The organism is Oceanobacillus timonensis (assembly GCF_900166635.1).
In the GTDB taxonomy this organism is placed as follows: Bacteria; Bacillota; Bacilli; order Bacillales; family Amphibacillaceae; genus Oceanobacillus; species Oceanobacillus timonensis.
Genome location: NZ_LT800497.1, coordinates 3,905,842 through 3,963,512, shown reverse-complemented (window position 1 = coordinate 3,963,512; position 57,671 = coordinate 3,905,842). Strand labels below are relative to the sequence as shown.

Genomic DNA, 57,671 nt, shown 5'->3' with positions numbered 1-57,671 from the left:
ATCTTGGTATGCTAGATACAGCAAGAGAGGCTTTGGCAGAGCTGGGAATAGATTTAGATAGCCTGGCAGAAGTGGAAAAGGACATGGCGTTGGGAAATGGAGGCCTTGGGAGATTAGCTTCCTGTTTTATGGATTCTATCGCTTCTTGTGGACTTCCGGGAAATGGAAATGGTATTCGTTATGATTATGGCCTTTTCAAACAACGGTTTGTAGATGGCTATCAAGTGGAGCTCCCTGATGAATGGCTGCAAAGCGGTAATATTTGGGAAATCCGCAGAGAAAGTAAAGCAGTAGACGTCCGAGTCGGCGGGCATGTTTATTTGGCTGATAACGGCAGAGGAAAACTGAAGCCGGTATATGAAAATGAACAGATTCTTCGTGCGGTTCCTTATGATACCGGAATGGTTGGATATGAAAATAATGTCGTTAATACATTACGTTTATGGTCTGTAGAAATTCCTGCTTCGGAAGAGGATAAATACCAAAGTATACAGGGACGCAGAGAATTGGAAGATTTAACAGCAGTTCTGTACCCGGATGATTCCAATGAACAGGGACGTTTAATCAGACTGACACAGGAATATTTCTTTGTATCAGCAGGAATCCAAAGTATTATTCGTCATTATAAAAGGCGAGCACAGCAGCCGATTTCGAAGCTGAGCGAATATGTTTCTATCCATATCAACGATACCCATCCTGCTTTATGTGTTCCGGAGATGATGCGGATTTTGATTGATGAAGAAGAATTGTCCTGGGAGCAGGCTTGGGATATTACCGTAAAAGTCATGAGTTATACCAATCATACCATTTTAGCTGAAGCATTGGAAAAATGGTCAATTGATCTGATGAAACGCACCTTGCCGCGTATGTATCAAATTATAGAAGAGATTGATGCACGCTATGTGCACACTATGCAGGAATTGCATCCATATGACCTGGTGGAAAATACGCGCATTATTCGTAATGGGCAGGTGCATATGGCACATTTATCCATTATCGGCAGTCATAGTACCAATGGTGTGGCGAAGTTGCATTCCGATTTATTAAAAACAGTTGTCCTGCATGATTTTTATATTATTTATCCGGACCGGTTTAATAATAAAACGAATGGAATTGCGCAGCGCAGATGGTCTCAAATTGTGAATGAACCCATGTCCAATGTGTTGGATGAAACAATAGGGAAGACATGGCGAAAAGATCCAGGTGATTTGAAACTGCTGATGAATTACCAATCGGATCCGGCTGTGTTGGAAAATTTAGCACAAGCAAAGAAAATCAACAAACAGAGATTAGCTGATTATATTTTGGAAACAACAGAAATTGACGTTTCCGCAGATGCTATCTTTGATGTACAGATTAAGCGACTGCATGCTTATAAACGTCAACTATTGAATTTATTGCATATTATCAAACTGTATCAAGATTTAAAAGAAAATCCCAATTTAGATATGCAAAAACGCGTGTTTATTTTCGGAGCAAAAGCAGCACCAAGCTATCATTATGCAAAAGTGATTATTAAATGTATTAATGAAGCTGCACAGTTAATCAATAATGACCCGGATATTAATGATCAAATAAAAATTGTATTCTTGCCAAATTATAATGTCAGTTTAGCAGAGAAAATTATCCCGGCGGCAGATGTCAGTGAACAAATTTCGCTTGCATCGAAGGAAGCTTCCGGTACAAGTAATATGAAGCTGATGTTGAATGGTGCTATTACGCTCGCTACATTGGACGGAGCCAATGTGGAAATCCGAGATGCAGTCGGTGATGATAATATTTATATCTTCGGTCTCACAGAGAAAGAAGTGTATGCATATTATGAAAGTCAGGAATATTCTGCCCAGAAATTGTATGATGAAAATCCGGTTATCCGCCGTGTGCTAAATGCATTTATTGATGGTACCATTCCAAACATAGTTTACGAAGGCAGAGAAATTTTTGATTCGCTCATTAAGTATAATGATGAGTATTTTCTTCTGCGCGACTTCGATTCTTATGTAAAGGCACAGGAAGAAATTGATAAAGCCTACGGCGATCAAACTTTCTGGCAGAAAATGAGTTTAATTAATATCGCTAATGCCGGCAGATTCTCTTCTGATGAGACGGTCCGCCGTTATGCGGAGGATATATGGAAGGTAGAGCCGAAAGATTCATTTGTTACAGAGGATGTTCAAAAAGTTCAACAAAAATGACACGGCGAATTTCTGCGTTGACTTATTTTTTCCGATACTCACGTATTAAAAGACATAGAGGAACTTCTGTTAAAACCGTCCACGTCCTGGGACTGCGCTTACTCGTCCCATCGAAAACATTTGTGGACAACACAGAAGTCATCACATCCTGTGAAAGTCCGTTCGTAAAAAATAAATCGCCTTGAACTTTCGACGCACAGGAAGTGCTAGTGTCGGCGTCACGACAGGATGTCGCTTACCTAGCCGACTGGTCATTTTTATCAAACTTTTTGAACTTGTATTTAACAGAGAAAGGATAGGACTATGCCGCATGTTTATTATAATTCGTGGATAAGTGCGTATAAAAAACCGTTTGGAGCGGTTCGGCCTGAGGATCAGGTGCGATTTCAGATAGATGTCCATGAAGATCAAGTAATCAATGTACAATGTAGGATTCGAAAAGACAATGGAACACATGAGGAAAAAGTCTATCAAATGGAGGAAGATAATAACCGCTTCTCCTGTATTTATACGCCTCATGAAGGGAAAGGGCTTTATTTTTACTATTTTTCGATAACGTGGAAAGAAGATAATGGCGAGGAAATGACTGCTTTTTGGGGGGCAAGCGCTGTGAAAGGAGAAGGGCAGCTGTATGAGGAACAGCACGAGGTTATTCCCTACCAGCTGACTTGCTTTGAAAAGAAAGAAAAAACACCCGATTGGTATCGGGAGGCTGTCTTTTATCAGATTTTTCCCGACCGTTTTTATAATGGCAATTCGGATGGAAAAGTAAATGCCCCGAAGCGGAATAGCTTTATCTATGGAGATACACGTGATACGCCGCTGTATGTTCGTGGATCAAAAGGAGAGATTCTTCGCTGGGATTTTTATGGCGGGAATTTAGAAGGAATCCGACAGAAAATACCTTACCTTAAAGCATTAGGTATCAATGCCATTTATTTGAATCCGATTTTTCAAGCAGCAAGCAATCACCGTTACGATACAGCAGATTATATGAAAGTCGACCCGATGCTTGGCGATGAGACATTATTTCAGGAAATGATAGACAACCTGCATGCAGAAGGAATTCATGTTATGTTGGATGGCGTGTTCAGCCATGTAGGAAGGAATAGTATCTACTTTAATTATGATGGCACTTATGGCGAGGATAAAGGAGCATATCGAAATCAGGATAGTCCTTACTATCCTTGGTTTACGTTTAGCGAATATCCTGATAAATATGCATCGTGGTGGGGAATTGATGACCTGCCGGAAGTGGATAAGTCCAATCAGGAATTTCAGGATTATATCTATCGTAATGATGATAGTGTGGTGGATAAATGGAGTCAGTTGGGCGTAGACGGATGGCGCTTGGATGTTGCTGATGAACTTCCGGACGCATTTATAGCTGGCATCCGCCATAAGCTGAACCAATATCCAGAGAAAGTGCTCATTGGTGAGGTGTGGGAGGATGCTTCCAATAAAATTTCCTACGATGAACGCAGACAATATATTTTAGGAAACCATCTGCATGGTGTGATGAATTATCCCTTCCGAAACACCGTGTTAGATTTGCTGCAATTGGAAAAATCCCCAAAAGAGCTTGCGCAGAGATTGACACAGCTCCATGAAAATTATCCAGAAGATGTTTTCTTCAATAATTTGAATAATATTGGCACACATGATACAAAACGAATTTACACATTTCTGGGAGAAGATAGAGAAAGATTGAAGCTTGCCCTAAGCTTTTTATTAATTGCTCCGGGTATCCCTTGTCTTTATTATGGAGATGAAGCTGGCCTGACAGGGGAACAGGATCCGGATAACCGTAAATTCTTCCCTTGGGAAGATGTAGATCAAGATATCTTTAAGCATTGTCAAAAATGGATTGCGGAAAGAAAACAGAATAACACCTTACAGTATGGTGATTTTATTCTTTTCCATACGGATGATGTATTGGGGATGCTTCGTTTTACAGATGAAGCATATACCATCTATGTGATGAATCCACATGATGAAGAGAAGACTTGTCATTTTGATGATCTTCATTTTTTGCGGGAAGTGCCGTTAACGGATGAAGTGCTAAAGGATATTTTCAATGGTGTCACAGTGGATGGGAAAAGCGATTTTTTTGTTACGGGAAAGAGATAGATGAATAGGAAAAAAGCAGGCTGTATAGATTCGTAATCTTGCAGCCTGCTTTGATATTTACTCTTTTACTTTTTCAAATCCCTGTTCTTCCAAAGATTCTACAGCATCATCCAGGTTTAAATTTTCATCTTCATTGTCAACAACTTCATCAAGTCCTGGTAACTCAGAAAGGTCAGCGACTGCGAAATCGATTGTAATGGTTTCAGTGAAATGATCCTCTTCAAAATCGAGGTTGTATTCCAGACCTTCAATACCTTGTAACGGTTCGGCAGAAGGAACAAGGAGAGCCTCTGCTTCTTCTTGGGATTCAACGCCTTCGATACTGTCGTAGGAAGTGATGCTCCGGCTTGACTGTTCGATGATTTCTCCGTCATCCGCCACAAAAGTTGTTTCCATAGAATTATTGTCTTCTTCTAATTTATACGTTACGGTTTCCTGGTCTGAACCACATGCAGTTAAAGTAAGAAATGAAATCAGAAAGAGAATAGAACCGATTACTATTAATCTATTTTTCTGTGCCATTTTCGTTTCTCCTATTCTTATGTAATTAAGGCAATCGTATCGGATTAAAACGGGAAAGTCAAAAAGGGAAATCGATGAATCTTTGGATAGGATGATTAAAATGAGTCCGGTTATAATAAAAGAAATGCGTTTCTATTCACGATGTGTATGATAATCATTGATGAAACCATCGAAGCAATAAAAGACCGTACCTTCATGCAGATACGATCTCTCACTTTATTTGTCTACTACTTCAAAACCTTCTTCTAAATTGCTGATAGCCTCTTCCAAATTTAAATCTTCATCTTCCAATGAATCCTCAGAGAAAGAAAAGCCAAATTCATTCAATATTTATGTCTTTACTCAATATGGAACTTTTATGCTGCTTCGGATATTGGAAAACGCTGTGAAGCAATTTGTTATTCAGAAAATGCTTTTGAATAATGAACGATACCACTTGTACGCTCTAACACACCTGGTTCTAATTCCAATGCCATAAATGCTTCCTCTGGAACGTCAAATGGTGCTTCAATTCCCCATAAACTAGCTGGTTTAAAACCGAAGCGAGGATAGTAATCGGCGTGCCCGAGTACAATGATAGAGCGGTAGCCAGCTGCTTTTGCCTTTTCTAATCCTTCTTTCATCAACATAGACCCAATGCCCTTATTTTGATAATCTGGATGAACAGAGATTGGAGCAAGAGCTAGCGATGGTGTTGCTTGTTCTTTGTTTTCAATGCTTATTATAGAAAAAAGAATATGGCCAATGATATTGTTTTGCTGATTGACTGCGACGATAGACAATTCAGGAATGAAAGCATTAGATTTGCGAATACGATCTACAAGAAAATGCTCCTGGTGATCGGTCATTACTTCGTTTCGGAAAGCTTGTTCAATAAGAGCTTCTGTTTGTGAATAATCTTTTGGTTGTTCTTGACGAAATGTGATGTTCAAGGGTATCCCTCTTTCTTATAGGATAAGTTTGTGGTAAATGCCTCTTATTTATTCTACTAAAAAAGAAGGAAATGATAAATGTTGGAGAGCAGCGGTATAATGTCAAGCACTGATTTTTAAAAACCTACTTCATTCGTGCCAATACAGCTAAAAAAGGCAATAGGAAACTAAACCCACCCTAATTTGTTTACATTTTATACCATATAAACAAATTAATAGGTGAAAGAAAAAGGGCGATAAAAATCTATTTATGATTTTGTGGCATCCCTCCTTCTGGATGATAAATTTGGTTGTTCTTCAGCAGATAAAAGATCAACCGCACAAGTTTTCGAGCTGTAAGCGCAAGGGCACGTTTGTTGGCAAATTCTTTTGGTTCTTCCCGCTTTTTCGCATAGTACTGGGCAAAAACAGGGTCATGCACCCGAACACTGTTTGCGGCCTCAAAGAGGTAGTACTTGAGATAGCGGTTCCCCGATTGAATCAGCCGGGTTCGATTGGCAGTAAAATCACCGGATTGCGACTGGTTCCAGGCAATTCCGCCGAATTTAGCCAGCTGCTGCTGTTTTTGGAATTGATGAATGTCTACTTCGGCCAGGATACCAGAAGCGAAAATCGGACCAATTCCCGGGACTGTATCCAGCGTTTGTGGGATGGTTTCTAAATGATCCATAATGGCTTTTTTCAAGACCTTTAATTCCTGCTGAATAGCGCGAATAACCCGGATACTGGATGCCATCGCTAAGTTGACCGAATCTGCCATGGAGTCAGATAGCCGATAAGAAGACCGTGCTGCCTTTTTTAAGGAACGGGCAACGGCTTCGGGATCATCGAATCGATTTTTTCCATGGTGCACCAAAAAGGTAATGAGCTCGTCCAATGAGATATCAACGAGTTCTTCAACGGAAGTAAACTCTTCCATGACGGCCATGGACGTTACGCCGAGCGTGTTTTGTTTAAACGGTCCAGCGATGGTATAGTCGCTGAACTTTAAATACAGGTTTGTCAGGAGAAAGTTGCTCTCCCGTGTTAAATCCTGCATCAAATGATATCGTGCACGTGTCAGTCGCTGTAGAGCCATTTGTGGCTCGCTCCACGTATAAGGATGCGGTAAATTACCTGCACGAAGTTTTGCGGCAATATACCAGGCATCCACCCGGTCGTTTTTGGGAGCATCGAGAAAATTCGCTTTTTTGAATTCTTTGATAAGGCTAGGATTCAATGCGTAAACCAATTTATCTGATACGCCAAAGTCCAGGTGCTGCTGCAAATAGATAGCCGTGTGCGTCGAATAGCTTCCGGTGTGTTCCAGACCGAATAAAACCTGTTCAAACCCATGTTTTTTGACGAGTTTGGAAATACGGTCTTTCAATTCTTGAATGCCGGGACGATTGTTGGTAATGGTAAATCGGCTCAGAGGCCGTTTCACTTCGTCCCGGGTTAAGCAACAGACGACGTTATGCTTACTGCTTACGTCAATTCCGACGAACAAGGGAGAAGTCATAGGAATCACCTCCTTTGGTTTATGATGATGTAGCGCCTACGATGCTGAGATGTCCCTGGGAAACCTATGAACGACAGCCTTGCGAGCTATTGGAATACACCGGGAGTCAGCAGTGCATGAGCCTCCTTCTGCTTTGCGGGAGGGCTAACTGACCGGGAAACAGTCAACGTGTAGGTCTATAACACAGGGCCAGGGCAACACTCTCTAATTGGAAGACACCCAAGTGTTAGCTTGGGGCAACAGGAGAAATCGGAACAATCCCTTGGTAGGAACGCTACCTATGGCTATTTTCCCAAAGACAGCTCAGCATCGTAAACACTTTTGTTTGAGGGCTACCGCACTGTCGCTTGCTTCTTTCTAATTCGCGGTATGCTTGCCAAGGCAAGCATACGCTCATTACGAAGCTGCGCCCTCCAACAATAAATAAAATGACTAACTATTATTATTTAATTTTCAAGGTACAAGTGATGCCTAAAATCTATTAATTATTAGGCTTAAACATAATATACAAGGGGAGAAATGGACGTGAAGAAATACTTAAAATTTCCCAAGTCTATTCAAGCTTTTTTAGATAATCTACTGGCTGAGATAAAGCAAATTACAGGAAGTCTATTTATTGGCTGTTATGTGCATGGTTCTTTAGCTATGGGAGGTTTTCAACCTGAAAATAGTGATATTGATTTATTAGTGGTTTTAAATAAAACATTGGATGAAAAGCAAAAACAGCAGCTTGCTGCATTATTTCTAAATAAGTCCAATAATCCTTACCCGATTGAAATCAGTTTTTTATTAGAAAATAGGTTAAAAAAGTGGGAGCATCCCTTCCCGTATATTTTTCACTTTAGTGAAGATTGGAGAAAGCAGATAGAAAAAAATAAAAATCAAGTAATAGAGAAAAATGAAGGAAAAGATGCGGACTTAGCTGCACATATTGCTGTTCTTATGAATAGAGGAATTACTTTGGAATGTCCTCAAGCAAGTAGTATATTTCCTGCAGTTCCAAGAAGTGACTTTATCGCATCGATACACTCAGATTATAAAGAATGCTTGGTAACTTATACGGATACCCCTGTGTATGCATTATTGAATATGTTACGTTTCTACTGGTATTTAAAAGCAAACTGTTTTTTATCGAAACAGGAAGCTGGTAAAAGGGCATATGAAGCATTTCCTAAGAGCATGCATCCAACAATAAAAAACTTACTCCATAATTATCAGGCGAAGGAAGTGGATAAACGGACGATAGAAAAACAGGAATTAACAGCTTTAAAAGAGGATATAGACAAAAGGATCACAGAAATGATAAGAAGATACAATTTGGTATAAGCTAGAAGATAATGTTAATATATGATTTATTCTACCGTCTATACTATATAAAAAAATGCAACAACCAATGTTCGTTTTCGTAGGAGGAATATTTGATGAATGAGCAATATCCAGTAATAAAAGGAGCAGAGCCATTTCAGTTTGAAGGAAGCCGTGAAGGTGTACTCATGTGTCACGGATTTGCAGGGTCTCCGCAAAGCATGTTCACGATTGGAGAAGCATTCGCAGATGCGGGATATACGGTGTGTGCCCCGCGATTAAAAGGGCATGGAACAGCTCCGGAAGACTTGGAAAAGTGTACCTATCAGGATTGGATAGCTTCTATAGACGAAGCGTATGCCTGGCTGGAAGCAAGATGCGATAAGATTGTTATGATTGGATTATCCATGGGAGGCACGTTGACTCTTCATACAGCGGAGAAATATCCGCTTGCCGGAATGATTACTATTAATGCAGCTGTAGATGTACCAGCAATGTATGAAAATCAAGTGAAACGTTTTATCGATGATGATGGGCCGGATATTAAAAGAGAAGGTGTCATGGAGATTACGTATGACAAAATGCCGGTCAAATCTGTTGAAGAATTAAAGAAACTAGTGACGGAAACCAAAGAAAAGTTAGGGGAAATAACCTGCCCGGCAGTTATTTTTGTTTCAAAGGAAGATCATGTTGTTTCACCAGAAAATTCTAAGACAATCTTGGAAAGAATAGCTTCTGAGCAAAAACAAATGATCACGATGAAAGAGAGTTATCATGTAGCAACATTGGATAATGATCGGGAAATGATTATCGAAAAATCTCTCAAAGCTTTGCAAGCATGGGTATAAGTAAATCTCATCTTCCGGAGATGATATAAAGAAATCTTTTGAAAGAAAGATTCATTTTATTGAAAAACGGATGGCGCCAGCTTGGAGCCATCCGTTTTTATCATCTTAAAAGTAAATGCTTCTCATCTGCATTTGCATCTTAAGATGATTGTGTTTGATTCTCTCCTCCACTACTACTTTGGTTCATGGCTTGAGCACCGGCAGAAAGCATATCCTGAAATGGTTCAGCCATGTTTTTCATTGTGGAGCTATTCATGGAATTGGAAAGCTTTTGTGACATGTTTTGAAAGGATCCATTTTGCACACCCATGCTGATTCCATAGGCTGCCGCACCTGCTACTCCTGCAGCAATCAGTGACGTAGTCATTCCTTTTTTATTATTCATCATTAATTATCATCCCTATCCATTTAGAATGTGAATCAACAACGATACTTAGTTTGGGATTAAATTTGAAAAATATGCGGGGAGATTTGATTTTGTTTATATTTCTTTATTAGTCAGTCAACTAAATAAAGGCAGAGAAATAATATTCAACAAAGGAGAACGTTTGTTTGTATTTCTTGTATAGGTGTGCTAGTCTAGATATAGAACTTACATTCGATTCAGTCATCTAATCCAACCTATGAAAGGACTTGATTAGCTTGCAGATTCAAACCCCGCACGACAAGATTTTTAAAGAAACCTTTTCTAATGTGGATGTTGCCAAAGATTTTATCACACATTTTTTACCGCCTTCCGTTCGGGAAATGATTGATGTAACATCCATTCAGCCCCAGAAAGACAGTTTTACCAATCATGATCTCCAAGAATATTTTTCGGACTTGCTGTTCCGGACAAAAATCCAAGATAAACCCGCTTATGTATATTTTCTATTCGAACACAAAAGCTATCATGATTCCTATACGGCATTGCAACTATTACGATATATGGTGGAGATATGGGAAACCAAACGAGATAATAAAGAAGAAAATAAACTGCCCATCATTTTTCCGATTGTTTTGTATCATGGCCAAACAAATTGGTATGCAGGCACCTACTTTCATCAACTTTTAGAGGGGTATAAGGATTTGCCGGAGGAACTGCAAAAATATGTTCCTGATTATGCATTTTTTCTTTACGATGTATCAGACTACGAAGATGAAGATATGCAACTGAATGTGTTTTTGCGCATTATCCTAATGGTGTTTCGGGATATTCGCAAAGATGATATGCAAGCTGTATTAGATACCATTTATAGATCCATCGATTATCTGCAGCAGTTACAGGATCAACATGCGGCAACAGCGTATCTTGAGACATTGTTTTATTATATTTTCCGTGTCAACCGTCAGCTCACAAAAGAACAATATTATGATATAATCGACCATATAGAAAGTAATTATCAAGAAGGGAGCGAACTGGCAATGACTTTAGCAGAGATTTTTCGGAATGAAGGAAAAGAAGAAGGACGAGAAGAAGGGAAAGCTGAGGGGAAAGCCGAAGCGCTAGCTAATACAACCATTCGATTAATCACCAAGTTTGTAGCTCCACTTTCAGAAGATATCAAGAAACAGATACATGAACAGGAAATAAGCACACTGGAGACAATCATCGATCATATCGATGAATTGGAAACCATAGAGGACGTTAAACAATACTTGAAATAAATAACAAAAAAACACGGGGATTGCCGTGTTTTTTTGTTTGAGTGGTTATATTAGTTGAAATAACTATAATAATTTGTTTGTAGGGTGGTTATATTTAATATGCTTCTTCCTAAGCTTATCAGCAGAATGAATCCCTTGTTTTTGGTACGGAAAGTCCAAATAATGGACGTAAAAATAAAGCAAGGAAGGTTCCTGCAAGAGCCATCACGCCCCAAATATAACCATGGGCACTAAAGGAAGCAATACCGCTGAAATAAGCGCCAATATTACAGCCAAATGCGAGACGTGATCCGTAACCCATTAAAAGACCGCCGATAATAGAAGCCGTTGTATTTCCTACAGTAATCTTCGTAAATTTAAATAATCCGCCTGCTGCAGAGGCAATGAAAGCTCCTAAGATGACACCGAAGTTAAGAACCGTTGTCGTATCAGCGAAAATAGAAGCATGGAGCGCTTCTGTGTTACCAGCCCAATAACCCCAGCTTTCTACGTTAAAGCCGAGTGCTTCGGCTGCTTTTGATCCCCACAGTGTAAACGCCGCTGTAACGCCCCATGGGCTGTCACGGGTAAGCAGAGTGAGTGCGTTTAAAACAGCCAGTGCTGCAGCTGCTGCGAACAGTGGCCAAGAGCCCCGGAAAATTCGTTTCCATCCTTTTTCAGAAGGAAGTGCTGCCATTTTAGGAGGTTTCCGTTTTTTCTCAATGAAAATTGTTATCCCGGCAATGATAGCAAAAATCAACAGGGAAACAGCCCATGCTCCTCCGTAACCAAGTCCGGTTGAAGTTGCGAGTGAGAAAGGTTCTGCTGCCGGTAAATCATCCATCCAGAATGTGAAATGTGCTGCGCCAATGGTTGAACCAATAATGAAAAATAACAATGTAATAAACATAACGGTTCTGCCGCCGCCAACTGCGTAAAGCGTACCAGAGGCACATCCGCCTCCCAACTGCATGCCAACGCCAAACATAAAGGCCCCGACAATCAGACTAACCCCGATTGGGGAGATATTTCCGGCAGGTGAGCCTCCGAAAAAGGAATATCCTAATGCCAAAATAGGTGCAAATAAGGTACATGCGATTGCCAGCATGAACATATGCGCCCGAAGCGATTGCCCGTTACCTACCGAAGCCAGTCTCCGAAAAGCGGAAGTAAAGCCAAAACGTGCATGAAACAATGTATATCCAAGGAGTAGACCAATCAATAATAACAATGGCTGAACAATATGTTGTGTAGCGGCTAAATAAATTGTCAGAATGAATGTGACAATAAGACCGCCTGCAACCAGTTTTTTCTGTGGCGGGTTTAGTTTAGGTGCTGTTTCGTTTGTTACAGATTGTTCAGAAACGGGTTGAGCCAATGTAGACATGTATAACACCTCTAATTCCTATCAGTTTAGTTTGTTATGATTTTTTAGTGTATGCTTTTTTGGGGGAAATGTCAATAGGCCAATACCAACCACTAAGTTATAATTTATTATTTTAATTTGAACTTTAAGTTTTGGGCCATATAGATTTCCTTGTCGAAAAATGATATACTATCAAAAATAATGATAAGGGTTTCATTTTATTTCCGAGATTATCTCTTTATTTTTTCGGAATTTTAAATCAAATGTACATAGGAGCTGGAATAGTTTCGGTGATGTGGAGGGGATAACATGCTTTCATCCAGACAAAAGAAAATTTTAGAACGGTTAATTGAAGAAGAAGCGTTTGTTTCCTTAGCTGACTTGAATAAAGCCTATCAGCTTTCGCCGCGGACGATTCGGCAGGATTTACTTGAAATCGAGACGTGGCTGATGGACATTGGTGCAGGGTTTAGTCTGGAAAGACATCGCAAGTACGGGGCGCGGCTAATTTTAGGAGAGAAGCAGAAGCAGGTGCTTCAGGAGGCAATGTACAAGCAGAAGGATTATTTAAGTGCAGTACAGCGCCGGCAAGATATGCAAAAGCTTCTATTACTAAATCCATCTATCCATGTGGAAGAATTATGTGATGATTACCAGATTAGTATGAATACGCTCCAGAATGATTATAATCAGTTAAAGACGGAAATGGAAGATTATCATTTAATGCTGTCTAGAGAGAATAAACAAATTTCGCTGGTTGGGGAAGAGAATAATAAACGCATGTTATTTTTAGATTTTTTGAAAGAACAGTGGACAGAGGAAGAGATACTGGAGCTGTATGTAACGAGGAAAATCTCCGCTTCCATGAATGAAACGGATTTAGAAGATATGATCGCAGATGTGGATGTTCATGGGATTGCATCTTGGATTGAGCAGGTGGAGGAGCTAAGCGGGATTGCTTTTATCGATGCGAGTAAATACGAGCTGTTTCTGAATTGTGCTGTTCAATGGAAAAGAATCCAATCGGGGCAATTTATTGCAGATTTTGATAAAGATGATGAATTAAAAATTTTTGAGGATGAAAAGTTTACTGCAGTACGAGAACAGTTTAGGCGATTAATGGGTTTGGAAGATGCGTCTCTTCAGCTCTCCAATGAATTAGCTTACATATCGATGCATCTGTTGGGAGCAAGGCGTTTAAGCGGGGAAGGAGATTATTGGCTGAAGTGCCAGTCCCTGTCGCGAGAGATTGTAGAGACCTTCGAGCAGGCGAACCACTTTCGTTTAAGCAACCGGGAGAATATTATTATTGGCCTGTCGACGCATTTGCAATCAGCGATGTACCGCATGAAGTATCATATTCACATTGATAATCCTTATTTCGATAATCTGGAAAAAGAGTATCGTAAATATATTGAACAAGTAAAAACGTTTATTGAAAAAAATCCGCATTGGGGTTTAACGACACTTCATAGACATGAGATTGGTTTTATTGTAGTTCACTTATGTGCCGGATTGGAGCAGGAACCGTTTCTGCCGAGTAAACGAATTGCGATTGTCTGCAGCTCTGGCCTCGGAACATCAAGACTGCTTGAACGGACAGTAAGAAGACTGTTCCCGCAAGTATTTATAACAGGGCAATTTTCCGTAAAAGAGGCGTATGGGCTGACAGATAAAGATGCTGATTTGATTGTAACAACAGTTCCATTTACCCAGCAGCTGCAAGTGAATCATGTGAAAGTAAATCCGTTATTGTCGATAGCTGATCAGCAAAATCTGGAGCGGATTATTGGAAGAGGAACCTATCAGGCAAATACCGAATTGCCGATTGTTGAGACAGTAATGACCATCTATCAGTCTATTAAAAAGCACACGGTGGTGTTGAATGAGGGAGAATTGTTCAATGATTTATACCGGTATTTCAGCGGGAATCAAGGGGCAATGAGTTCGGAGGTTACTTCATTAACGGCGCCTTCCTGTATCCATTTAAGAGAAAAAGTCTCTGATTGGAGAGAAGCGTTATCTATATTAAATCAATCTTTAGTAAAACAAGATGTCGTGGAGCATACATATGAAACGGAAGTGTCACAAATTATCAATGAACAGGAGCATCATTTTATCGTGGCGCCAGGCGTTGCTTTTCCTCATTTGAGCAGTACAGCGATTAAGAAAACAGGTTTTGCTTTTATGACACTGGAGGAACCGATTTCTTTCGGTGGAACAGAGGAAAAAGTATGGTGGATTATTTTGCTTGCTGCCAAAGATAAAATCCAGCATGTCACTGCAGTGGAGATGATGCTGGAGGTTGTTAATTCGAAGGAGTTATTAGACAAGCTGCGCCATGAAAGAAATATCGATGTGGTATGGAAATGGATGTTGGAGTACGAGGAGGGTAGCAAATGAAAAAAGTGTTAGTTGTTTGTTCAGGCGGTTTAGGGACAAGCCTTGTTTTAAAACTTCAAGTAAAACAGCATTTTCAAGAATGGGAACTAGACGATGTCATTGTGGAACAATCGGATGTAAGTGCTGCTTCCTTCATGAAAGCAGATTTGATTATCGGGGCAAAGCAGGTGGTACAGCATTTGCAGGTAAAGGAAACGGAAATCCTTGGACTTTCCTTTATTGCAGATCGAGCTTTAGTAAAAGAAAGCTTGGAAAGTGCGGATACGGTGAAGCGGTGGCGTGAACGTGTATGAATATCTTTGAAAGTTTTACAAGGGGGTTTATCGGGGAGCCTGCGATTTTATTAGGAGCGATAACATGTATTGGGTTATTACTTGCCAGAGCAGGTTTTTTTCGGGTTCTCAGCGGAACCGTGAAAGTCATGGTAGGGGTGACATTGTTACAGATAGGAGCATCTGCTGCCAATGTGTCCCTTTCCAATTTAGCAGTGATGATTCAAGACAGCTTTAATATGATCGGCATGATTCCGCATAATGAAGCAATAACGGCATTAGTACAGATTAATTACGGAAGAGAAATCGCAATAACCATCTCGATTGGAATGGTCGGGCATTTATTAATAGCACGCTTTACAAGATTGAAGTATGTCTTCTTGTCAGGACACCAGGTCCTTTTTATGTCCGCGGTGATTGTTGCTGTTTTGCATGCTTCGCAATATGGCTGGTGGTTGTATATTTTCGGCGGATTTGTGTTAGCGCTGATGATGTCCTGCATGCCTGCGCTTGTTCAGCCGTTTGTCAAACGTGTGACAGGGGATGACTCGATTGCGATTGGACATTTTAATAGTGTTGGCTACTTTATGACAGGTATGTTAAGCACCAGCCTATTTAAAAGAAAAGAAGAAAAAGCAGATTTTCCGAAATTCATCCGAAAACTGGAGCCATTTATGTATGATCATGTGCTGATCATTAGTATATTTTCATTTCTGCTCTTTTTTATTGCGGCTATTTTTGCGCAAAGAGATGCGATTCAATACTTGTTTAATGATCAAAATTTTATCATTTTTGTAATTGTGCAATCTTTGTGGTTTACAGCTGGAATGTACTGTATTCTGACTGGTGTAAGGATGATGATTGCGGAAATTCTGCCGGCATTTGAAGGAGTCTCAAGCAGATGGATTAAAGGCTCCGTTCCAGCGTTAGATGCGCCGGTATTATTTAATTACGCTCCATTAGCTGCAATGGTTGGATTTATCCTCAGCTTTTTGGGCGGACTTGGCATGATGTTTGGCATGGCCGCAATACAGTATACGATTATTATTCCAGGCGTTATCCCGCATTTCTTCTCCGGAGGTGCTGCAGGGGTGATTGCTTATAAGTTACGGGGAATCAAGGCGCTGGTTTGTATGAGTATCGTGCATGGGATGGTTGTTACTGTTTTGCCGATTCCATTGTTAAGTTATTTGCGGGATTTAGGCTATACGCGGACGACGTTTGGAGATACGGATTTGCAGTTGATTGGGATTTTGATTGGGTGGCTGGTGCAGTAATGACTGAATTTGATATATCCTCTTTATTTAAGCAGGAAAAAATGTTGGAAATTTCTAACCTGCATAATAAAAGAGGATTTTTAATTTTGTACAGCTTAAGGGATTTGTTTTAAATTACATGGTTTATAGCAAATATTCAATACCAATTCACTGCCATTTCAAAAGGAAATAAATTACTATTGATAGTGTAGGCGCATACATATAAAGTTATATACATCACTTAAGAAAGTAATGAAAATTAGGAGGATTAATTTAGTCGCTAGAGCGGGCACATTATTGGAAATAAATGTATTAGGCGGCTGAAACTTTGTTTTTTAGTATACTCCAAACCTTCTAATAGAACTACTATTTTAAGTAAAGAATACATACTAAAAACAATATTTATAGAATGTTTAGGGGAGTAAACATAATGAGAAAAAGTGCTTGGAGATTAATATTTATACTATTAATTATAAGTATACTAGCCGCTTGTGGAAGTGAAGATTCTAGTGATAATGATAATCCAGATGATAAGTTAGAAGGTAAAATAACGGTTTATGCTGGTTCGGATGAAGAGCGTGCTATCGAAACAATGAACCTTTTTACAGAAGAAACAGGAATTGAAGTTGATATGGTTCGGTTATCCGCTGGAGAGATTCTATCAAGAGTTCGTGCGGAAAGTACGAACACGCAGGCAGATGTCTGGTTTGGCGGACCGGCAGAAACATTTGAAGTAGCTAAAGAAGAGGAATTGCTTGAACCATATGTATCTCCTACTGCGGAATATATCTCTGATGAATACAAGGATGATAAAGGATATTGGACAGGAATGTTAGTTAATCCTTTAGGTTTTGTAGTTAATCAAAAATTTTTAGATGACAATGGACTAGAAGCACCAACAACTTGGGAAGATTTACTTGATTCAGCGTATGAAGGTGAAATCGTTATGCCTCATCCAGCTTCATCCGGTACGGCCTATACAGTACTTTATAATATATTGCAGTACTTTGATAATGAAGAAGAGGCTTATGATTATTTGGAAGCATTGGATGGACAAGTACAACAATATACAACTAGCGGGGTTGCTCCGGCGAGAATGGTGGGAATGGAAGAAGCGGGAGCAGGAATCTTATTCTACTATAATTCTGTTAAAAGTATGGAAGAAGGATTCGATAACTTAGAACCTACTGTTGTTGATGGAGCAGGATATGAATTATTCGCAGTAGCTAAAATTGCAGATGCTCCTAACCCTGAATTAGCTGAGGTATTTATTGACTGGGTATTAGGACCGGCAGGGCAAGAGGCAGCACAAGATTTTGGAAACTATAATAATGTAACCCATCCAGAAGCTGCGGATGCGGAACAAGCTATTGACCTTTCAGATTATCATTTAATAGATTTTGATTTAAGTGATGCCGCAGAATCGCGTGATGATATTATTCAAAAATGGGAGAATGAAATTTATGATCAATAACTGTATGAGAAAAGTGTGAAGAATAAACATTTTCAAGGATAGCGATTAGATGATGATATTAAGGAACAAAGCCTAAGTTCATACCATTATAAACGGAAATAAATTGGTATGGAGAATTTGATGAAACGATTATAGTCTTAAGGTATAGAAATAATTTGAAACGAGAATAAGAATTCATCTGTATTTTTAGAGGCATGGACTACAAGGAGGAAAAAATGAGCTATCGTGCAATTTTTTTAGATATTGATGGAACGATTATAAAACCAGACCACACTTATGATGCTTCAACCAAGGAAGCGATTCGACAGGCAAAAGCAGCAGGTATAGAAGTATTTCTATGTACTGGCAGACCTTTAATGGATATTGTTAATTTGACAAATGACTTTGGAATCACCTCATCGATTACTTATAATGGTTCCTATGCGATGCATCAGAATGAAACGATTTTTAAAGCTGCGATGCGTAAAGAGGATGTCGAGAAAATGATTTATATCTCCAGTCAAGGAGAAAGTGAGTTGGTACTTTATACTACAGAAAATAATTATTTTACTTCTTTAGAGGATGCACACGTTATTTATTTTAGTAAAGTTTCTCAAATGAAGGAATTTGAACTGTTTACAGAAAATATTTCTGATCAAATCGTAGCTGCGACTGCAATCAATGTGTTTGACAGCAAAGAAGATTTTAGTCTAATAGAAGGCTATCAACTGTCAAAAGTTAATATCAAACATTCTACAGAGTCCTATGATCTTATTCGTACTTCCGTAAATAAAGGAGAAGCAGTTAAAAAAATGATAGAGCATTTGAATCTATCACCTTCTGAAGTGATTGCTTTTGGTGATGGAATGAATGATAAGGAAATGCTGCAATTTGCTGGAGCAGGCGTGGCAATGGGAAATGCGGACTCGATGCTTGTTCCATATGCAGATTTTCAAACAACAACCGTTGAGGAGAATGGTATTTTTAACGGGTTGAAGCGGCTTGGTATTGTAAATTAAAATAAGTAAGATTTGCGTCGGTACAAAAAACTCATCAAACTAGGAAAAAAGTGATTTCATCTTATGAAAAAATTTAATGAAGATGCCGCTATTTTTATTTCAAGGATTGGTTATTGCTGCATGCGGTTCTGAAGATACAGAAGAAATTGGCAAATATTTGGTATGGCGGTCCAGCAGTATACAACGAGCGGTTCTGCTCCAGGGAGAATGATAGGTATGAAGGAGGTTAACGGAGCCGGGATTATGAACGGTACTCCAAATGAAGAATTAGCACAAGAATTTATTGATTAGGCTGTAAGTACAAATGCATAGGAAGTGAGTGAGGAAGCAAACGAGTTTAATAATTTAACATATCCAGATGCAGTAGAGTCGGAGGAAGCAGCTGATTTAGAAGAGATTGAATTAATTGAGGCGAGAGAACGCCGTCAAGAAATTCAAAATCATTGGGAAGATGAAGTTAATAATTAAAAAATCATAGTTTTATATGAGAAAAGTCGAATGGTTCAACATTCTTATTTTAGAATTTGGATTTATTCGGCTTTTTTGTTGATATTATTGAATGTTTATAATCAAAATTCCAAAATACATAATATCTTTTGATAGAGAAAAAGAAATATATACTCGTCTGTTCATCTAGTTATTTTCCGGTATAATAATTCAACAATTATGAAAAATCAGACTACAAAACTATGTTTTATGTCTCTGTACATTTTGATAATCTATTTCATATTACAGTGTAAGAACTTATTAAAAAAAGAAAGAAGCTAAGAAATATTGATTTTTTGGGAGCGCATTCAATTATGTTTTGAAAAATAACTGAAGGAGTGAATCATATTGAAAAAGTCTATACCTGTCTTAGTGTTATTATTAGTTATTTTATTACTTGTTGCATGTGGATCGAATGATTCGGAGGGAGCGAATGGAGAAGATGGAACATTAACCGTTTATGTGGCTTTCCCGGAAGAAAAAGCTATTGCTGCTATTAATCAATTTGAAGAAGAAACAGGAATTAATGTAGATATGGTTCGGATGTCATCAGGGGAAGTTTTAGCAAAGGTACGAGCGGAAAGCAATAACCCACAAGCAGATATTTGGTATGGAGGTCCTGCAGACACATTTGAAGCTGCTAAAACAGAAAACTTATTACACGCATATGAATCTCCAGAAGCAGAAGATATTCCAGAAGAATATAAAGATGCAGATGGTTATTGGACAGGGATATTTGTAGGTGCAGTTGGTTTTGCAACAAATCAAGAATTTTTAGATGAAAATGGATTGGAAGCACCAACTAATTGGGAAGATCTATTAAATCCTGTTTACAAGGATGAGCTTGTTATGGCACACCCAGGTTCATCTGGTGCTGCTTATGTAGCATTATACTCTATCCTTCTTGCGAAAGACGGGGATGAAGAGGGATTTGACTATTTAAATACACTTCATGAACAGATGCAGCAATATACAACAAGTGGAGCAGCACCAGGAAGAATGGTAGGTTTGAATGAAGCAGGGGCCGCCATTATGATGGGACACGATATTGCTAAACATCAAGCAGAAGGGTTTGACGATATTGTTTTAACCTTCCCAGAAGAAGGGTCTGGGTTTGCGGTTGATGCAGTAGGAATGATTGAAGGAGCACCCAATGAAGAACTTGCTAAAGAATTTATTGATTGGTCAGTAGGTGTAAGCGGACAAGAAGTCGGGGAGTCAGTTGAAGACTTTCAAAGTGTTACACACCCTGATGCGACAGCGCCTGAGGGTGCCCCTGATTCAGATGATATTAATTTAATAGACATGGATCCTAAAGAAGCAGGAGAGCGTCGTGAAGAAATTATAGATCGTTGGGATAATGAAGTGAATAACTAAATAAAAGAGAGTGACGATATCCATTTGGCTATAGTCACTCTCTTTTACATATGTACAGGGAAAACTTCAAAGATATTTTCTTGTTATCGACTCATTCAATATTCTAATATGATCTTCATTCCACCATACCAATTCTATACCGTTTCAAAAGGAATTCATTTGGTGTTGAATATGGAAGCGCATACAAATAAACTTAAAATATAAGAAAAAGGGGGTAATGACATTGAAGAAATCTATAAAATTATTATTTATATTACTAGTTGTTTTTCTGCTTGCTGCATGCGGAACCAATGATTCAGATGGAGCTGAGGATGGAGATAATCCAAGTGGTACGTTAACCGTTTATGTTGCATTTCAAGAAGACCATGCGATTGCCGCAATTGACAAGTTCCAACAGGATACAGGAATTGATGTCGATATGGTTCGTATGTCAGCTGGAGAAATTTTAGCAAAGGTTCGTGCGGAAAAAGATAATCCCCAGGCAGATATTTGGTATGGAGGTCCTGCAGACACATTTGAAGCTGCTAAAACAGAAGATTTGTTACATGCGTATGACTCACCTGCAGCAGCAGATATCCCAGAGGAGTATAGAGATCCGGATAATTTTTGGACAGGGATTTATGTAGGAGCGATCGGTTTCGCTACTAATCAGAATTTCTTGGATGATAATGGTTTAGAAGCTCCAACAAGCTGGGATGACTTACTAGATCCTGAATACAAAAACCAGATTGTTATGGCACATCCAAGTTCATCAGGTACAGCTTATACAGCACTATACTCTATTCTTCGTGCAAAAGGCGGAGATGAAGAGGGGTTTGAGTATCTGGAGGAGCTTCACCCACAAGTGCAGCAGTATACGACCAGCGGTTCGGCGCCAGGAAGAATGGTTGGTATGAATGAAGTTGGAGCAGGAATTTTATTTGCACATGATATTGTTAAATATCAAGAAGAAGGATTTGACGATATTGTTCTTTCCTTCCCAGATGATGGTACCGGATTTGAAATTGGAGGAGTTGGCATTATTGAAGGTGCTCCCAATGAAGAATTGGCGCAAGAATTTGTTGATTGGGCTGCAGGACCAGAAGCGCAAGAAATTGGGCAAGAATCATCTAATTTCCAAAGCCTTACACATCCAGATGCGGTTCCACCTGAAGGAGCTCCTGATTTAGATGAGATTAATTTAATAGATTCAGACCCGAAAGAGGCTGGAGAACGCCGTCAAGAAATTCTTGACCGCTGGGATAATGAAGTAAATAACTAGAGACAGAAAACGTTGAGAATGGGGGATGTAGGCTCCCATTCTCAACATAAAAGGAGTGAGAGCTTTTTATGAAGGAGAGTATACGCAGATTAGTCAAACAACCAATGTTATTATTACTTGTTGTGTTGGTTATGTTGACGCTCATTGTTTTTATTGTTTATCCACTTTTCCAAATCTTATTATCCAGTTTTATATCAAATGGTGAAATAGATTGGCAAGGGTATAAAAGAGTATTTGCTGGTGGGCAGTTAACCAGTGCTTTAACGAATTCATTAATTTTAGCAGTCATTGTTTCTATTTTATCAACAGCTATTGCTTATTTCTTTGCCTATACATTAGCTTATATTAAGGTTCCATTTAAAAAATTGTTTAATGGAATCGCAATTTTACCGGTTATTTCTCCTCCGTTTGTTATTGCTTTATCAGCAATACTGCTTTTTGGAAGAGGAGGATTTATTTCCGAAACATTGCTGGGGATAGAAGGAGCAAATATTTATGGATTACATGGTTTGATTCTTGTTCAAACACTAACTTATTTTCCGGTAGCCTTCTTAGTTCTGGCAGGGTTATTACAATCCATTAGTCCTTCTCTCGAGGAAGCAAGTGATAATCTTGGTTCAACAAAATGGCAGACATTTAAAAAAGTAACTTTGCCATTGTCTGTTCCAGGGGTTGGGAATGCCTTTTTACTTGTATTTATTCAGTCCATGGCTGATTTCGGGAACCCAATGACCATCGGTGGAGATTATAACACGGTGGCAAGAGAGATTTATATGCAGGCAGTTGGAAGCTATAACATGCAGGCTGGAGCTGCTCTTGCGATGGTTTTACTTACTGCAACGGTTATTTTATATGTACTTCAGAATTTTTGGATTGGGAAGAAGAATTATGTCACTGTTACAGGTAAGCCAACTGGAGTTCGCAAAATGATTTCTAAGGGCATTTTTCGTCGGGTGATGATTACTATTTGTTTTGCTTTATCAGGAACTGTAATCTTATTTTATATTTTAGTTCCAATTGGGTCATTTATTCAATTATGGGGTGTAAATTACAGCTTTACATTAGATCATTATAATTATGTATTTTCTATTGGTAAAAAAGCGGTGACAGACACTTTACGATTATCCATTATTGCGACGCCAATTGGAGGATTATTCGCAATGATTCTTGCTTTCTTAATTGTTCGTAAAAGATTTGCTGGGAAAAAATTAATGGAAGGAATTAGTATGCTTTCTATGGCTATTCCAGGGACTGTAATTGGTATCTCTTATATCTTAGCGTTTAATCAAGCGCCGCTTGCAATTACAGGGACAGCACTGATTATTATAGCTGCATTCATTGTTCGGGCGATGCCGGTAGGAATACGATCTGGAATAACCTCTCTACAGCAGATTGACCCTTCGATTGAAGAAGCAGCAACTAACTTAGGCGCGAACGGTTCCAAGACATTCTTTTCAATCGTGCTACCTTTGATTAGACCAGCATTTTTCAGTTCAATCGTATACACTTTCGTAAAAAGTATGACAGCGATGAGTGCAGTAATCTTTCTGGTTTCGGCAAAATATAACTTAATCACTTCTTCTATCTTAGCACAAGTAGAGTCAGGAAGAATCGGTGTAGCGAGTGCGTATTGTACATTGCTAATCATCTTAATGATTGTTGCGATGTTAATTTTAAACGGGTTAACTTCTTTATTCACAGGTAAATGGAAATTAGGGAAAGAAAAACAAACAGGTACAGAAATTGCTTCAAAAGATAATGTAATGGCTTAATAACTTGGAGGGAAAATACATGTCAGCAAAATCCGTAAAGCTAGAGAAAGTTACGAAACAATTTACTGATGGTGAAGGAAAGACAATGACGGCAGTGAGCGATGTCAGTTTGCAAATTGAGAAAGGGGAATTTGCCACACTATTAGGGCCTTCCGGTTGTGGAAAGACAACTACTCTGCGTATGGTTGCAGGCTTCGAAGAATTATCGAATGGAGCCATTATGTTTGGAGAGGATAATGTTCAAAACGTTCCCGCAAATAAAAGAGACTGTACGATGGTGTTCCAATCTTATGCATTGTTTCCACATATGTCAGTATACGATAACATTTGCTATGGATTAAGATTGAAAAAATTAAGTAAAAGTGAAATTGAAAAGCGTGTTACGCCAGTAATGGATATTATGAACTTACATGTTAATAAAAACAGAATGCCAAACCAATTGTCTGGAGGTCAGCAGCAGCGTGTTGCACTTGCCCGCGCATTAGTAATGGAACCTGGAGTATTACTTTTTGATGAGCCGTTATCCAATTTAGATGCGAAACTCCGAATAACGATGCGTGATGAAATTCGCCGTATTCAGAAGGAACTTGGCATTACTGCAATTTATGTAACACACGATCAAAGTGAAGCAATGAGCTTGAGTGATCGTATTGTTGTTATGAATGAAGGGCGTATTGAACAAGTTGGACCGCCAATGGAAATTTATCAAAAGCCAAAAACAAAATTTGTTTCAGACTTTATTGGAACGGCAAATTTCTTAGAAGGGGTTGTCGATAAGAAAGAATCGGATCGTCTTTTTGTAAAAACGAAACAAACAACCATAAAAGTTTTACAGCAGAATGCAGATACATTTCATGAAGGGCAATCAGTTTCCGTTGTTGTTCGACCAGAAGCAATCAATCTTGGTAAAGAAGGGACAGAGCCAGCGCAAGTTCTAAAAAGCGTATTTATGGGACAAATGCAAGAATATGAATTGGATTTTAATGGTATCCAATTGTATGCGGTTGTTGCAGACCCGGGCGGGAAAGAAGTTTATTATGACGGCGATAGTGTGAATCTGACATTTTCACAACGTTCGTTGCATGTTGTACCAGCATAAGGTTAAATAGAAGGAGAGGAGAGATGCTATGCGAAAAATAACAATTCTATTGTTCGTAGTCCTTCTCCTTCTTTGTGGTTGTAGTAGAGCTAGTCAAAAAGAGGTATTACAGGTATATACGGGAATGGATACAGCTTATATGATCCAAATTGCAGAGCAGTTTGAACGAGATACGGGTATTCATATTTCTTTTCAAAGAAAAAGTAATCTGGAAATTCTTCAATCATTGGAGAATGAAGAAGAGGAATTTGATATTTGGTATGGTGGATCGTCTTTTTTAATGGAAGATGCGAAACAGCAAGGACTCTTAGAACCATATATTTCGAAATATAGAGAAGAAATCGACAATATATATAAGGATGAAGAAGGATACTGGACTGGGATTAGCGTAGGGGTCTTGGCTATTGTGACCAATCGTCAATGGCATGTGGAACAAGGAGTCAGTAATCCGCAAAGGTGGAGTGATCTGCAGAGGGTAGAGTATAAAAACTGGCTGACACTGCCGAACCCAGAATCAACAGAAGCAGGGTACCTTATGATTGCTCTCTTTGATGAATTATATGGAGATTTGCGAACAAAGAGTGTGCTGCAAAATATTAATCAGAATGTAACCGATTATACTTTGGCAGAAGATTCAACCGGAAGATTTATTGGTTATAAAGAAAGTGCTGCAACGATTATGTTTGCACACGATGCCATGCGCCTGAAGAATGAAGGATTTAATGAGTTGAATATTATTTATCCGACAGAGCCGACAACGTATGAAGTTGAAGCAATCGCAATGACGGCAAATGCTCAAAACGAAGAAGCTGCACAGGAGTTTATCGATTGGTCATTAACAAAGGAAGCGCAAGAAATAGGACAAAGAATAGGAAATTATCATACGCTGACCAATGTGAATGCAGTAAATCCGCCACAGTCCGTACCGTTGGATGAATTATTGATTATGCCTGTCGACGAAAAAAAAGCAGTAGAGAACCGGTATGATTTGATCTCTGATTTTAAAGAAGTTATCAAATATAGAGAATGAAGGGGAAGATGCATTGTGACAAATATTATTTTCGATTTACATACGCATCATGATCGATGCGGGCATGCAGAAGGGAAAATAGAGGATTACATTCAAGCGGCAATAGATCGCGGTTTGCATTATATTGGGATTTCAGACCACTCTCCTTACTTTTATTCGGAGAAAGATCAGTTGTATCCGGGAATCGCGATGGCGAAGAGTGAGCTGGATGAATATGTGAATGAAGTGTTGACACTAAAAGAAAAATATAATAATAAAATTCACGTGTTGCTTGGGATGGAGAGCGATTATTTTCCTAAATATGCAGATATGTACAGGAATATTTATCAAAAATACCCATTTGATTATATCATTGGTTCTGTCCATCATGTTCACGATAAAAGTATTTTTCTAAAAGGAAGATGGGACCAGCTATCAGACAAAGAGCGTCGGGAAGAAAAAGTATCCTACTATCATTTGATTCAACAATCTGCTAGAAGTGGTATGTTTCAAGTCTTGGGACATATTGATGCGATGAAAGGGTATTTATTAGATTTTCACGATGTCCAAACTCCAGTAATAGAAGAAACATTAAAAGTAATTGCGAATGAAGGTGTTGCTATTGAAGTGAATACATCTGGTAAAAATAAAGATTGCGGCGGATGGTATCCTTCCTATGAAATATTAGAAAGAGCATGCTATTACGGTGTGGATATATCTTTTGGCTCAGATTCCCATATACCTTCTAGGATAGGGGATGATTACTTGGAAGTACAGAAGACGTTAAAACAGATTGGTTTTAAAGAAATGGTATATTTTGTAGATAAGAAAAGATGTACTGTGCCACTTTAATGTATGGAGTTTAAGGGGGGAAACCTGCATTCGCTCCTCTTTTAGCGAATGCAGGTTTTTCTAATTTTTCTATCTTGATAACAGGTATTTCATATAACTAGACTAACAGAAAAGCTAAGAATTGATTCATTTGTTATTAGCCCAAGGTTTTACAAAGTAGATTTACGGAGGGAGCAATGAGATGAAAAAGCATCTATTAATCTCTGATTTAGATGGAACATTACTTGATGGAAAGCAGAATATAAGCATGGAGAATAAAACGTCTATTCAACAATTTATAAAGGACGGCGGTTTATTTACGATTGCGACAGGACGTGTGGAAGATTCTGTCGGTCCTTATGTGCAAGAATTAGGGATTACACTACCGGTCATTCTGTATAATGGGGCTGTTATTTACGATTATCAGAATCAAAAGCGTATATATGAGCAAATGATTACCAACTTCACACCTCTATTTAAGCAATTACAAGCATTCAGCGAAAGTGAATCGATTGGTATTAATTACTACCAAAATAAAAAAGCCTATATTTCAGATTACAATGAACTGATTAAAGAACATGAGAAAAAAGATAAAGTTAAGGTTTGGGAAATAGATGCTATATTCGATACAAGCTACGTAACAAAAGTGTTGCTCATCTCAGACCCTATTGTTTTAAAAAAGTGTGAAAAGTTGGTGCTAAGTAGTGGGGTTTCATGTGACATGATTTATTCAGAAAAAAACTATTTAGAGATCCTGCCGAAGAATGTTTCGAAAGGAAATGCGGTTAAACATCTGCTTCAATATATAAAACGAACAGACTTGCACACTACCTGTGTTGGAGATCATGAAAATGATTTGACTATGTTACAAACAGCCGATACAGCTTATGTGGTTGAAAATGCTATTGACTTATTAAAACTGCAAAACTTTCGGAGAACTGTTCATCACGAGCATCACGCTATTCAAAGTATTATTGAAGATATAAGCTGTTCTATTACTTTAAAGCGATAAAGTAGAAGTAGATTATTTATATAACTCAAATTCTAAAGAAAAGGTGATGTAATGTTTGAAGAAGTATGTGAACTTGTGATAGTAGCAGGGAGAAATCTGATAGAAAATATGAATTCAAGACTCACTGTTGAAACAAAAGGCAGCGATACGGATTTAGTTACGGAAATGGATAAGAAAACAGAAAAATATATTACAGAGGAAATAAAGAGAAATTTTCCAGAGCATGCTGTTTTTGGAGAAGAAACGGTAGAAGAGATAGGTTATGATAGAATGCTTGAAATGTTAGAAACGTATCCCAATCTATGGATAATCGATCCAATTGATGGAACGACGAATTATGTGCACGGGTTGCCGGGATATACGATTTCGGTAGCCTTATATTGTGAAGGGATAGCAGCTTATGGCATTATTTATGACCCTGTTGCAAAAGAATTATTTATTGCTGAAAGGGGAAAAGGTGCGACATTAAATGGAGAAGCAATCCATGTAAGCAAACAAAGTTCTTTGGCGGAGAGTCTCGTTTCAACAGGAGTTCCAGCTAAGTATGAAAGTGACCGTAATCATGTCTTAGAGGGATATGTGAAAATTGCATTGTTGGCTCGGAATATTCGTACTTTTGGTTCAGCAGCCTTACACTGTGCTTATGTTGCTTCTGGACGATTGGATGCATTCTGGGAGTGGGGAGTAAATATTTGGGATGTTGCTGCAGGCAAATTGATTGTTGAGGAAGCAGGGGGCAGTGTTTATCAATTGGATGGTAACGAAGTTCAATTTGAATTTCCTCATTTCACCTGCACGAATGGAAAAATTGATAAGGAGTGAAAGGAAACCTTTGCTTCTATACATGGCTTGTAAACAGCATTAGCTTTAACTAATGTAAGTAATTTATTTCTATCAGATATAAAATGATGCTACATTGATAGGGGAATTTCTGACAAATTAAAAGATTATATAATTAAAAAGGAGCTGTCGCAAAATGCATATTATGCATTTGCTGACAGCTCTTTTTTCTATATGAGATTGCTCTTTTTAAGATTCATTATTTTATTTATGGTGATAAAGGGAAAATCAATCGTTTTTTGACGCAGTTAAATAAGCTTCACCTTTTTTAAAATTTTTTAAGCGGTCTTTAATGGATGATAATAAAGATTCAGGCGATCAGCTTGGATTTTTGTATGTATTTTATTAAGATTATAACCAAATGCCAGAATCAATAGCTCGTTTCGTACATTCCCTGTTCCTCGCGTACGAAACTTTTTCAGTTGATAATCTTCCTTCAACACGCCGAATGTTCCTTCCACTTGAATGGAACGATTCATACGGTACAGTGTGCCTGTTTCTGTTAGAATATTTTCTTGCGCGGTTTCCCGGTAAGCCAGAAATTCCTTGGCTACATGCAGTTGGCGATTCCCTTTGGCTTTCGTACATTTTTCTTTGAACGGGCACCCTGTACAGTCTTCACTTTCGTACACCGTTACTTGAGATTGGTAGCCTGTCTGCGAGGTTCGCGTGTAGTTTCGAATGGCATGTAATTGCTGGTCATTGGCGCAGGTATAGGTATCTGTGCCTTTGTCATAAGTCATGTTTTCCCGATATTTGATATCCTTTTTGAAAGAAGCTTTTTTCTTGCGCTCATGATTTTGCGGCTTGATATAGGCCATCTGTTCTTGCTTCTTTAAATACACATAATTTTCTTCGCTTTCATATCCAGAATCTGCGACGATATGGCGATACGTAAAAGGAAGGTGCTCCTTTAAATATTGAAGCATCGGAATCAATGTTGTCGTGTCGTTTCGATCGGAAAACGCATTGATCCCAACGATAAATTCCGCATCCACGGCAGCCTGGACATTGTAAGCTGGCTTGAGTTGGCCATTCCGCATATGATCGTCTTTCATCCGCATAAACGTGGCATCATGGTCTGTTTTGGAATAGCTGTTTCGTTTCTCTCCCATAATTTCGTTGGAAGCATCATATTGTTCTTTGCGCTGAAGCATTTCCTTTACTTGTTCATGGTAACGTTGAAGGACGTTTTTTCTTTTCCCTTTGCCATATACAAACGTGATGTTCTCTTCTTCCTGTATTTTCTCCAGGAAAACAAGCACTTTTTTCAAATCTTCTAAAAACGTCTCATAGGGGCTTGTGAAGAGCTGACAGTACGTCGTATTGATCTGTTCCAGAAGGGCTTGCCATTTGGCGTACATCTTCGCTTCATGTTTGGTGATTGCCTTTTTCCATACGAAAGAATACCGATTGGCATATGCTTCGATTTTTGTGCCATCGATATAGAGTGTTTCTCCGGTAATGGCTTTTTGTTCGTAGAGCCATACGACTTGTTGAAAGAAGAGCTGTTCCATCACGGTATCGGTCAGATATTTTTGCTTGAATCGACTGATGGTCGCATGGTCAGGAGCTGCATACCCCTGAAGAAGCCAGCGAAAATTGATATCCCGGCGGCAAGCTTTTTCTATCCCTCGGGAAGAATAGATTTTTTGGGAAGCTGCGTAGGTAATGACTTTAAATAGAATGACTGGATCGACTGCCGGTTTTCTCCCTTTTGGAGAGTATGCCTGTAATAGTTCTCTATAATCCATCCTTTCACATAAGAGGCAGTGGAGCCGGACCGAATCATCTAAAGGAATCATTTCTTCCACGTCCATCGGTAAATATAATTGATAGTTAGCGGAAGTTTGCGTATAATTGAATTGTATTATTTGTTTATTAGTCATAAGTTAATAATACACGAGAGCAGACCCTTTGTGGTCTGCTTTTTTGTGTATACAAAAAAAACTGTTGCACGCTCAGTTTCCTGATTGTGCAACAGCCCCTTTTTGCTTCTTGATTTTTACTTCACTATATAGAACCATAAGTAAAGTTGTAAATTTACTACTTTGATTAGAATTGTTATTCAATAATAAAAAATTATGTTGTTTTATTATTGAATTGGCTATAGTTAAGAAGATAGTTATTATTTAATAACATTCATTTCTATTCAAAAGGTACTGTCAATAAGTTAGTTTCTCTTCAAGATTCTATTACCCATCCGCCCCAAAAGCAGAGCACTCTGTTTTGCCCTATATATTAGAAGAGTAAAATTACTTCAATATATATTATAAATCGAATTACCTGTGATTAAGTTTTGATAAAAGCCGATTTTTTCTTGGGACATGTCCCGGAAAATGAACGCATGTGTCAGTATCAGTAAAAGCATCCATAATCGCTTCCATCTATTGTTGTTCTTGAAAACAGCATTTAAAATTAAAATCAGTTGAAACCCCTTCCATCGCCGGCAGGAAAAAATTTATGGATAGTGAGGTGATTGCTTTTATACAGATTTTTAAATTATACTCCTTGTAAAGGAAGACTTACAGGAGTGATAAAAATGGATTTAATAGAAGAAGCAGTTAACCAATATTATGAAACATTTAATGCCACAGATAAGTCGATAGCCTCCTATATTCTGAAACATCGTGAAGCTGTAGAGAAGATGACCATCAGGGAACTGGCTGATGCATGTCATTCATCAAAATCAACGATATCCAGATTTATTAAGAAGATTGGATTCGCGGGTTTTAGTGAAATGAAATATGCAATAAAATGGCAGGAACAAAAGGAGACTTCAGAAAAGTCTTATAAAAAAAGTCTCATTACTGATATACAAATGAATATTGAGCAGCTGCAGCATTGGGACTTTGAAGAAATATGCGAAGCCATTGAATCATCCGAGCGTTTATTTGTATACGGAACAGGAACAGAACAAAAATTGTGTGCAAATGAACTGAAAAGATATTTTTGGGTACTCAATAAATATGTCCATGTGATTGATGACGAAATGGATTTTCATGTATTAATGGACGATTTAACTGAAAACGATTTAATTATTATTATTTCACTTTCAGGCAATACGCCTTCCATGCTTCCTTTTGCACAGCGGATTGCTGCTAAAAAGATTCCATTGATGTCAATTACAGATTTAAAGAATAACAAGCTTGCTCAATTAACTGATTTAAGAATGTATGCGTTTGCTCATCCGCAAAAAAGCCATCTCGCTTTAGAGATTACAACATTTTCTACCTTTTTCGTTATGGTTGAGGCGCTTTTCCGGTCGTATTTAGATTATTTGGAGCAGAAAAAGTAACAACTTTTATCTATTACTATTTTAAGTTAGGGGGAAATACAGATGATGCAGAAATTCCAACGGTTTGGAAGCGCTATGTTTGTTCCCGTTTTATTTTTCGCATTTTCAGGGATTGTCATAGGCTTTTCCACACTTTTTAATGACCCTCTTATTATGGGCAGTCTGGCAGAAGAAGGCACTGCATGGTCTAAGATTTGGTTCATCATTGAAGAAGGTGCCTGGACAGTGTTTAATCAAATGCCCCTCATTTTTGCAATGGGCATTCCCGTAGCACTGGCTGCTAAAGCAAACGGCAGAGCGTTGATGGAAACAATTATCATTTTCCTTACCTTTAATTATTTTATCAACGCCATGTTAACAAGCTTTCCCGGCTTTTTCAATGTTGATATCAGCCAAGAGGCCGGCGGTGTCAGCGGATTAGCCGAGATTGCAGGGATTAAAACATTGGATACCAGTATTCTTGGAGCAATTATTATATCTGCTATTGCAGTATATTTACACAATAAATACTATGATACGAAACTTCCAGACTATCTTGGTATTTTTCAAGGATCAGCATTTGTAGTGATTATCGGTTTCTTTGCCATGCTGCCTGTTGCTTTCTTAACTGCTTGGCTATGGCCTTATATCCAAATGGGGATTGCATCCCTACAAGGATTTCTGGCTAACGCGGGCAACTTCGGTGTATGGCTCTATATCTTTTTAGAAAAGATTTTACTACCGACAGGGTTACACCATTTTATTTACGGACCATTTCAGTTTGGCCCAGCCATTATTGATGGCGGAACCTACGCCAACTGGGCAGCGAATATGGGGGATTTTGCTCGTTCTACTGCTTCCTTGAAAGAATTATTCCCGGAAGGCGGATTCGCGATGCAGGGCAACTCCAATATATTCGGTCTGCCAGCTGCTGCTTTAGCTATCTACGTAACAGCACAGAAAGGAAAAAGAAAAGTGGTCGCCGGGTTATTAATACCTGCAACGATAACCGCTGTTTTGGCAGGAATTACCGAGCCGCTTGAGTTCACGTATATTTTTGTTGCACCATTGCTATTTGCTGTAAAAGCTGTTCTGGATGCTTTTCTGGCTACAACGATGTATATATTTGGCGTTACCGGAAATTTCGGCGGCGGATTGCTGGAATTCATGTCCATGAACTGGATACCTTTATTTAACAATCACTGGATGACCTATTTAATCCAAATCATCATTGGTATCGTCTTTTTCTTTATCTACTTCTTTGTATTCCGTTTTATGATTTTAAAGCTTAATATTAAAACGCCAGGACGTACAGACGAAGAAGTAAAACTTTATGGAAAAGAAGACTATAAAGAGAAGAAAACAACAGGATCCACAGAAAAGAATCTGGCTGGTGAATATGTAGACTTTCTCGGCGGGCAAGAAAATATTGAGCATGTTACAAATTGTGCTACCCGGTTAAGAGTGAAGGTCACTGATCCTGAGAAAATAGCTTCTGATGAACATTTTAGAAGCCTCGGCGCATCAGGTGTCGTTAAAAATGGAAATGCCATTCAAGTAATCATCGGATTATCTGTGCAGAATCTCAAAGAGGATGTAGATAATTATCTCGGAAAAGAAACGGAATAAAAAGTTTAGTCATGTACTGGAGGAATAAAAATGAGGGATAAATTAATCATAACCATTGCCGGTGGCGGGAGTACCTACACACCAGGTATCGTCTCTGCGCTATTAAGTAATAGCAGTAAATTTCCTATTACAGAAATGCGGTTATATGATATCAATCCAAAAAGAAATGAAGATATGAAGTTAATTATCAATCAGTTATTGATTGATAAGGACAGACAAGATATGAAGCTGGTTGTAACAGAAAATACAGAAGAAGCATTCACAAATGTGGACTTTGTTTTCTCACAAATCCGTGTTGGCGGTCTTGCTATGCGGGAGCAAGACGAGAAAATTCCGTTAAAATACGACCTGGTAGGCCAGGAAACATGCGGACTGGGCGGTTTTGCATACGGGTTACGCTCGATTGGCGGAATATTGGAGATCGTAGGCTATGTACAGCAACATGCTCCAGACGCCTGGATCCTTAACTACACCAACCCGGAATCTATCATTTCCGAAGCAATACGGAGAAAATATCCTGATGCCAATATGATAAATGTGTGTGATATGACCATATCTCTGGAAGAGACCATTGCATCTAACTTTGGGTACGACAGAAAAAACTGGATTCCAACTTACTATGGTCTAAATCATTACGGCTGGTATAGCAAAATTTATGATACCTCAATAAAACGGGATGTTATGCCTGAAATTATTGACAAGCTGCGTCAAGTCAATATGGACGTTGCCGAATTTAACGAAGGCGATCAATATTGGGTAAAGACATATCAACTGATGTCTGCCATGGTGAACTATTTCCCTGAGGCACTGCCTAATAATTATTTAGAGTATTACTGGTTCCCTGATCTTATGGTTGAAAATGAAGATAAAAACTTCACTAGAGCCAATATGGTGATGGAGGGTCGTGAAGCAAATACGCGTAGAATGGCAGAACAAATCAGAAATGGAGAAACAGAAGATATTCTGCATTTCAACTTTGGTGAACATGGTAACTATATTGTAGATATAGCTGTGGCCATTTTAAATGATGAACCAAAACGTTTTATGGTTATTACGCCTAATAAGGGATCGATTCCGAATTTAAGAGACGATGCGGTTGTAGAAGTCCCTGCATACATCGGTGCAACCGGGGTAGAACAGCTTGCTTTACATCCTATCAATGATTTTCATAAAGGAATGATGGAAGCACAGGTTGCAGCAGAAAAACTGCTTGTAGATGCATTTTTTGAGAATTCCTATGACAAAGCCTTACAAGCATTTACCTTAAATCAAACTGTACCGTCTGCGCGGGCAGCTAAACAAGTCCTTGATGATATGTTGATTGCGAATAAAGATTATTGGCCGGAACTTCAATAAATTGACTTATCAAAAATAATAGTTTAGAAATATATTTAAAGTAAACTAGAAGCTCTCGATAAATGTTCTTTCACCGAGAGCTTCTGATTCTCCTTTAAGAATACGAAGTATTTCCCAATCTATTGATTACCTGTTTTCTAAAATAGAGAGAGCTATCCAACAAGATAAATACAACGTGTCAGCTCTCTATTGTATTTCTCACTATATTTATGGTACATAAAATAGTTCGCAACTTTTCTTTGATAAACTGGTATTAATAAAATATTCAAAAGGAAAAATTGATTAAATTTACTGACAATACAAATAAGTCTCTTATGCAACCTATTCTATTTCCTCTCTTTAATAACGCTTACAAAATACGGATCATTTAAACAATCATATTAAGAATAAGAACAAACACTAATCCGGAAACAGATATAATCGTCTCTAATATGGTCCAAGTAGCAAAAGTTTCTTTCATAGTAAGCCCAAATGATTCTTTAACAATCCAGAATCCTGTATCATTCACATGGGAAGCAATAATACTTCCAGCTCCAGTAGCCAGGACTAATAGCGGTAAATTAACATCTACATTTTGTATCAAAGGAAGCACTAGTCCAGCAGTGGTTAAAGCTGCAACTGTTGCAGAACCTTGCGCAAGTCGTATCAAAGCTGCGATGAGCCACGCAAGCAAGATTGGAGAAATCGTACTACCTTCAAAAATCTCTGCTACATAGTCACCAACTCCTCCATCTATTAGAACCTCTTTCAAGGAACCGCTAACACCTAAAATAAAAACAAGCATACCAATAGATTTAACTGATGTTTCAGCAGATTCCATCAACTTGGAAATAGGAATTTTTCTTCCGATACCCATAGTATAAATAGCAAGTAAAACCGATAATGTCATAACAGTTGTTGGTGAGCCAATAAGATCAATAAATTCAAAAAAAACATTTGATGTTACTCCTGAAGATTGTTGAATTAATGTAACAATGGTAGAAGCGCCCATCAAAATAACAGGAAATAAAGCAGTAAAAGCACTGATGCCAAATCCAGGTGTATCTTCTAATTTATACTGCTTTACGTCTGCAAGCGAAGTAATTGTTCCTCCTTTTTTATTCTCAAAAGCAGTAGGAGCAATACGACGCGCTAAAACGGTGTAGAGTGGTCCAGCAATAATAATTGTTGGAATTGCAATAATAAAACCATATATAAGGACTAACCCTATATTTGCTCCATATTGCTCAGAAATTACAGTTGGCCCTGGATGGGGCGGAAGAAAAGCATGTGTAACCGACAACGCAGTGGCCATTGGAAGTCCCAAATATAAAAAAGGTATATTCACTTGTTTAGACATTTGATAAACAATAGGAATCAAGAGAACAAGCCCTACTTCAAAAAATAACGCGATTCCTAAAATAAATGCCGTTAAGACAACAGCCCATTGTACACGCCGTTCTCCAAATTTAGAAATCAATGTCATCGCAATACGTTGAGCCCCGCCGGCATCAGCAATAAGCTTTCCAAGAATAGCACCAAAGCCAAAAATTAATCCTGTACTTCCTAATGTACTTCCAAATCCTTCTTCAATGGAAGCGACAATATCAGAAAGCGGCATCCCCAATGCTAGGGCTAACAAGAATGAAACAACAACAAGGGAAAGGACCGTGTGTAGACGAACTTTCATGATTAAAAATAAAAGCAATAAAATTCCAATAGCGGTAATAACTAAAGGCATATGTGTTTCCTCCTATTTTATGAAGATAGTTTTATTATTTAGTGACCTCAATAACAGCTTTGCGAACAGCGCTTGGTGATGATTCTACGAACTGAAATGCTTCAGCTGAATCTTGAAATGAAAAAGTATGAGAAACCAACCCATCGCTACGAAGTTGTCCATTATTAATCATTCGAACCACGTCTCCAAATTGGTGCGTCTGCAGTCGAGATCCTACGATATCTAATTCTTTTCTAGTAATCGGTGCTTGAGGAATAGCTGCTGGTAAACTATCAAAACTGAGTGTTACCACTCTGCCTCCAATAGAAGCTGCTTCAATTCCTAATTCAAATGTTGACTTTAAGCAAACAGAATCAATGACCACATTAGCACCTTCTCCTTCTGTCCAAAAATCAATCTCCTCTAAAGCATTTTGGTTTTTAGCTGAAATAACATGGTCAGCTCCTTGCTGCTTAGCGAATTCTAATCTTTCTGGCAACATATCTGAGATAATCACTTGAGCACCGCGTATTTTAGCCATGCGCATAATACAAAGACCAATCGGCCCTGCTCCTTGTATAAATACACGGTCTCCGGGTTGAACTTTTCCTCTCGAAACAGCTTGAGCCCCTATTGTATATGGTTCAGCAAGAACGATATCTGTCCACGGGATATCTTTATTCATTTTCCATATATTTTTTTCTGGCAATATAAATGATTCTCTTAGACCTCCATCTTCATGGACACCAAAAACCGATAGATGTTCGCAAATGTTGGGTCTTCCTTTTCGACAGGCGTAGCATTTCTCACAATATGAAATAGGGTCGACAACTACATGGTCGCCAACAGCTACTGTACGAACGTTATCGCCTACTTCAGTGACTTCACCACACACCTCATGTCCAATAATTCTGGGAAGGTCAGCTAAACCATTAGAAGCATGATATATATGCATATCAGACCCGCAGATACCGACTAATCTCGTTTGTACTTTTACTTCATTACTTCCCATTAATTCTGGCTGAGGAAGATTTTGAAACTTGACCTTTTGTTTATCTACAATAGATACAGCTTTCATAAAAAAACTCCTTTTCTTATTTTAAAATATAGTAATCGTTTTCAGGAAATCGATTTCCTTAATGGTAAATGAATTTTTGATATTTGACAAGTAAAAAAACGAATAAACATAAAGTTGTTTATTCGTTCAATAGATGGGAGCTACGCTGTCACGTTCGATTAATTCCAATTCTAAACGTAATTGCAGTTCAGAAGTTTTAGAATGAATTTTTTGATCTAAGAGTTTTATCGTTTCTTTTGCCATAGTCTGGAGTGGCTGGCGAATAGTTGTAAGTGGCGGGTCCATTAACTGAGCTAGTACTGTATCATCAAAGCCTATAATGGATATATCTTTTGGAACACTTAACCGTTCTTGTTTCGCCAATTGAATTGTTTTTGCTGCGAATAAATTATTACAAGCAATAATCGCTGTTGGAGAAGGGGTTTCCTGCAGTAACTGTTTTATATGCCAATGTTGCTCTTTAAATGTGGAGGTTGTTTCTACAAATAAAGTATTCCTGCTGTTCATTTCCGGTAGACCAGCGTCAATAACTGCTTGCTGACATCCTCGTACTCTCTCTTTATTTCCCCAGACGGGTTTAGCTATAATAGCCAAATTTTTATGATGATGGTCAATCAAATAGTTTGCTGCTTTATAACCGCCATAATAGTTATTAACCGATATGCTGCTGATATTTTGGGATGGAAATTCTCGTGTAATACCAACAATTGGCTTACCGGCTACAACTTTTTTAATGTCATCAATTTCTTCCATTCCTGAAGCGATGATAATGCCATCAACGTTATTTTTTAAAAACATTTTGAGATAACTCAGTTCTTTTTCTTTTATATAATCTGTGCTGCTTATACTAAGACGATATCCGAGATGATTTGCTTCGTCTTCCAGCAGTCTTGCCAAATCTGAAAAAAAGGGATTAGCAAGGTCAGGGATAAGCAATCCAATTGCTTTTGTTTTATTATTTCTCAATGCAGAGGCGATGCCACTCGGTTCATATCCTAATTCTTGAATGTGATAGTTAACACGGTCAATTGTTTCTTTACTAATACTTCCGGTGTTATTAATAACTTTTGAAACAGTACTTTGAGCTACACCTGCTGCTTTAGCGACATCTTTAATACTTATTCTCATTTTAATCACCTGTATCTTGTTAAATTATGGACTTAAAAAAAGCTTGCTTTTTAAATATCTTTATCTTAGGATAGAGAAAACGATTTCTTTAATGTGTTTATGTTTTAATTATATTTTACATTATTAGAATTCTTTTGTCTGTAAAAAGTTATTTTATAAAAAAGGAGATGAAGAAATGATTGGTTTAGTGAAAAAGGGGAAAGGGGAAGATTCCCTCGAATTGATGGAATTTTCTTTAAGAAATCTTTCGGAAAACGATGTATTAGTGAAAATTCATTATACTGGTATATGCGGAACAGATCTCCATATAAAAAAAGATGAATATCCTGCAGAATATCCTGTTGTCTTAGGTCATGAATTCTCTGGTGAAATTGTTGAAAAGGGTAAAAATGTTCGTGAATTTCAACTAGGGGATCGAGTAGTATCTTTAACTGCTGCAGTGACATGTGAGAACTGTGAATACTGCGAACAGGGGATGTTTATGTTATGCGCCCAGCGAAAATCTATTGGTTCTGGAATTGACGGTGCTTTTTCTCCGTATTTAGTTTTGCCTGCATCACTTTTATATCATATTCCTTCAAATATTTCTTATAAAGAAGCTGCTCTTAGTGAACCCTTGGCGTGTGTAGTACGATGTGTGGTTGAGAGGACGGATGTAAAGGCAGGTCAACAAATTATAGTTTCTGGCCCTGGAACGATTGGTTTATTAACGATGCAGGTAGTTCAAGCACATGGAGCGCAAGTAAAGATGCTTGGTACTTCTGAAGATTTAGAACGCTTACAGTTAGCTGAAAAACTTGGCGCTGAAGAAACCATCATAGTAGATACAAAAGAAGGAAGCCAAAGGCTAAAAGAGTTAGGGGACAGTGCTGATATTGTTTTTGAGTGTTCTGGAGCTGCTCCTTCAGCAATGACCTGTTTATCAATAGTGAAAAAACAAGGCCATTATACACAAGTAGGTTTATTTGGGAAGAATATTGAATTCGATTTTGATGGCGCTTTAAAAAAAGAAATAACCTTTTCAAATGGTTATGCTTCGGAGCCTTCTTCATGGAGAATAGCGCTTCAGTTAATGGAAAAGGGGCAAATTGATTTAAAGTCTCTAGTTTCTGACATTTATTCTCTGGAAAACTGGGAAAAGGGTTTTGAAAAAGCCGAGTCAAGAGGAGGGTTGAAAGTGTTATTATCGCCTTAAATGAGAAGATATAGAATGGATGATAGTCCTAATAAGGAGTTAACGAACCAAAATTTATTCTAACCATAGCATGTCGTGCCCCTCTTGTCATCCATGTTAGAACATCATCTTAAGAAACAAAAAATCTTATATACCGGTGGAAGGGGCTAAAGACTGAGAAAAAGAACACTATAGTTTATTATAGACAGTGCTTCTGTTCTCTCCTGTTTTGATATGACTTTTTCAAATGAGGATTACTTACAGTTTTTGAAACATATCCTAATTCGGATGCATTGTCTCATATTACTTAATAAAAAAACGCATGAAAGAGCGAACTGGCTTCATTTCATGCGTTTTTGCATGCAGTTGCTGTTTAGGGTCAGATGACTTTCTATTTCTTCAATTTCTCATAGCTTTTTTATTTATCTTCATGTAAAATAAATACAATTACTTTTAGTTACATTATTGCGAAAAAACAGATTTTAAAACAAGGGGGGAGATGAGGAAATGGAAAGGGTACAGGGAATTGTTGATGCAGTTAATAGTGCAGTATGGGGACCGGTCACACTTGTATTAATTGTAGGGACAGGCATATTTTTAACTTTTCGGCTTGGTTTTATCCAGGTGAGAGATTTACCTTATGCACTTAGGTTAACTTTTAAAAAAGGAGATAAAAGCCAAAAAGGGGATATATCCCATTTCCAATCGTTGATGATTGCTATGGCAGCAACACTCGGAATAGGGAATATGACAGGGATTGCATCTGCTATATTGCTCGGTGGTGTCGGTGCCTTATTTTGGATGTGGCTGGCTGCATTTTTTGGTATGGCTACGAAATATGGGGAAGCTATTTTAGCTGTGAAATATCGTACCGTGAATCATAAAGGGGAAATATCCGGCGGGCCGATGTACTATATTGAAAAAGGTTTAGGTTGGAAATGGCTGGCTATTCTATTTGCAATGTTTGGTTTTCTGGCATCCTTTGGAATAGGGAATATGACACAATCCAATACGGTTGCTGGTTCTTTGCAAGCTACTTTTAATGTTAACCCATGGGTCACAGGTATCGTATTAATGTTACTTACGGCTTTGGTTTTGCTTGGCGGGATTAAAGGAATTGGAAGGGTTACGGCTATATTTGTACCATTTTTGGCTTTATTCTATTTAATTGGCGGACTTATCATTGTTGTTTTAAATATTACGGAAGTTCCTGCTGCGTTCGCTGTAATTTTTGAAGCAGCATTTAATCCGGAAGCTGTCGGCGGCGGTGCTATCGGTCTAGCGATTCGATACGGGATTGCCCGCGGGGTTTTCTCCAATGAAGCTGGTCTCGGATCGGCTCCAATTGCAGCGGCGGCAGCGAAGACGGATTACCCTGGAAGACAAGCGTTGGTATCTATGACGGGAACATTCCTTGATACGATTGTTGTTTGTACCATTACGGGGCTTGTTATCGTGATGAGCGGACTTCATTTACAATTTGGAGGAGATGCAGCACCGGTGATTACTGGAGAAGCATTTGACTTTTTCTTGCCGGGAGTAGGGAACTATATTGTTGTATTCGGTCTTATTTTCTTTGCTTATTCAACGATTCTAGGCTGGTCCTATTATGGAGAGAAATGTTTCGGTTATATTTTTGGGGATCGAAATACGATCTATTATAAAATCATCTTCTGTCTTATTGTATTGTTTGGTGCTGTGCAATCCGTACAATTAGTATGGGATATCGCAGACATTTTCAACGGATTAATGGCAGCCCCTAACTTGATTGCGCTTTGTTTATTATCAGGCGTGATTGTATCAGAAACAAATAAGTTTAGAGAAGTACGGAAAAAAGAGAAAGAGGAAGAAAAGGAGCGGAGATTGGCTGGTTAACAGCTATAGTTATAAGTGTTGAATGCTAAAGTGATAGGATTTTCTATTGAATATATAAATGAAGAAACTGAGGTGAAATCAGTGAATATAAAAAGTGACTTCCAGTTTTGTGGAAGTCACTTTTTATAGTTTCTATCATATAGAATTATTTGTAGTTATACAGTCCATTCTGAAAGATTACCTATGGTCTTCGTTGACATATTCATAACATCCTCTTCAAGTGATGCGAAAATACTGTATGAAAGGGGGATTATCATTTTCAAGCTGACTATCATTTGATTAATGAATTTTTTACTTTCTAATAAGGTTGCTTCATGAACCTGGCAAATCTTTTCTATGGTACTTATTTTATCAATGCATGAATCACGTATAAATTTTCAATTTGTAATGTTTATAATCATATTGGCACTATAATACAAAAAAGAGGCATCAAATTATAAATATTTATCCTGTTTTTTGATTTAAACTAAAAAATAATAAAAAATTAACAATAAGATAATAATAACTTACTGTTATTTTTTATGTAAAATATCTCTTCAATAATAATGCAAGCGCTTTAACTAAAATGTATTACTGGGCATAAAGCAAAAAAGTGATATTTTGCTTATTGTCCATAAGGAGGACTAAAAAATGAAACTTTGCTACAACCAAGCAACAACATTAGAGAATTCAAACCTTGCAAAAGATCTCGAATACTGTGAGAAGCATAGCTATGACTATATCGAGATTCGCACGATGGATAAATTGCCGGAATACTTGCGAGACCATTCAATGGAAGAATTACAAGATTATTTCCAAAACCATCATATTAAACCAATCGCTTTAAATGCGCTGGTATATTTCAATAACCGTGAGGATGAAGAACAAGTCATCGAAGAATTTAAAACGATGGTGAATCATGCAAGTAAGCTGGGAGCTGCTTATGTGGTCGTGGTGCCATTAGTAACTGAACAGGCGCTTCTTAAGGAAGATATTAAAGCGAGTGCAGTCAACATGTTGAACCAATTCGCGGATATAGCAGAAGCACAAGATGTGAAGGTGGCATTGGAATTTGTTGGGCATCCGGAATGTACAATTAATACCTTTGAACAGGCTTATGATATTATTGATACGGTAGATAGAAAAAGTGTCGGGTTAGTTTTTGACTGTTTTCACTTTCATGCAATGAATTCAGATTTTGAATTTTTGAAGAAGGCAGATGGAGAGAAAATCTTTATTTTACATATCGATGATACCGAGGATTACCCTGTCGGAGTACTTCGAGACGAGCATCGTGTCTGGCCGGGGGAAGGTGTTATTGATTTGGAGAAGCTGTTGCAGACAGTAAAAGAGATTGGTTATAAAGAAGATATTGTCTCTGTTGAATTGTTCCGTCCAGAGTATTATCAAATGCCTGCGGAGGAAGTGATTCGAAAAGCAAAAGAAACGACACTGGAATCTATCGCAACTAGTATTCATTCATAGATTAGAGGAGGAGGACACATGGTACAAAAAGTGCAGATTGCAAAAACAGATTTAGTTGTTAACCCAATAGGATTAGGAACCAATGCAGTTGGAGGTCATAACCTATACCCGAATCTCAAGGATGAACAAGGAATGGATATGGTTCGGGATGCCATTAATCACGGCGTAGATTTTTTAGATACTGCTTTTATCTATGGACCGGGGTATTCGGAAGAGTTAGTAGGAAAAGTCGTGAAAGACATGGGCAAGCGTCAAGAAGTAGTCATTGCCACAAAGGCTGCTCATAAGTTTGTAGATGGACAGGTGCAGTTTGATAATTCTCCGGCATTTTTAAAGCAAGCTGTAGATGATGCATTAAAGCGTATGCAAACCGATTATATTGATTTATTTTATATCCATAACCCGGATGAAAATACGCCTAAGGATGAGGCGGTTGGTGCATTGAAAGAATTGAAGGATGCAGGAAAAATTCGTTCTATCGGTGTTTCCAATTTTTCATTGGATCAGTTAAAAGAGGCAAACAAAGACGGATATGTGGATGTCGTCCAAGATTTATATAATTTGATTCAAAGAGATGCGGAGCAAAATTTTTTTGATTATACGAAAGAAAATGACATCTCCTTTATTCCATTCTTTCCGCTTGCTTCTGGGTTGCTCGCTGGCAAATACGATAAAAATACGACGTTTCCAGAAGGGGATTTACGCAATGGTTTTGACCATTTTCAGGGAGAGTCCTTCCGGAAGAATCTTGCTAGGGTAGAGAAGCTGCGAAAGATTGCCACAGCTAAACAGGTAGAAATTCCTCATTTAGTATTAGCTTGGTATTTGGCTAATGATGCAATCGATGTTGTTATTCCTGGGGCAAAGAATGGCCTGCAAGTACAAAATAACCTGCAAACATTAGATGTTGCTATTTCAGATGAAGAGTATAAAGCAATCAGTGATATTTTTGCTTTGTGAGCTGCTGGATGGATAATAAATGGCTGTTACTTATTATTTAGGTGACAGCCTCTGTTTGTTCTTACACAAAGGACTCAAAAAGCTTGCTATCAATATGAATTGGAACACCTCTAACTATATGTTTGACAACACTTGATTCCGGATGCTGTAAAAAAACTCCTTATCTTTTATAATGATGCTCCAGAGCTTTTTAACTGAATGGGAAAGGTTGTATAAAAGGATGAAAAATCTATTTGAAGGAAAAAAAGATTTAAATAAATATGTTACTTCCATTTCGATCTATGGAGCAGAATTTCGAGTTTACTACTGGGGTGGATGGCAACGTCATTTTGGCACAAAAGAGCATGTACATAGTTTTTTCGAGGTATCTTATGTATTTGGAGGAAATGGAGAATACCAAGAAAGAAAAGTTAGTTATCCGCTGGCTCCACATTCCCTTATTTTAACGCGGCCTAATTATGAACATAAAATTTCCAGCGAAAAAGGAATGTACTATTTATATTTTGCGTTTGAATTAAAAGAAAGTGAACCAGCTAATGAATGGAGACATTATATACAAGAATTGCAGCAAGAAGCGCAGCCTGTTATTTATTCTCAAGAAGAAGCGATACATGCCTATTTGTGGAAAGCACTCTATCAGTCTGCGATAGACGTGGAACATAGATGGAAAGAAGATATGCTTAAACAGCTTGCTTCTAATTTACTACCTGCTATATTTGACTCCTTTTACCCATTACCTAAACAGGAAAACAGTTTAAAAGAAGATGATGATTTTGATGAACGAAAGGTAATTGTCTATCGAGTTAATCTCTATATTAAGGACAACCTGCAAAAAAATCTCAAAATATCAGAAGTTGCAGATGATTTCTATGTTTCTAAGCGCCATTTGTCCCGTTTGATTAGAGAGGAGACTGGAAAGACATTTACTGAAATTTTACAAGAAGAACGGCTTAGTTTAGCTACGGAATATTTACGAGGTACCAAAATGTCAATTAAAGATATTGCAACAGAATGCGGATTTTCCAGCCTTCATTATTTTACAAAAGTATTTACGCAGATTATACGAACTCCTCCAGCTAAATATAGAAAAATATATCAGGATACAATGGAGTCTGAATTTAAGGAGAACTGACTAAGATAAATACAAAGGCTTTTTACAAAGAATATAAACATACTGAAGGAAGCAAAATTTACCTTCGTTTCATCGATAAATCCTTTCTCTGCTCAATAACGTTTCATTTCAGTGAAATCTCTTGTAACAGAAAAAGAGATTACAGTTTTCTTGAAAATAAAATATATATGTAATCAAAAACCCTTTCCTAAACTAAAAGCTGGGAAAGAGTTTTTTATGTAATTAAACTTATGCTTCAAATGTAATTTAATCTTGAAAAATGCTGTCCTATCTTGCGTTCGTGTATAGAAAAAATAGTAACTGACTAGTTTTTGTAGACAAAATATATTCATTGGATACCAATTATTCCCTTGCTAAATCAACATTAATTCTTTCTGTGTCCTGAAAATGCAAAAAAATGGCTGAATTATACAAATACAATTTAAATATGTTTCTCTATAATATACCAATAGATATGATTACTTTATGGGTATGTTTTGATTATCTACTAATTAATATTTAAAAGGTAATTGGTTTAAAAAAATACAATATTCCCTGTACAAAAGAATGTATCACTGATTACTAGAAAGCGAGGATGTTTTCTGTATTATAAAACTTTAAAATAGCAAACTAACGTCTTTTACAAAAAGAAAACGCATTCATATCGCTGGTTAACTGTATAGAGAATGAATAAGTGGTATTTCTACAAAGTAATTTATATTTTAATCCAATGAATGAAAGGATAGGTAACTTTATGGCTTTAAGAATAGGTGTTATTGGAACGGGAGCTATTGGACAGGATCATATTCATAGAATTACACACTCTCTGACAGGAGGAGAGATTGTCGCTGTAACCGATGTAAATAGTGAACAGGCACATGCAGTTGTGGAACGTGAAAGTCTGCAGGCGAAAGTGTACGATAATGGTCATGATTTGATTCAAGCGGATGAAGTAGATGCAATCATTGTCACATCTTGGGGGCCAACTCACGAAGAGTTTGTGTTAGCCTCTATTGCAGCTGGAAAACCTGTATTTTGTGAAAAGCCGCTTGCTACAACAGCAGAGGGATGTAAGCGAATTGTAGAAGCTGAAATGGAATATGGGAAACATCTAGTACAGGTAGGTTTTATGAGACGATATGATAAAGGATATCGCACGTTGAAACAGGCTGTCGACAATAACAAGGTTGGTGAACCATTGATGCTGCATTGTGCACATAGAGCGCCTTCTGTTACGAATTTTAGCGGCGATATGGCGATTACGGATTCTTTTGTACATGAAATTGATGTGTTGAGATGGTTGATTCAGGATGATTATGTTTCTACACAGGTTATCCAGCCAAGAAAAACAAATCTTGCGGAAGAAGGGTTGCAAGACCCAATTATTATATTATTAGAAACGAAAAAAGGGATTCGTATCGATACAGAAATTTTTGTTAACTGTCAATATGGATATGATATCCAATGTCAGGTTGTCGGAGAAACTGGTATAGCTAATCTACCAGAACCGCTTAGTATTCAAATGCGCAGTCAAGCCAAGCTTTCCACTGATATTTTAGTAAATTGGAAAGAACGATTTATCGAAGCCTATGATGTTGAATTACAAGAGTGGATCAATTCTACAGTCAACGGTGAGGTACATGGTCCGTCAGCATGGGATGGCTATGTGGTTGCGGTGACAACGGATGCAAGTATTGAAGCGAAACAAACAGGAAAAATCGTTCCAATAGAAATGCCTGAACAGCCTGCTTTTTATCAAAACTCTAAGGCAGAACATACCGTTTAAAGGTGATGAAACAAAAAGAGTATCAAAATAATTTTTTAAAGGAGATGAATAGGATGCGTTTAGCTTATGATCCATCACACTATCGTGATAATACGAATTTGAGAGATACGATTGAGAATGTTGCCCGGTTAGGTTATGAGTATGTAGAGCTTTCCCCGCGGGAAGATTTTATCTGGTTCAATCAATATCCAAAAGTGGATAAGCAGATGATCAAAGATTTAAAGAGATATTGCTCCGATGCTGGAGTGCAAATTTCATCGGTACTGCCTGTACAGCAATGGTCTTCTCCTATAGAAGAAGTAAGGGAAGCTGCCGTACGAAATTGGAAGCGCTGTATCGAGATTACCTCTGAATTAGGCGTCGATTTAATGAATACGGAATTTGCCGGAGATAAAACACGTCCGATAGACAGTGAAGCCGCATTCGTGAAATCAATGGATGAATTGATGCCTCTTTTTGAAAAAGAAGGAATCAGGTTAAATATTCAATCACATCCGCATGATTTTATTGAACTGAATACGGAAGCGGTTCGTATGATACGCGCATTGGATAAAGATTGGATTAAACTGGTTTATTCTGTTCCGCATGCTTTCTTCTATGATGATGGTATTGGTGATGTGGAGCAGCATTTGGAGGAAGCTGGCGACCTGGTTGACCATGTATTGATTGCAGATACACTTAATCATAAAGCTGCGTTTGGACTGCGCTATATTATTAATCCTCCTGGTGCCAATGTAACAATTCATCAGCATTTAAATCCTGGCGAGGGTGAAATCAATTTTGATGCATTATATAAGAAATTAAGAGAAATGAAGTTTGATGGGATTGTGACAAATGCAGTATTTGCTTATCCGGATCGCCCGGAATGGTCTAATGAATTAACGTTGAAATCTATTAAAGAGGGTTTACATCTGGATTAATGAATAGCAAATAAAAATAGAGGATTAGAGATACAGTCGTTAACTTTATAATATCAAGTATACATAACGGTTTGTATGCTTGATATTCCCCCCATAAAAAAGATTGGTTGGAGTATTCATTTTAAACTATGTATAAAGGAAGCGGTTTTATATAATTGTAAGCGCTTAATTTGATGTGTGCTTCAAAGGGGTATCTCTAAGGGAGGAAGAAGAAAGTGAATAAAAAACAAAACTCGTTTTTAATTAAAGTTATTATGGTTTCAACATTAGGTGGGCTTCTTTTTGGATATGACACAGGTGTCGTAAACGGTGCGCTGCCTTTTATGGCTGAATCACTTGATTTAAATTCATTTACACAAGGATTGGTAGCAAGTGGACTTCTTCTTGGAGCGGCAATTGGTGCTGTGACTGGTGGAAGATTGGCTGATTATTTAGGACGCCGTAAAAATATTGTTTATTTAGCCCTATTATTCTTTTTTGCTACGCTTGGTTGTACACTTGCTCCCAATATAACTGTCATGGTTATTTCTCGTTTTGCATTGGGACTTGCAGTAGGGGGAGCTTCTGTAGCAGTACCAGGTTATTTGGCTGAAATGTCTCCTGCTAACAAAAGGGGAAAATTAGTAACTGTTAATGAGTTGATGATTGTATCAGGGCAACTTATAGCCTTTATTGTGAATGCTATACTTGGTAACATGGCGGATGTCATTCCGGAAGTATGGCGTTATATGTTAGTAATTGCAGCGATTCCAGCAGTATTGTTATTCTTTGGAATGTTAAAAATGCCAGAAAGCCCTCGTTGGCTTGTATCAAAAAATCGAACAGATGAAGCTTTAGAGGTTCTTCGCAGAGTTCGCAGCGAGGAAGAAGCACAGCTTGAGTTGAATGAGATTAAAGAAACCTTTGCGAAAGAAAATGAGAAAGAAAGAACAACGTTTAAGAACATGCTTCAGCTAAAATGGGTACGCCGTATTTTATTCCTTGGAATTGGTATTTCACTTGTGCAGCAAGGTACTGGCGTGAATTCGATTATGTATTACGGAACACAGATCCTCCGGGATGCAGGTTTTGCTACGCAAGCTGCCTTAGTGGCAAATATTGCTAATGGAGTTATCTCTGTATTAGCAACTTTTCTTGGAATTTGGCTCCTTGGTAAAGTTGGCCGGCGCCCTATGCTGATTGTCGGACAAATTGGAACAACCAGTGCCTTGCTTCTTATTGCGATATTTGGAAATGTGCTTGTTGATTCTGTTACGCTCCCTTATGTTGTCCTAACATTAACGGTGACGTTCCTTGCATTTCAACAAGGTGCTATATCTCCGGTAACGTGGCTGATGCTGTCAGAAATATTCCCGACCCGTTTCCGTGGTATAGGAATGGGAACTGCAGTCTTCTGTATGTGGATTTTTAATTTCTTAATTAGTTTAGGGTTCCCGGTATTGCTGGATAAAACAGGTTTATCTGTCACGTTCCTAGTATTTGTTGCTTTAGGAATTTTATTGATTACTTTTGCGGCAAGATATTTGCCGGAAACCAAAGGGCTGACATTAGAACAGCTGGAACAGCGCTTCCGAAAGTATGATAAGCAAAATGCTTAAGGTAATCCGTTAAGGTCATGGAGAAATATAGTTAAGTATTTCAAAATAGGGAAATACTTGACTATATTTTATGTTTTAGGCTAATTTAAATAAAAAAAAGTAATTGAAAAAGTGTATCAGAAATGAAATCGGGAGGGATTTTATTTGAATCTACACAGATTTGTTTCAGGGAAAAAGATGCTAAATCAAAGCGTTCATCGTTTGGTCTATAACGGAGCAACGTTTCACGTTCATTACTGGGGAGTTGTTCCTAAACATTATAATACTTCTCTGCATAAACATTCTTTTTTGGAGATATGCTATGTAATTGATGGAAAAGGAGCTTATTTGGAGAATGATTGTGTATATGCTCTGCATAAAGATGTCATGTTTTTCTCAAGACCGAAAGTTTTACACCAAATACAAAGTGATGAGGGGTTAGCACTTGTATTTGTTGCATTTGAATTAATCGAATCGGAATCTAGTAAAGAATGGATAAATATAATGGATAAGATTAAGCGATGTCAGCAAATGGTTATCGAGGTGCAAGAGGATACAACGGCTAGCTTACTCTGGAAAGCTTTGCTTATAGAATCAATCAAACAAAAAAATGGTTTTTCTGAAGGCATGTTATCCAATATATCTGCTTCCCTTCTTATCTCCTTATTACAAATTTTTGTTCCTAATCCACGTGTCAATGGTCAAGTAGATATATCTGAAAATTTCTCGTCTATCCTTGCTCAAGCTAAATTATTTATTAAAGATAATTTAGTCAATGATTTAAAGCTTTCACATGTTGCAAACCACTTGCACATATCTGGCAGGCACTTGTCCAGGATATTTGTAACTGAGTTAGGTATTAATTTTTCAAAATTTGTTCAAAAAGAACGAATCAAACGGGCAGCAATATTATTAAAAACGACCGATTTATCTATTAAAGACATAGCCAGGGAAACAGGTTATATAGATGTGCATTATTTTACAAGGGTTTTTACCGATGCAATGCAAGAGCCGCCTGGCCGTTTTCGAGCACTTTATATGGACTCTGAAAAAATTATTTATACGAGTGATTAAATAGAATCCCCCTTTATTTGTATAGAAGTGAAGGGGGATTCTATGTCTTTAAAATCCAAAAATCACGTAAAAGTCGTCTGGATAAGATAAAGACATTTGCTATTTCTTACCCTATAATTACAAATAATAATTACTTTCTGGTTATATTTTGGTTAATTTATTATGTTTAATTTATTTGGAATTGTAGAAATATGCATATCAGAAAGAAAACAAGTAATCCATCATGATGGATAAGAGAGGAGCAATGTTTCTTAGTATATACAGGATATCCAGATTTGAAATGACAGTGTTTTATAATATTTGAAATAAAAAAGGAGATGAATATTATGCGTTTAGCTTATGATCCATCACATTATCGTGATAATACCAATCTGAGGGATACGATTGAGAATGTTGCCAGATTAGGTTACGAGTATGTGGAGCTTTCTCCGCGGGAGGATTTTATTTGGTTCAATCAATATCCAAAAGTGGATAAGCAGTTAATCAAAGATTTAAAGAGATATTGCTCCGATGCCGGAGTGAAGATTTCATCGGTACTTCCTGTGCAGCAATGGTCTTCTCCTGTAGAAGAAGTAAGGGAAGCAGCGGTTAGAAATTGGAAGCGCTGTATCGAGATCACCTCTGAATTAGGTGTCGATTTGATGAATACAGAATTTGCCGGAGATAAAACACGTCCGATAGAAAGTGAAGCAGCGTTCGTGAAATCAATGGATGAATTGATGCCTCTTTTTGAAAAAGAAGGAATCAGGTTAAATATCCAATCGCATCCGCATGATTTTATTGAACTGAATACGGAAGCAGTCCGTATGATTCGTGCGTTAGATAAAGATTGGATCAAACTGGTTTATTCTGTGCCACATGCTTTCTTCTATGATGATGGCATTGGAGATGTGAAGCAGCATTTGGAGGAAGCTGGCGACTTGCTTGACCATGTATTGATTGCAGATACGCTGAATCATAAAGCAGCATTCGGGCTGCGTTACATTATCAACCCTCCCGGTGCTAATGTGACCATTCACCAGCATTTAAATCCTGGCGAAGGAGAAATCAATTTTGATGCGCTGTATAAGAAATTAAGAGAAATGAAGTTTGATGGGATTGTGACAAATGCAGTATTTGCTTATCCGGATCGACCGGAGTGGTCCAATGAATTAACGTTGAAATCTATTAAAGAGGGCTTACATCTTTAACTGTTTAAGTTTTTTGGATAGTTAATTGAAAGCGCGACCAAAGTAGAAATAATAGAAGCATTAAAAGGCAGTTTCTCAAATAAAAAGTATCTTAACTTAAAAGCAATAGAGATGACTGGATTTTATTAGGATCGAAAAATTGTACAAAATGAAAGAAAGTATTATGAAATCGCTTTATAAAAAGGGGGGGGGAGGAAAATATCAATGTTAAATAATAATCGTTCATATATTGTATTTGTCGCGATGGTGGCTTCGCTAGGAGGGCTTCTTTTTGGCTATGATACAGCGGTTATTGCTGGGGCAGAACAATCTGTACAATTGTACTTGATTGATAGTTTGGGACTTGGTTCGTTTGTCCATGGTTTTACAGTATCCAGTGCATTGATCGGGTGTATCCTGGGTGCATTACTATCTGGGTGGTTATCTAATGGAATAGGTCGCCGTAATACACTTGTTATTGCAGCAATTTTATTTTCTTTATCAGCTTTAGGTTCCGCTTATCCGGAATTAATCTTTTTTACAGCAGGTGAACCGAGCCACGCCTTATTGGCTACATTTAATTTTTATAGAATAATAGGTGGTATCGGAGTGGGTTTGGCATCAGCTATAGCCCCAGTTTATATTAGCGAAATGAGCCCTGCAAATGTTAGAGGAAAGATGGTAATTATATATAATATGGCAATTGTATTTGGTCAAACCATTGTATATATAGTTAATTGGGCAATAGCTAATGGCAGAACTGTGGAATGGATAAATGATACTGGCTGGAGGCTTATGTTTGCATCAGAGCTAGTTCCAGCTGCACTTTTCTTTGTGCTGCTACTATTCATCCCGGAAACACCTAGATATCTAGCTTTAAATCATGACTATGATAAAGCACATAGTATATTAGAAAAATTAAATGGTTCCAAACAAACAGCAAGTGAAATACTTCAAGATATAAAAATATCGCTAGAAACGAAAACCGAAAAAGTTGGATTATTCTATTATGGTAAACGAGTTTTAATTATTGGTATGACCATTGCTATGTTATGTCAATTTATAGGTATAAACGTAGTACTATACTATGCACCGCGTATTTTTGAAAGTCTTGGCGCAGGTCAGTCAGCTGCGATGCTTCAGACGATACTTGTTGGAGCAATAGGTGTTGTAATATCATTTATGGCTATACGACTTATAGAAAGGCGAGGCAGAAAATTCTTGCTGATGCTTGGTGCTGCGGGTTGTGCAATTAGTTTAAGTGCAGTTGCGATACTTTTCTTTGCGGGCATCGAAGAATATTCATTTATCTTTATTCTTGGGTTTGTAGCCATGTTCCAAATGAGTTGGGGACCAGTACCATGGGTAATTCTCTCAGAGATTTTTCCGAACAAAATCAGGGGACCGGCTGTTGCTATTGCAGTCATGTTATTGTGGGTAGCTAACTGGATAGTTTCTACTACATTCCCGCCACTAAATGATTTATTAGGACCTGGAGCTTTTCTGATTTATGGATCAATAAGTACTTTTGCATTCTTCTTCTTGTGGAAATTTGTTCCTGAGACGAAAAATAAATCGTTAGAAGAAATTGAAGAAATCTGGATTAATAAGAAAAAAGATGAAATAAACGATATTCAAGCGAATTGATTATGGAAAATTAAGATTTAAAAATTAGGAGTGTGAAAAGATGATTAATGGAGAAAAGAAAATTACTAGATCATTGCGTTGGGGTATGATTGGCGGTGGAAGAACTGGACAAGTAGGATACAAACATCGGACAGGGGCACTTAGAGATGAGACATATGATTTAGTTGCTGGAGCTTTTGACATTGACGCGGAACGAGGAAGAGAATTTGGGGTGAACCTTGGAGTGGATAGTGGCCGTTGTTATCCGGACTATCAAACGATGTTTGCTGAAGAATCTAAACTTAGTGAGGGGATAGAAGTTGTTTCCATTGCAACACCAAATGGTACGCATTATGAAATTACTATGGCAGCGCTGCATGCGGGTCTTCATGTAATCTGTGAGAAACCATTGGTTTTTACGACAGAAGAAGCTGTAGGGATAAAACAATTAGCAGAAGAAAAAGGCTTAATTGTCGGAGTAGCTTATGGTTACTCAGGAAATTCCATGATTCTGCAAATGCGTGCCATGATTGAACAAGGTAAAATTGGTGATATTCATTTGGTGGAATTACAGTATACACATGGTTACGCTGCAACGGACGATGGAGATAAGAAAAATGCGGCACAAAAATGGCGTGTTGATCCTAAAATTGCCGGACCAAGTTTTGTGCTTGGAGACCTTTCTACACATACGTACTATATGTCACAGTTAATAATGCCAGAAATGAAAATCAAAAAGTTGTTGTGCGATCGTCAGAGTTTTGTTGGAAGCCGGTATCCCTTAGAAGATAACGCTTATGTGCTAATGCATTATGAAAATGGCGCAGTTGGAAGAATGTGGACATCTGCTGTCGATGCTGGTTGTGTGGATGGACAGCGTATCCGTATTGTCGGTTCGAAAGCGAGCTTAGAATGGTGGGACAGTAAACCAAATGAATTGCGATATGAAATACAAGGAGAGCCAATACAAACGTTAGTAAGAGGAACGGATTATTTAGATGAATTAGCTGGTGAGTACGAGCGTTTAGGTGTCCTGCATCAGGAAGGGTTATCAGATGCCTGGGCAAATATCTATCTAAGCATTGCAATAGCTATTGACGCAAAAAACCGCGGGGACGAAGCTACATTAGATAAACTTATTTATCCTGATATTGATGCTGGTATAGCTGGGGTTCAGTGGATTGAAAATTGTGTTCGTTCTGCTGATCATGGATCTGTATGGGTGGACTATGAAGAAAACGTGCCCGTTTATGAATAATTAAATTTAATTATTAAAATATGCGTTCAGACAGAGAGGAATAAAAAGAATCGGGAAGTGGGAACGGTAGTCGGTAAATACATGAAAAAATCGAATTGAAAGTAATGAGGTCATAGGTCGATTGCAGTGTATTTTTCATCGATGTGTTACGAAGAAGTTCTTCTTCCCGAGGTGTCTGTTTCACGGAACGTTTAAGGGCATCCTGTAGAAGTGGTAGATACTATTTTACTAAATAAAAAAGGGAGGGGAGAAGCATGCATTTATCTTATGTAACAGATAGTTTAGGACATTTGCCATTTGAAGAAATGTTAGATGTAATAAATGAAATGGGTGTTGATACAATAGAAATGGCAACAGGCGGATGGTCACCTGCTCCTCATTTGAACTTAAATGAATTAGTAGAAAATAAAGATAAAAGAAAAGAATTTGTTACTGCATTAGATAAAAGAAATATAAAACTGTGTGCTTTAAATTGCTCAGGAAATCCATTACACCCAGGGAAACTAGGAAAAGAGCATCGTGAAGTAACGGACAAAACATTTGAATTAGCTAAGCTATTAGGAGTAAAGAAAATTATCATGATGAGCGGTCTTCCGGCATCAACTCCTGAGGATAAAACTCCTAATTGGATTACCTATACTGTCAGCTGGCCGCCGGTTTTAAAGGAAATTTTAGATTATCAGTGGAATGAAGTAGCTATTCCATATTGGAAAGAGTTAGTTAGAAAAGCAAAGGACTGCGGTATAGAAAAAATCGCACTTGAGAATTTCAGTGCTCAACTGGTTTACAATCCAGAAACATTATTTAAATTACGAGATGCAGTTGGACCAATGGTAGGTTTGAATTTAGATCCGAGCCACTTGATTTGGATGGGAGCAGATCCGATTTTAGCAGCTAGAGAACTAGGGGAAGCAATCCACCATGTGCATGGGAAAGATGTACGTCTTGAGCGTCATTTGTCAGGTGTTAACGGCGTTCTGGAAACAAAAGAAATAACAGATGTTGCAAATAGATCCTGGAATTATGTTGCAGTAGGATGCGGGCAAGATCTGCAATGGTGGAAAGAATTTTTCTCTGTAGTGAAAATGATGGGGTATGATGAGTATGTTTCATTAGAAATGGAAGACTTAACTATGTCGCCTGAGGCGGGAGTGCGAACATCCATCAATGCGCTCAAACAAACATTAAGTTTTTAATCAGCTAAGTAGAATCTTTTAAGTATGGAAAGAACGTTATTACTTAGTGATAATAGATTCTTCGCATGGTTAGAGTAGATTATTTTATTCTTATAAAGCTCTCTTATTTAAATGATTTAATAACCTTAAGTGTCTTTTAAAAGACATATTGAAAGTAGGTTATCCATGACAAAATCAAAGAATAGGAACAAAAATTTATTTATGCTGGTATCGTTTTTATTATGGTTTCCGCAATTTATGTATGTTCCAACCTTATCTCCGTATATGGAGCATACAGGAATTCCATATTCCTTTATCGGGGTTATCCTGGGCAGCTACGGATTAACCCAATTATTGTTTAGACTGCCGATTGGGATAACCTCGGACATCATAAAATCCAGAAAGCCATTTATCCTCTTCGGCATGTTTATTAGCATGTTGAGCTGTTTTATTTTTCTAACGATGGATGGGGCTGGATGGTTATTGTTTGCACGTGCGCTGGCTGGACTTGCGGCTGCATCTTGGGTTGCTTTTACGGTTTTATACCCGATTTACTTTTCAGAGGATAAGGTTCATGTAGCAATGGGAAGTATTTCTTTTATTGTCGTGCTGGCTCAATTTCTTGGGATGAGCTTTAGCGGCTATATTGTTGAGGAATGGGGATGGAAGGCGCCATTTTGGATTGGCAGTGTGTTCAGTGTGATTGGATGGGGGCTTGCCTTCTTTATTTATGAGCCGAAAAATAAGAAGGTCTTCGAGCCCATTAAGCTAAAAGAATTAATACATATTCTCCGCGAACCGTCGCTATTAAAAGTTTCTCTGTTATCTATATTGGCTCATAGTATTATTTTCTCGACCATGTTTGGCTTTACATCAACTTTTGCGTTACAGACAGGTTTTGAAGCGAGTGAGATTACATGGATTGTAGCTGCTTTTATGGTACCGCATGCGATTGCGACGCTTTTTATGGGAAACGTGATTATTCCTCGCTTAGGAGAGGGAAAGTCCTTGGTGGCTGCCTTTTTGCTGGTAGCGATAGCTACTGTGCTTATTCCGTTCGCACAGCTGAAGGGGATCTTTCTGGTTATCCAGGGATTACAGGGCTTTGCCTTAGGAATGATTTTTCCGCTGCTGCTGGGGATGTCTATCCAATCGATTAAACCCGCAAAAAGAGCAACAGCTATGGGAGCGTATCAATCTATCTATGCAATAGGTATATTTGTTGGTCCGTTTTTAGCAGGAATGGTTAATTCACAGTTTGGTATCGCATCTGGATTCTATTTTGCAGGCGGATTAGGGCTGATAGCGACACTGCTTGTCGCCATCTGGTATAGAGAAAAGATATTTACTCGTCTTTCATTTGGAAATAAAGATTCAAAGAAGCATCATGCGATTTAAAATCTACTAGCGTTATATGATTGGAGGTAGAAGTAATCATGACAATAAACATTTCGGGTGCGCCATGCTGCTGGGGAGTTGATGATCCTAAAAACCCTTATCTTCCAGATTGGAAAGATGTATTAAAAGAAGCACATCTGGCAGGATTTACAGGGATTGAGACAGGACCGTACGGATATCTCCCGCTTGATACGAGTGTTTTAAAAGAAGAACTGGCAAAAAATGAACTTACGATTGTAGCAGGGACTATCTTTGATGATTTGGTCTCCGACGCCAATCTACCTAATCTGCTTCAACAAGTAGATGATATTTGTTCTTTAATCACGCAAGTGCCACAAGAACAAGCGGGAGATAATCAAAAGTTCAAGACGCCTTATCTAGTTGTTATTGATTGGGGACATGACGAAAGAGATTTTGCGGCA

Annotated in this window: 47 protein-coding genes (2 of these 47 only partly in view); 38 read left to right on the top strand and 9 right to left on the bottom strand. The window is 38.0% G+C overall.

The annotated features are described in order from the left end of the window. Both B7E05_RS19475 and B7E05_RS19470 read left to right on the top strand, forming a co-directional pair. Positions 1-2,195, top strand: partial view of a glycogen/starch/alpha-glucan phosphorylase gene (locus B7E05_RS19475; protein ID WP_080875763.1) — the 3' portion only. The gene continues 244 nt to the left of window position 1, outside the view; only the last 2,195 of its 2,439 coding nucleotides appear in the window; the start codon falls outside the window, past its left edge; its stop codon occupies positions 2,193-2,195. 303 nt (positions 2,196-2,498) lie between these two features. Continuing rightward, positions 2,499-4,325, top strand: coding sequence for a glycoside hydrolase family 13 protein (locus B7E05_RS19470; protein WP_080875762.1), 1,827 nt, complete (start codon positions 2,499-2,501; stop codon positions 4,323-4,325). A gap of 57 nt (positions 4,326-4,382) precedes the next feature. Here the strand turns inward: B7E05_RS19470 and B7E05_RS19465 are convergent, their stop codons facing one another. From B7E05_RS19465 to B7E05_RS19455, 3 genes are all read right to left on the bottom strand, one after another. Further along, on the bottom strand, positions 4,383-4,847 hold the full coding sequence (locus B7E05_RS19465) for a DUF1307 domain-containing protein (RefSeq protein WP_080875761.1): 465 nt from the start codon (positions 4,845-4,847) through the stop codon (positions 4,383-4,385). A 398-nt stretch (positions 4,848-5,245) separates the two neighbouring features. Further along, positions 5,246-5,779 carry a GNAT family N-acetyltransferase gene (locus B7E05_RS19460; protein WP_080875760.1) on the bottom strand — a complete coding sequence of 178 codons (534 nt, stop codon included), beginning with the start codon at positions 5,777-5,779 and terminating at the stop codon, positions 5,246-5,248. 244 nt (positions 5,780-6,023) lie between these two features. Further along, positions 6,024-7,280, bottom strand: coding sequence for an IS110 family RNA-guided transposase (locus B7E05_RS19455; protein WP_080873567.1), 1,257 nt, complete (start codon positions 7,278-7,280; stop codon positions 6,024-6,026). A gap of 525 nt (positions 7,281-7,805) precedes the next feature. On the opposite strand from B7E05_RS19455, the gene B7E05_RS19450 reads away from it, so the two are divergent. Then, complete coding sequence (locus tag B7E05_RS19450) at positions 7,806-8,606, top strand: aminoglycoside adenylyltransferase domain-containing protein (protein ID WP_179134592.1); 801 nt, start codon at positions 7,806-7,808, stop codon at positions 8,604-8,606. A gap of 95 nt (positions 8,607-8,701) precedes the next feature. Then, complete coding sequence (locus tag B7E05_RS19445; protein ID WP_080875758.1) at positions 8,702-9,433, top strand: alpha/beta hydrolase; 732 nt, start codon at positions 8,702-8,704, stop codon at positions 9,431-9,433. Positions 9,434-9,572: 139 nt separating this feature from the next. Here the strand turns inward: B7E05_RS19445 and B7E05_RS19440 are convergent, their stop codons facing one another. Beyond that, entirely contained in the window at positions 9,573-9,821 is a 249-nt protein-coding gene (locus B7E05_RS19440) for a hypothetical protein (protein ID WP_080875757.1), read from the bottom strand. Between the two features lie 254 nt (positions 9,822-10,075). On the opposite strand from B7E05_RS19440, the gene B7E05_RS19435 reads away from it, so the two are divergent. Further along, positions 10,076-11,080: an Rpn family recombination-promoting nuclease/putative transposase gene (locus tag B7E05_RS19435; protein ID WP_245833185.1), complete on the top strand. Its 1,005-nt coding sequence runs from the start codon at positions 10,076-10,078 to the stop codon at positions 11,078-11,080. Positions 11,081-11,198: 118 nt separating this feature from the next. On the opposite strand, the gene B7E05_RS19430 is transcribed toward B7E05_RS19435, so the two are convergent. Then, positions 11,199-12,446 carry a YeeE/YedE family protein gene (locus tag B7E05_RS19430; RefSeq protein ID WP_080875756.1) on the bottom strand — a complete coding sequence of 416 codons (1,248 nt, stop codon included), beginning with the start codon at positions 12,444-12,446 and terminating at the stop codon, positions 11,199-11,201. 288 nt (positions 12,447-12,734) lie between these two features. On the opposite strand from B7E05_RS19430, the gene B7E05_RS19425 reads away from it, so the two are divergent. The 15 genes from B7E05_RS19425 (at position 12,735) to B7E05_RS19365 (ending at position 28,497) form a co-directional block, all read left to right on the top strand. Continuing rightward, positions 12,735-14,828 (top strand): BglG family transcription antiterminator, encoded by a 2,094-nt coding sequence (locus tag B7E05_RS19425; RefSeq protein WP_080875755.1) that lies wholly within the window; start codon positions 12,735-12,737, stop codon positions 14,826-14,828. After that, a complete protein-coding gene (locus B7E05_RS19420; protein ID WP_080875754.1) occupies positions 14,825-15,121 on the top strand; it encodes a PTS sugar transporter subunit IIB in 297 nt (98 codons plus the stop codon). The genes B7E05_RS19425 and B7E05_RS19420 overlap by 4 nt, the downstream gene beginning before the upstream one ends. After that, positions 15,118-16,377: a PTS ascorbate transporter subunit IIC gene (locus B7E05_RS19415; RefSeq protein ID WP_080875753.1), complete on the top strand. Its 1,260-nt coding sequence runs from the start codon at positions 15,118-15,120 to the stop codon at positions 16,375-16,377. The genes B7E05_RS19420 and B7E05_RS19415 overlap by 4 nt, the downstream gene beginning before the upstream one ends. Before the next feature lie 409 nt (positions 16,378-16,786). After that, positions 16,787-17,830, top strand: coding sequence for an ABC transporter substrate-binding protein (locus B7E05_RS19410; RefSeq protein ID WP_080875752.1), 1,044 nt, complete (start codon positions 16,787-16,789; stop codon positions 17,828-17,830). 215 nt (positions 17,831-18,045) lie between these two features. Continuing rightward, positions 18,046-18,828, top strand: coding sequence for an HAD family hydrolase (locus B7E05_RS19405; protein ID WP_179134591.1), 783 nt, complete (start codon positions 18,046-18,048; stop codon positions 18,826-18,828). A gap of 162 nt (positions 18,829-18,990) precedes the next feature. After that, on the top strand, positions 18,991-19,119 hold the full coding sequence (locus B7E05_RS22575; RefSeq protein WP_281252488.1) for a hypothetical protein: 129 nt from the start codon (positions 18,991-18,993) through the stop codon (positions 19,117-19,119). Positions 19,120-19,143: 24 nt separating this feature from the next. After that, positions 19,144-19,296, top strand: coding sequence for a hypothetical protein (locus B7E05_RS22255; RefSeq protein WP_179134590.1), 153 nt, complete (start codon positions 19,144-19,146; stop codon positions 19,294-19,296). Between the two features lie 366 nt (positions 19,297-19,662). After that, on the top strand, positions 19,663-20,691 hold the full coding sequence (locus B7E05_RS19400; protein ID WP_080875750.1) for an ABC transporter substrate-binding protein: 1,029 nt from the start codon (positions 19,663-19,665) through the stop codon (positions 20,689-20,691). A 217-nt stretch (positions 20,692-20,908) separates the two neighbouring features. Further along, entirely contained in the window at positions 20,909-21,952 is a 1,044-nt protein-coding gene (locus B7E05_RS19395) for an ABC transporter substrate-binding protein (protein ID WP_080875749.1), read from the top strand. A 68-nt stretch (positions 21,953-22,020) separates the two neighbouring features. Then, positions 22,021-23,724, top strand: coding sequence for an ABC transporter permease (locus B7E05_RS19390; RefSeq protein ID WP_080875748.1), 1,704 nt, complete (start codon positions 22,021-22,023; stop codon positions 23,722-23,724). A 19-nt stretch (positions 23,725-23,743) separates the two neighbouring features. After that, positions 23,744-24,823, top strand: a complete 1,080-nt coding sequence (locus B7E05_RS19385; RefSeq protein ID WP_080875747.1) for an ABC transporter ATP-binding protein — start codon at positions 23,744-23,746, stop codon at positions 24,821-24,823. A 28-nt stretch (positions 24,824-24,851) separates the two neighbouring features. After that, a complete protein-coding gene (locus B7E05_RS19380) occupies positions 24,852-25,853 on the top strand; it encodes an extracellular solute-binding protein (RefSeq protein ID WP_080875746.1) in 1,002 nt (333 codons plus the stop codon). A 24-nt stretch (positions 25,854-25,877) separates the two neighbouring features. Further along, entirely contained in the window at positions 25,878-26,684 is an 807-nt protein-coding gene (locus B7E05_RS19375) for a histidinol-phosphatase (RefSeq protein WP_080876378.1), read from the top strand. 181 nt (positions 26,685-26,865) lie between these two features. After that, the gene (locus B7E05_RS19370) at positions 26,866-27,675 is read left to right on the top strand and encodes a Cof-type HAD-IIB family hydrolase (RefSeq protein WP_080875745.1); all 810 of its coding nucleotides are present in this window, start codon (positions 26,866-26,868) and stop codon (positions 27,673-27,675) included. Positions 27,676-27,726: 51 nt separating this feature from the next. After that, on the top strand, positions 27,727-28,497 hold the full coding sequence (locus B7E05_RS19365) for an inositol monophosphatase family protein (protein WP_080875744.1): 771 nt from the start codon (positions 27,727-27,729) through the stop codon (positions 28,495-28,497). Between the two features lie 296 nt (positions 28,498-28,793). Here B7E05_RS19365 and B7E05_RS19360 read toward each other — a convergent pair whose 3' ends face one another. Next, positions 28,794-30,404: an IS1182 family transposase gene (locus B7E05_RS19360; RefSeq protein WP_080875605.1), complete on the bottom strand. Its 1,611-nt coding sequence runs from the start codon at positions 30,402-30,404 to the stop codon at positions 28,794-28,796. 653 nt (positions 30,405-31,057) lie between these two features. Between B7E05_RS19360 and B7E05_RS19355 the strand changes: the two genes are divergently transcribed. Genes B7E05_RS19355 through B7E05_RS19345 form a run of 3 tightly spaced genes read left to right on the top strand, consistent with a single transcriptional unit; the run spans position 31,058 to position 34,777 of the window. Then, complete coding sequence (locus tag B7E05_RS19355; RefSeq protein ID WP_042531364.1) at positions 31,058-31,813, top strand: MurR/RpiR family transcriptional regulator; 756 nt, start codon at positions 31,058-31,060, stop codon at positions 31,811-31,813. A gap of 42 nt (positions 31,814-31,855) precedes the next feature. Continuing rightward, a complete protein-coding gene (locus B7E05_RS19350) occupies positions 31,856-33,421 on the top strand; it encodes an alpha-glucoside-specific PTS transporter subunit IIBC (RefSeq protein ID WP_080875743.1) in 1,566 nt (521 codons plus the stop codon). A 30-nt stretch (positions 33,422-33,451) separates the two neighbouring features. Beyond that, positions 33,452-34,777 (top strand): family 4 glycosyl hydrolase, encoded by a 1,326-nt coding sequence (locus B7E05_RS19345; RefSeq protein ID WP_080875742.1) that lies wholly within the window; start codon positions 33,452-33,454, stop codon positions 34,775-34,777. A 367-nt stretch (positions 34,778-35,144) separates the two neighbouring features. Here the strand turns inward: B7E05_RS19345 and B7E05_RS19340 are convergent, their stop codons facing one another. From B7E05_RS19340 to B7E05_RS19330, 3 genes are all read right to left on the bottom strand, one after another. Further along, positions 35,145-36,497 carry a gluconate:H+ symporter gene (locus tag B7E05_RS19340; RefSeq protein WP_080875741.1) on the bottom strand — a complete coding sequence of 451 codons (1,353 nt, stop codon included), beginning with the start codon at positions 36,495-36,497 and terminating at the stop codon, positions 35,145-35,147. 34 nt (positions 36,498-36,531) lie between these two features. Further along, positions 36,532-37,554, bottom strand: a complete 1,023-nt coding sequence (locus B7E05_RS19335; protein WP_080875740.1) for a zinc-binding alcohol dehydrogenase family protein — start codon at positions 37,552-37,554, stop codon at positions 36,532-36,534. Positions 37,555-37,680: 126 nt separating this feature from the next. Beyond that, on the bottom strand, positions 37,681-38,682 hold the full coding sequence (locus B7E05_RS19330; RefSeq protein WP_080875739.1) for a LacI family DNA-binding transcriptional regulator: 1,002 nt from the start codon (positions 38,680-38,682) through the stop codon (positions 37,681-37,683). 175 nt (positions 38,683-38,857) lie between these two features. Between B7E05_RS19330 and B7E05_RS19325 the strand changes: the two genes are divergently transcribed. The 15 genes from B7E05_RS19325 to B7E05_RS19255 form a co-directional block, all read left to right on the top strand. Further along, the gene (locus B7E05_RS19325; RefSeq protein WP_080875738.1) at positions 38,858-39,877 is read left to right on the top strand and encodes a zinc-dependent alcohol dehydrogenase; all 1,020 of its coding nucleotides are present in this window, start codon (positions 38,858-38,860) and stop codon (positions 39,875-39,877) included. 486 nt (positions 39,878-40,363) lie between these two features. After that, entirely contained in the window at positions 40,364-41,731 is a 1,368-nt protein-coding gene (locus B7E05_RS19320; RefSeq protein ID WP_080875737.1) for an alanine/glycine:cation symporter family protein, read from the top strand. Between the two features lie 630 nt (positions 41,732-42,361). Further along, positions 42,362-43,195 (top strand): sugar phosphate isomerase/epimerase family protein, encoded by an 834-nt coding sequence (locus B7E05_RS19315; protein ID WP_080875736.1) that lies wholly within the window; start codon positions 42,362-42,364, stop codon positions 43,193-43,195. A gap of 18 nt (positions 43,196-43,213) precedes the next feature. Then, positions 43,214-44,155, top strand: a complete 942-nt coding sequence (locus B7E05_RS19310; protein ID WP_080875735.1) for an aldo/keto reductase — start codon at positions 43,214-43,216, stop codon at positions 44,153-44,155. 220 nt (positions 44,156-44,375) lie between these two features. Continuing rightward, entirely contained in the window at positions 44,376-45,287 is a 912-nt protein-coding gene (locus B7E05_RS19305; protein WP_179134589.1) for an AraC family transcriptional regulator, read from the top strand. Between the two features lie 733 nt (positions 45,288-46,020). After that, positions 46,021-47,052, top strand: a complete 1,032-nt coding sequence (gene iolG / locus B7E05_RS19300) for a bifunctional inositol 2-dehydrogenase/D-chiro-inositol 1-dehydrogenase (RefSeq protein WP_080875733.1) — start codon at positions 46,021-46,023, stop codon at positions 47,050-47,052. A gap of 53 nt (positions 47,053-47,105) precedes the next feature. Next, complete coding sequence (locus B7E05_RS19295; RefSeq protein WP_080875732.1) at positions 47,106-47,972, top strand: sugar phosphate isomerase/epimerase family protein; 867 nt, start codon at positions 47,106-47,108, stop codon at positions 47,970-47,972. A 215-nt stretch (positions 47,973-48,187) separates the two neighbouring features. Next, positions 48,188-49,570: a sugar porter family MFS transporter gene (locus B7E05_RS19290; protein WP_080875731.1), complete on the top strand. Its 1,383-nt coding sequence runs from the start codon at positions 48,188-48,190 to the stop codon at positions 49,568-49,570. A gap of 144 nt (positions 49,571-49,714) precedes the next feature. Then, complete coding sequence (locus tag B7E05_RS19285; RefSeq protein WP_245833180.1) at positions 49,715-50,623, top strand: AraC family transcriptional regulator; 909 nt, start codon at positions 49,715-49,717, stop codon at positions 50,621-50,623. Between the two features lie 326 nt (positions 50,624-50,949). Beyond that, positions 50,950-51,813 (top strand): sugar phosphate isomerase/epimerase family protein, encoded by an 864-nt coding sequence (locus B7E05_RS19280; protein WP_080875730.1) that lies wholly within the window; start codon positions 50,950-50,952, stop codon positions 51,811-51,813. A gap of 204 nt (positions 51,814-52,017) precedes the next feature. Further along, positions 52,018-53,439, top strand: a complete 1,422-nt coding sequence (locus B7E05_RS19275) for a sugar porter family MFS transporter (RefSeq protein ID WP_080875729.1) — start codon at positions 52,018-52,020, stop codon at positions 53,437-53,439. A 40-nt stretch (positions 53,440-53,479) separates the two neighbouring features. After that, the gene (locus tag B7E05_RS19270) at positions 53,480-54,676 is read left to right on the top strand and encodes a Gfo/Idh/MocA family protein (protein ID WP_080875728.1); all 1,197 of its coding nucleotides are present in this window, start codon (positions 53,480-53,482) and stop codon (positions 54,674-54,676) included. A gap of 254 nt (positions 54,677-54,930) precedes the next feature. Continuing rightward, positions 54,931-55,872 carry a sugar phosphate isomerase/epimerase family protein gene (locus B7E05_RS19265; protein ID WP_080875727.1) on the top strand — a complete coding sequence of 314 codons (942 nt, stop codon included), beginning with the start codon at positions 54,931-54,933 and terminating at the stop codon, positions 55,870-55,872. A gap of 165 nt (positions 55,873-56,037) precedes the next feature. Then, positions 56,038-57,249: an MFS transporter gene (locus tag B7E05_RS19260; protein ID WP_080875726.1), complete on the top strand. Its 1,212-nt coding sequence runs from the start codon at positions 56,038-56,040 to the stop codon at positions 57,247-57,249. 38 nt (positions 57,250-57,287) lie between these two features. Then, a protein-coding gene (locus B7E05_RS19255) for a sugar phosphate isomerase/epimerase family protein (RefSeq protein WP_080875725.1) crosses the window boundary here: on the top strand, positions 57,288-57,671 show its 5' end (the start). It continues 549 nt past the right edge of the window; the window shows 384 of its 933 coding nt (coding positions 1-384); the start codon lies at positions 57,288-57,290; its stop codon lies beyond the right edge, outside the window.

Bases quoted from the DNA above. Each gene is read 5' to 3' on its own strand.
- B7E05_RS19470 (WP_080875762.1), top strand. From the start codon at position 2,499: ATGCCGCATGTTTATTATAATTCGTGGATAAGTGCGTATAAAAAACCG.
- B7E05_RS19465 (WP_080875761.1), bottom strand. From the start codon at position 4,847: ATGGCACAGAAAAATAGATTAATAGTAATCGGTTCTATTCTCTTTCTG.
- B7E05_RS19455 (WP_080873567.1), bottom strand. From the start codon at position 7,280: ATGACTTCTCCCTTGTTCGTCGGAATTGACGTAAGCAGTAAGCATAAC.
- B7E05_RS19445 (WP_080875758.1), top strand. From the start codon at position 8,702: ATGAATGAGCAATATCCAGTAATAAAAGGAGCAGAGCCATTTCAGTTT.
- B7E05_RS19440 (WP_080875757.1), bottom strand. From the start codon at position 9,821: ATGATGAATAATAAAAAAGGAATGACTACGTCACTGATTGCTGCAGGA.
- B7E05_RS19430 (WP_080875756.1), bottom strand. From the start codon at position 12,446: ATGTCTACATTGGCTCAACCCGTTTCTGAACAATCTGTAACAAACGAA.
- B7E05_RS19425 (WP_080875755.1), top strand. From the start codon at position 12,735: ATGCTTTCATCCAGACAAAAGAAAATTTTAGAACGGTTAATTGAAGAA.
- B7E05_RS19420 (WP_080875754.1), top strand. From the start codon at position 14,825: ATGAAAAAAGTGTTAGTTGTTTGTTCAGGCGGTTTAGGGACAAGCCTT.
- B7E05_RS19415 (WP_080875753.1), top strand. From the start codon at position 15,118: ATGAATATCTTTGAAAGTTTTACAAGGGGGTTTATCGGGGAGCCTGCG.
- B7E05_RS19410 (WP_080875752.1), top strand. From the start codon at position 16,787: ATGAGAAAAAGTGCTTGGAGATTAATATTTATACTATTAATTATAAGT.
- B7E05_RS19405 (WP_179134591.1), top strand. From the start codon at position 18,046: ATGAGCTATCGTGCAATTTTTTTAGATATTGATGGAACGATTATAAAA.
- B7E05_RS22575 (WP_281252488.1), top strand. From the start codon at position 18,991: ATGGCGGTCCAGCAGTATACAACGAGCGGTTCTGCTCCAGGGAGAATG.
- B7E05_RS19395 (WP_080875749.1), top strand. From the start codon at position 20,909: ATGACATTGAAGAAATCTATAAAATTATTATTTATATTACTAGTTGTT.
- B7E05_RS19390 (WP_080875748.1), top strand. From the start codon at position 22,021: ATGAAGGAGAGTATACGCAGATTAGTCAAACAACCAATGTTATTATTA.
- B7E05_RS19385 (WP_080875747.1), top strand. From the start codon at position 23,744: ATGTCAGCAAAATCCGTAAAGCTAGAGAAAGTTACGAAACAATTTACT.
- B7E05_RS19380 (WP_080875746.1), top strand. From the start codon at position 24,852: ATGCGAAAAATAACAATTCTATTGTTCGTAGTCCTTCTCCTTCTTTGT.
- B7E05_RS19370 (WP_080875745.1), top strand. From the start codon at position 26,866: ATGAAAAAGCATCTATTAATCTCTGATTTAGATGGAACATTACTTGAT.
- B7E05_RS19365 (WP_080875744.1), top strand. From the start codon at position 27,727: ATGTTTGAAGAAGTATGTGAACTTGTGATAGTAGCAGGGAGAAATCTG.
- B7E05_RS19360 (WP_080875605.1), bottom strand. From the start codon at position 30,404: ATGACTAATAAACAAATAATACAATTCAATTATACGCAAACTTCCGCT.
- B7E05_RS19355 (WP_042531364.1), top strand. From the start codon at position 31,058: ATGGATTTAATAGAAGAAGCAGTTAACCAATATTATGAAACATTTAAT.
- B7E05_RS19350 (WP_080875743.1), top strand. From the start codon at position 31,856: ATGATGCAGAAATTCCAACGGTTTGGAAGCGCTATGTTTGTTCCCGTT.
- B7E05_RS19345 (WP_080875742.1), top strand. From the start codon at position 33,452: ATGAGGGATAAATTAATCATAACCATTGCCGGTGGCGGGAGTACCTAC.
- B7E05_RS19340 (WP_080875741.1), bottom strand. From the start codon at position 36,497: ATGCCTTTAGTTATTACCGCTATTGGAATTTTATTGCTTTTATTTTTA.
- B7E05_RS19335 (WP_080875740.1), bottom strand. From the start codon at position 37,554: ATGAAAGCTGTATCTATTGTAGATAAACAAAAGGTCAAGTTTCAAAAT.
- B7E05_RS19330 (WP_080875739.1), bottom strand. From the start codon at position 38,682: ATGAGAATAAGTATTAAAGATGTCGCTAAAGCAGCAGGTGTAGCTCAA.
- B7E05_RS19325 (WP_080875738.1), top strand. From the start codon at position 38,858: ATGATTGGTTTAGTGAAAAAGGGGAAAGGGGAAGATTCCCTCGAATTG.
- B7E05_RS19320 (WP_080875737.1), top strand. From the start codon at position 40,364: ATGGAAAGGGTACAGGGAATTGTTGATGCAGTTAATAGTGCAGTATGG.
- B7E05_RS19315 (WP_080875736.1), top strand. From the start codon at position 42,362: ATGAAACTTTGCTACAACCAAGCAACAACATTAGAGAATTCAAACCTT.
- B7E05_RS19310 (WP_080875735.1), top strand. From the start codon at position 43,214: ATGGTACAAAAAGTGCAGATTGCAAAAACAGATTTAGTTGTTAACCCA.
- B7E05_RS19305 (WP_179134589.1), top strand. From the start codon at position 44,376: ATGAAAAATCTATTTGAAGGAAAAAAAGATTTAAATAAATATGTTACT.
- iolG (WP_080875733.1), top strand. From the start codon at position 46,021: ATGGCTTTAAGAATAGGTGTTATTGGAACGGGAGCTATTGGACAGGAT.
- B7E05_RS19295 (WP_080875732.1), top strand. From the start codon at position 47,106: ATGCGTTTAGCTTATGATCCATCACACTATCGTGATAATACGAATTTG.
- B7E05_RS19280 (WP_080875730.1), top strand. From the start codon at position 50,950: ATGCGTTTAGCTTATGATCCATCACATTATCGTGATAATACCAATCTG.
- B7E05_RS19275 (WP_080875729.1), top strand. From the start codon at position 52,018: ATGTTAAATAATAATCGTTCATATATTGTATTTGTCGCGATGGTGGCT.
- B7E05_RS19270 (WP_080875728.1), top strand. From the start codon at position 53,480: ATGATTAATGGAGAAAAGAAAATTACTAGATCATTGCGTTGGGGTATG.
- B7E05_RS19265 (WP_080875727.1), top strand. From the start codon at position 54,931: ATGCATTTATCTTATGTAACAGATAGTTTAGGACATTTGCCATTTGAA.
- B7E05_RS19260 (WP_080875726.1), top strand. From the start codon at position 56,038: ATGACAAAATCAAAGAATAGGAACAAAAATTTATTTATGCTGGTATCG.